Origin of the sequence: Kitasatospora sp. NPDC048407 (assembly GCF_043200475.1) — a bacterium.
In the GTDB taxonomy this organism is placed as follows: Bacteria; Actinomycetota; Actinomycetes; order Streptomycetales; family Streptomycetaceae; genus Kitasatospora.
This window is the reverse complement of record NZ_JBICXW010000028.1, coordinates 1-57,671: the sequence shown is the minus strand read 5'-3', so window position 1 is coordinate 57,671 and position 57,671 is coordinate 1. Positions and strand designations below refer to the sequence as shown.

35 protein-coding genes (1 of these 35 running past the window's edge) are annotated in these 57,671 nt (G+C 72.7%); 18 read left to right on the top strand and 17 right to left on the bottom strand.

Annotated elements, in window-relative coordinates:
- From ACGFWJ_RS32700 to ACGFWJ_RS32690, 3 genes are all read right to left on the bottom strand, one after another.
- Nucleotides 1-615, bottom strand: partial view of an alpha-ketoglutarate-dependent dioxygenase AlkB gene (locus ACGFWJ_RS32700; protein WP_392955905.1) — the 5' portion only. It extends 162 nt beyond the left edge of the window; 615 of the gene's 777 nt are visible here — the first part of the coding sequence; the start codon lies at nt 613-615; the stop codon falls past the left edge of the window.
- Nucleotides 599-1,828: a hypothetical protein gene (locus ACGFWJ_RS32695; protein WP_392955903.1), complete on the bottom strand. Its 1,230-nt coding sequence runs from the start codon at nt 1,826-1,828 to the stop codon at nt 599-601. The genes ACGFWJ_RS32700 and ACGFWJ_RS32695 overlap by 17 nt, the downstream gene beginning before the upstream one ends.
- 225 nt (nt 1,829-2,053) lie before the next feature.
- A complete protein-coding gene (locus ACGFWJ_RS32690; RefSeq protein WP_392955901.1) occupies nt 2,054-2,995 on the bottom strand; it encodes a LysR family transcriptional regulator in 942 nt (313 codons plus the stop codon).
- Nucleotides 2,996-3,077: 82 nt separating this feature from the next.
- On the opposite strand from ACGFWJ_RS32690, the gene ACGFWJ_RS32685 reads away from it, so the two are divergent.
- Nucleotides 3,078-4,016, top strand: a complete 939-nt coding sequence (locus ACGFWJ_RS32685) for a DMT family transporter (RefSeq protein ID WP_392955946.1) — start codon at nt 3,078-3,080, stop codon at nt 4,014-4,016.
- A 1-nt stretch (nt 4,017) separates the two neighbouring features.
- On the opposite strand, the gene ACGFWJ_RS32680 is transcribed toward ACGFWJ_RS32685, so the two are convergent.
- Nucleotides 4,018-4,521 carry a hypothetical protein gene (locus ACGFWJ_RS32680; protein WP_392955899.1) on the bottom strand — a complete coding sequence of 168 codons (504 nt, stop codon included), beginning with the start codon at nt 4,519-4,521 and terminating at the stop codon, nt 4,018-4,020.
- Nucleotides 4,522-4,628: 107 nt separating this feature from the next.
- On the opposite strand from ACGFWJ_RS32680, the gene ACGFWJ_RS32675 reads away from it, so the two are divergent.
- The gene (locus ACGFWJ_RS32675) at nt 4,629-5,174 is read left to right on the top strand and encodes a winged helix-turn-helix transcriptional regulator (RefSeq protein ID WP_392955897.1); all 546 of its coding nucleotides are present in this window, start codon (nt 4,629-4,631) and stop codon (nt 5,172-5,174) included.
- A 205-nt stretch (nt 5,175-5,379) separates the two neighbouring features.
- A complete protein-coding gene (locus tag ACGFWJ_RS32670) occupies nt 5,380-7,857 on the top strand; it encodes an excinuclease ABC subunit UvrA (RefSeq protein ID WP_392955895.1) in 2,478 nt (825 codons plus the stop codon).
- Nucleotides 7,858-7,904: 47 nt separating this feature from the next.
- Here ACGFWJ_RS32670 and ACGFWJ_RS32665 read toward each other — a convergent pair whose 3' ends face one another.
- Together ACGFWJ_RS32665 and ACGFWJ_RS32660 are read right to left on the bottom strand one after the other, a co-directional pair.
- Complete coding sequence (locus ACGFWJ_RS32665; protein WP_392955893.1) at nt 7,905-9,059, bottom strand: metallophosphoesterase; 1,155 nt, start codon at nt 9,057-9,059, stop codon at nt 7,905-7,907.
- Between the two features lie 19 nt (nt 9,060-9,078).
- The gene (locus ACGFWJ_RS32660) at nt 9,079-10,548 is read right to left on the bottom strand and encodes an FAD-dependent monooxygenase (protein ID WP_392955891.1); all 1,470 of its coding nucleotides are present in this window, start codon (nt 10,546-10,548) and stop codon (nt 9,079-9,081) included.
- Between the two features lie 300 nt (nt 10,549-10,848).
- Between ACGFWJ_RS32660 and ACGFWJ_RS32655 the strand changes: the two genes are divergently transcribed.
- Genes ACGFWJ_RS32655 through ACGFWJ_RS32635 form a run of 5 tightly spaced genes read left to right on the top strand, consistent with a single transcriptional unit; the run spans nt 10,849 to nt 15,671 of the window.
- On the top strand, nt 10,849-11,790 hold the full coding sequence (locus tag ACGFWJ_RS32655) for a thiamine pyrophosphate-dependent dehydrogenase E1 component subunit alpha (RefSeq protein WP_392955889.1): 942 nt from the start codon (nt 10,849-10,851) through the stop codon (nt 11,788-11,790).
- Nucleotides 11,791-11,819: 29 nt separating this feature from the next.
- Nucleotides 11,820-12,056, top strand: coding sequence for an acyl carrier protein (locus ACGFWJ_RS32650; RefSeq protein ID WP_387649111.1), 237 nt, complete (start codon nt 11,820-11,822; stop codon nt 12,054-12,056).
- Nucleotides 12,053-14,098 (top strand): 2-oxo acid dehydrogenase subunit E2, encoded by a 2,046-nt coding sequence (locus ACGFWJ_RS32645; protein ID WP_392955887.1) that lies wholly within the window; start codon nt 12,053-12,055, stop codon nt 14,096-14,098. Before ACGFWJ_RS32650 ends, ACGFWJ_RS32645 begins: the two co-directional genes overlap by 4 nt.
- A 22-nt stretch (nt 14,099-14,120) precedes the next feature.
- Nucleotides 14,121-15,125: a 3-oxoacyl-ACP synthase III family protein gene (locus tag ACGFWJ_RS32640; protein WP_392955885.1), complete on the top strand. Its 1,005-nt coding sequence runs from the start codon at nt 14,121-14,123 to the stop codon at nt 15,123-15,125.
- 51 nt (nt 15,126-15,176) lie between these two features.
- Nucleotides 15,177-15,671 carry a hypothetical protein gene (locus ACGFWJ_RS32635; protein ID WP_392955883.1) on the top strand — a complete coding sequence of 165 codons (495 nt, stop codon included), beginning with the start codon at nt 15,177-15,179 and terminating at the stop codon, nt 15,669-15,671.
- Nucleotides 15,672-15,735: 64 nt separating this feature from the next.
- Here the strand turns inward: ACGFWJ_RS32635 and ACGFWJ_RS32630 are convergent, their stop codons facing one another.
- The 8 genes from ACGFWJ_RS32630 to ACGFWJ_RS32595 form a co-directional block, all read right to left on the bottom strand.
- Nucleotides 15,736-18,123, bottom strand: a complete 2,388-nt coding sequence (locus ACGFWJ_RS32630) for a M28 family peptidase (RefSeq protein WP_392955881.1) — start codon at nt 18,121-18,123, stop codon at nt 15,736-15,738.
- The gene (locus ACGFWJ_RS32625; protein ID WP_392955879.1) at nt 18,104-19,984 is read right to left on the bottom strand and encodes a BTAD domain-containing putative transcriptional regulator; all 1,881 of its coding nucleotides are present in this window, start codon (nt 19,982-19,984) and stop codon (nt 18,104-18,106) included. The genes ACGFWJ_RS32630 and ACGFWJ_RS32625 overlap by 20 nt, the downstream gene beginning before the upstream one ends.
- 365 nt (nt 19,985-20,349) lie before the next feature.
- Nucleotides 20,350-22,830 carry an amino acid adenylation domain-containing protein gene (locus tag ACGFWJ_RS32620; RefSeq protein ID WP_392955877.1) on the bottom strand — a complete coding sequence of 827 codons (2,481 nt, stop codon included), beginning with the start codon at nt 22,828-22,830 and terminating at the stop codon, nt 20,350-20,352.
- Nucleotides 22,831-22,874: 44 nt separating this feature from the next.
- A complete protein-coding gene (gene gntD, locus ACGFWJ_RS32615) occupies nt 22,875-23,879 on the bottom strand; it encodes a guanitoxin biosynthesis L-enduracididine beta-hydroxylase GntD (RefSeq protein ID WP_392955875.1) in 1,005 nt (334 codons plus the stop codon).
- Nucleotides 23,876-28,336 (bottom strand): amino acid adenylation domain-containing protein, encoded by a 4,461-nt coding sequence (locus tag ACGFWJ_RS32610; protein ID WP_392955873.1) that lies wholly within the window; start codon nt 28,334-28,336, stop codon nt 23,876-23,878. The genes gntD and ACGFWJ_RS32610 overlap by 4 nt, the downstream gene beginning before the upstream one ends.
- A gap of 69 nt (nt 28,337-28,405) precedes the next feature.
- A complete protein-coding gene (locus ACGFWJ_RS32605) occupies nt 28,406-28,606 on the bottom strand; it encodes an MbtH family protein (RefSeq protein WP_387649134.1) in 201 nt (66 codons plus the stop codon).
- 52 nt (nt 28,607-28,658) lie between these two features.
- On the bottom strand, nt 28,659-31,730 hold the full coding sequence (locus tag ACGFWJ_RS32600) for a condensation domain-containing protein (protein WP_392955871.1): 3,072 nt from the start codon (nt 31,728-31,730) through the stop codon (nt 28,659-28,661).
- Complete coding sequence (locus ACGFWJ_RS32595) at nt 31,727-32,446, bottom strand: thioesterase II family protein (protein WP_392955869.1); 720 nt, start codon at nt 32,444-32,446, stop codon at nt 31,727-31,729. The genes ACGFWJ_RS32600 and ACGFWJ_RS32595 overlap by 4 nt, the downstream gene beginning before the upstream one ends.
- 454 nt (nt 32,447-32,900) lie before the next feature.
- Between ACGFWJ_RS32595 and ACGFWJ_RS32590 the strand changes: the two genes are divergently transcribed.
- From ACGFWJ_RS32590 to ACGFWJ_RS32555, 8 genes are all read left to right on the top strand, one after another.
- Complete coding sequence (locus tag ACGFWJ_RS32590; protein ID WP_392955867.1) at nt 32,901-34,853, top strand: AMP-binding protein; 1,953 nt, start codon at nt 32,901-32,903, stop codon at nt 34,851-34,853.
- 85 nt (nt 34,854-34,938) lie between these two features.
- Nucleotides 34,939-44,127: an amino acid adenylation domain-containing protein gene (locus tag ACGFWJ_RS32585; RefSeq protein WP_392955865.1), complete on the top strand. Its 9,189-nt coding sequence runs from the start codon at nt 34,939-34,941 to the stop codon at nt 44,125-44,127.
- An 83-nt stretch (nt 44,128-44,210) separates the two neighbouring features.
- The gene (locus tag ACGFWJ_RS32580; protein WP_387867230.1) at nt 44,211-44,939 is read left to right on the top strand and encodes a GPR1/FUN34/YaaH family transporter; all 729 of its coding nucleotides are present in this window, start codon (nt 44,211-44,213) and stop codon (nt 44,937-44,939) included.
- A gap of 4 nt (nt 44,940-44,943) precedes the next feature.
- Nucleotides 44,944-45,987: a hypothetical protein gene (locus ACGFWJ_RS32575; RefSeq protein WP_392955863.1), complete on the top strand. Its 1,044-nt coding sequence runs from the start codon at nt 44,944-44,946 to the stop codon at nt 45,985-45,987.
- Nucleotides 45,988-46,056: 69 nt separating this feature from the next.
- Nucleotides 46,057-47,127: a methyltransferase gene (locus ACGFWJ_RS32570; RefSeq protein ID WP_387649148.1), complete on the top strand. Its 1,071-nt coding sequence runs from the start codon at nt 46,057-46,059 to the stop codon at nt 47,125-47,127.
- Nucleotides 47,128-47,227: 100 nt separating this feature from the next.
- Entirely contained in the window at nt 47,228-48,280 is a 1,053-nt protein-coding gene (locus tag ACGFWJ_RS32565; protein ID WP_392955861.1) for a methyltransferase, read from the top strand.
- A gap of 118 nt (nt 48,281-48,398) precedes the next feature.
- On the top strand, nt 48,399-50,003 hold the full coding sequence (locus ACGFWJ_RS32560; protein WP_387649154.1) for an FAD-binding oxidoreductase: 1,605 nt from the start codon (nt 48,399-48,401) through the stop codon (nt 50,001-50,003).
- A gap of 184 nt (nt 50,004-50,187) precedes the next feature.
- Nucleotides 50,188-51,018 (top strand): methyltransferase domain-containing protein, encoded by an 831-nt coding sequence (locus ACGFWJ_RS32555; protein WP_387649156.1) that lies wholly within the window; start codon nt 50,188-50,190, stop codon nt 51,016-51,018.
- A gap of 97 nt (nt 51,019-51,115) precedes the next feature.
- Here ACGFWJ_RS32555 and ACGFWJ_RS32550 read toward each other — a convergent pair whose 3' ends face one another.
- Nucleotides 51,116-52,045: an SDR family oxidoreductase gene (locus ACGFWJ_RS32550; protein ID WP_387649159.1), complete on the bottom strand. Its 930-nt coding sequence runs from the start codon at nt 52,043-52,045 to the stop codon at nt 51,116-51,118.
- Nucleotides 52,046-52,291: 246 nt separating this feature from the next.
- On the opposite strand from ACGFWJ_RS32550, the gene ACGFWJ_RS32545 reads away from it, so the two are divergent.
- Nucleotides 52,292-53,854 carry an MFS transporter gene (locus ACGFWJ_RS32545; protein ID WP_392955858.1) on the top strand — a complete coding sequence of 521 codons (1,563 nt, stop codon included), beginning with the start codon at nt 52,292-52,294 and terminating at the stop codon, nt 53,852-53,854.
- Nucleotides 53,855-53,929: 75 nt separating this feature from the next.
- Here the strand turns inward: ACGFWJ_RS32545 and ACGFWJ_RS32540 are convergent, their stop codons facing one another.
- Both ACGFWJ_RS32540 and ACGFWJ_RS32535 read right to left on the bottom strand, forming a co-directional pair.
- Nucleotides 53,930-55,456 carry a multicopper oxidase family protein gene (locus ACGFWJ_RS32540; RefSeq protein WP_392955856.1) on the bottom strand — a complete coding sequence of 509 codons (1,527 nt, stop codon included), beginning with the start codon at nt 55,454-55,456 and terminating at the stop codon, nt 53,930-53,932.
- Nucleotides 55,457-55,819: 363 nt separating this feature from the next.
- Nucleotides 55,820-56,284 (bottom strand): calmodulin-binding protein, encoded by a 465-nt coding sequence (locus tag ACGFWJ_RS32535; protein WP_392955854.1) that lies wholly within the window; start codon nt 56,282-56,284, stop codon nt 55,820-55,822.
- A gap of 262 nt (nt 56,285-56,546) precedes the next feature.
- Between ACGFWJ_RS32535 and ACGFWJ_RS32530 the strand changes: the two genes are divergently transcribed.
- Nucleotides 56,547-57,500, top strand: coding sequence for an acyl-ACP desaturase (locus tag ACGFWJ_RS32530; protein ID WP_392955852.1), 954 nt, complete (start codon nt 56,547-56,549; stop codon nt 57,498-57,500).
- The last annotated feature ends 171 nt before the right edge of the window (nt 57,501-57,671 follow it).

Sequence of the window (57,671 nt, the reverse complement as noted above, 5' to 3'; positions counted from 1 at the left end):
GTGTCCGTCGTGGAACCGCACAAAGGTCTTTGACGTTCGAAATGTCACCCCCAGCCATTGGTTGTCCGCCGCCGGGACGGGTTTGTCCAGTACGATCTTGTGCCTGAGCCGCCGATTCGATTCGACGGAGAATACGACGACGCTGTTGTGGGTGAGCGGGATCTCGACCTTCTCGCCACTGGAGCCCTTCGATTCAAAGATCAGCTTTCTCGGCGGGCTCACTTCGGGGTGCTGATAACAGGAGAAGACGGCGATGAACGAATCGTCGGCCAGATCGAGGGCTTGGTCGGAGTGGCTTCCCATCGTTGTACAGGAGTTCGTGTAGATCTCCATGAGAGCGTTGTTGAATCCGACCGAAAGCGCCGCGGCTTCCTGAATCTGCTGTGCCAGGCGTTCGTGCACGTCGCCGAAGTGCTGCGCCGGGCTGCCGTACCGAGTGGTGGTCCGTACGAGAGGCACGCCGCGCGCCTCATGGACCTTCGTGACCACGGCACCTCGTCGACCCCTTCCCACCTCTTCCAGGCGGGCCGACGCGGAAAGCTCCGTGAAGAGATTCTCCTCAGTACGCAGGGTGCACGAGAGGATCTCGTCCGAGATCCTAGGCTCGAGGGGCAAGGTAGTCTCCCGTGTTCATGCTGAAGAGAAGCTCGTCGCCGTAATCGATGAAGGACGAGGTCCTGTTCTCCTCGGCGTACAGCCTTCGCAGTTCTTCCATGCCTGCCGGCGTGGGCGGCTCCATTTCCACCAGATCTCCGGCCGCTTTGAGGAACGTGCGGCCGTTCTTGTGAACGGCTTCGGAGTTCGAACAGCGCACCACGTATCCCAGGCGGGTCGGCAGCAACTCGGCGTCCAGTGGCGGAGGCTGGATTTCATGGGTGTACAGGCGATTGGTGGACAGCGGCATGAAGAACACGGAGCCGGGGTAGAGGGTCAGGCTGAATTGCAGGGGGAGTGCGACTTCGTTGCGCTTCTCGGCCGATTCCTTGAGTCGAAAGCGGAGTCTGGTCAGCCCGCTGGTGCCCCCCACGCCGTGGTCGAATTCGTTCTCGGTCAGGGGGTGCAGCTTGTCGAGCCGGTCGTAGAAGGTGCAGAAGGCCATGATGCCATTGACGGGCATGTCCTTGGTCTTGTCGGCATGAGCCGAGATCCTGGCCTTTGACTGCTTGCGCTCGGCCGTGGCGCCGGCGTTGTGGTAGATCTGAGCGAGGACGTGATTCAGCGCTGCCTGGTTCCGGAAGACGGCGGCGGCCTCGCGGTTCAGAGCCTCGACGATGCGCGTGTCGGTCGGGCGAAAGTTCTCGGTCGGCCCCGAGAGGTTCGTGGAGCACCGGAGCAGACGGAAATGCAGTTCCTCACCGTCTCGTGTGACGGGCGTCAGATAGATTCCGCTGCGATGGGCCGTTCCGGGTTTGGTGGACTCCGTCAGGGACTGGAAATCGTGCTCTGCGCGGATTCGTCCGAAGTGACCGGTGTCGAGGTCGAAGAAGCGGCGGTAGTACACGCCGGTGCCGTGTACGCGGATGGGAACCCGGCCGAGGTCGACGAGGGGCCAGGGCCCGTCGGCGTCCTCCTGGTAACCGTGTGACAGCTCCCGGACGACGAACACCCGGGCCGCCGCCCGCAGTCGGCGGGCGCTGATCCCGGATACATCGCCGCACAGGTAGACGGTCTTCCGGGCGAGGTCGGGTGAACCGGAAGCGAGCTCCTCCGGCGTGATCGTGGACCCGAAGAAGTCCCGGACCAATTCATGATCCTGCAAGGTCGACGGCGCAACCAAGGCGTTGCCCGAATCGTCGATGCAGGCTTCTTCCGGCCCTGTCGCGTCCATCAAGCCGTACCTGCCATTTCTCACCCCGAGGCACGAACCGGCAGGGCCGACCGGATGGCCTGCCCACCTGTCCGGCCCATTCCATGAACTTCCGAACGGTCTTTTCGTTCGCGGCCTCCACGCGTTTTGGTGGATTGCGTGAAGTCGTTTACGCGGTTGGATCTTGATGCTCTCACGGGGGCCGGACCGTGGGCAACGGGTTCTGCCGCACCGGCGGCGCACGAGTCAGCCGGAGGGCGGTCCGGTGCCGGGCCGCGGTGGCTGGGCGTCGTGGGTGCGGATTTCCGCGGCGGCGCGGTGGAGTTCGGCGAGGACGGTGCGGACGGCCCGGCGTGCGGTGCGTTCCGGGCGGTGGAGGACGTCGATGCGGCGGCGGGCGTGCACTGCGGTGAGTGGTCGCAGGGCGACGCCGGGGTGTTTGCGGGTGGTCCAGCGTGGCAGCAGGGCCAGGCCGCCGCCGGCGGCGACGAGTTCGGCGACCACGGTGAATTCGTTGACGCGGTGGACGATGTCGAGGCGGCGGTTGGCGACGGCGGCGATGGCTTCGACGGTGGACATGAGCGGGAAGCCGTCGTGGACGGTGATCCAGGGCTGGTCGGCGACGTCCTGCGGGGTGAGGACGGTCTTTGTGGCGAGCGGGTGGCCGGTCGGCAGGGCGACGTCGAGTGGTTCCTGGAGCAGGGTGCTCGCGGTGACGGTGCGGGGCCAGGGCGGGCCGTGGTCGAGGCGGTGGGCGAGGACGAGGTCGTAGTCGCGGGTGAGGACGGGGAAGCGTTCCTGGGCGACGTCCTCGTCGGCGAGGCGGAGCCGCGGCCGGCCCGGCCCGGCGAAGCTGCGCAGCAGCAGGGGGAAGAAGGTGGTGGCCGCGCTGTGGAACGCCGCCAGCGAGACGTTGCCGTCGGGCTGGTCGGCGAACTCGTCGACGCTGTGCCGGGCCCGGGCCAGGGCCGTCTCCACCTCGATGGCCGCGCGGGCCAGGGCCTGGCCGGCTTCGGTCAGCACCACCCGGCGTCCGGCGCGTTCGGTGAGCGGGACGGGCAACGAGCGTTGCAGCAGGCGCAGTTGCTGGGAGATCGCGGAAGGCGTCACGTGCAGGGCCGCGGCGACCGCACTGACGCTGCCGAGTTCTCCCAGTTCCCGCAGGATCCGGAGTTGCCGCTCGTCCATGGACGGACAGTGTAGGGCTGCTACAGCTTCGTTTGAGGAGCTCGTGATGGTCTTCAACGTCCTGGTGGTGCAGCGTGAGGGCATGCCTTCTGCACGCCGTGTCGATGTGGTGCTGTTCCTGATCGCGCTGGTCTGGGGTTCCAGCTACCTGGTGGCCAAGACGACCACCGGTGCGCTCCCCGTCACCGGCGTGCTGTTCGCGCGGTACGCGATCTCGGCACTCGCCTGTGGAGCTCTGCTGCTCACCGCCCGTCGCGGGGCGCGCCGTTGGACCCGCGCGGAGGTCCGTGCCGGGGTGCTGCTGGGAGTCACGCAGGCGGCGGTCCTGGTGTTGGAGACCTACGGCGTCGCGTACACCAGCGCCGCGAACGCCGGACTGATCATCAGTCTGACCATCGTGCTGACACCGCTGCTGGACCGGACGGCGGGCAGCCGCGGGCTGCCCTGGACGTTCTTCGTCGCCGCCGGCCTGTGCGTGCTTGCCGTCGGGCTGCTCACCGCCGGCACCGGGCTGCACGCCCTGCGCTCCGGTGACGCCCTGGTGCTCGCCGCCGCTGTGGTGCGGGCCGGGCACGTGGTGCTCGTCGGGCGGCTGACCGCCCGGAGCCCGATGGACCCGCTCCGCCTGACGACCGTTCAGACCGTCGTCGGCTCGGCGTTGTTCCTGGTGCCCGCCGCCACCCGGCTGCCCGAACTGGCCGGCGGCAGCGCGAGCACCTGGTCGCAGCTGGTCTATCTCGCCCTGTTCTGCAGCGTGTTCGCCTTCCTCGCCCAGACCTGGGCGGTGCAGCGCACCTCCCCCGGTCGGGCCAGCCTCCTGCTGGGCACCGAACCGGTCTGGGCCGTCGTGATCGGGATCGGTCTCGGCGGCGAACGGCTCACCGTGTGGGCCGCCCTCGGCGCCGTGCTCATGATCGCCGGAACGTACTGGGGCCAGGCCGTCGAACGCTCCCACCGCACCGGCATCGCGCGCGAGCGGCGGCGAGTCGGGACGGCCGGGGCCGGGACGGCCCACGGGTGACCTACGGCGCGGGCGTTGAGGACCGCTCGGTGCGGCTGGCCGTGATGCGTTCGGCGGCCAGGGCGCGGGCCCGGGCGGGGTCGTTGCCGGTGAGGCGGGCGAGGATGGTGGCGAGGGGCCTGATCCGGCCGAAGCCGCCCCAGTGGCCTTCGGGGATTTCGGTGGGGAAGACCCAGATCCGGGCGGGGTCGCGGGGCCAGGCGCCGTCCTCGGCGTCGAGGATGGCCTCGGTGACGTCGGCGACGACGCCCGCGCGCTTGGCGGCGTCGAGTTGTCCCTCGGGGACGGACGGGACGACCTTGTAGTGCGGGGCGTCCGCGGGCCGGCCGCCGATGTAGACGGCGGCGGGGCGGTGCAGGAAGAGCCAGGACGCGGAGCGGGTGACCGGGTCGGCGGGGTCGAAGCCCTCGTGGCGGATCAGGATTTCGGTGATCCGGTCGAGCAGCGCCGCCTCGGCCTCCGGGCGCAGCGCGCCCTGCGGGATGTGGACATCGAGCATCGGCATGGCCATGGCCTCCTGGATTTATTTTCTCAACTCAGGTGGCTCGGAGCCTAGTCGGAGCTGGCTGGAGATTGTCAACCCAGGTGGGCGCGGAGGGCTAGGATCGAGGGATGACGGAGCACCAGGAGCAGCGGGAGCAGCGGGAGCAGCGGGAGCAGCGGGAGCAGCGGGAACAGCGGCGGATCGACCCGGCGAACTGCTCGATGGGGCGCGCCCTGGCGGTGGTCGGCGAGCGCTGGTCGCTGCTCATCGTGCGCGAGGCCCTCGACGGGGCGAGTCGGTTCGGGGACTTCCGGGCCCGGCTCGGCATCGCCAGCAACCTGCTCTCCACCCGGCTCGAGGGCCTGGTCGAGGCGGGCGTGCTGGAGCGCGTGCCGTACCGGGAGCCCGGTGACCGGCAGCGGTTCGAGTACCGGCTCACCGCGAAGGGGGCGGACCTGCGGCCCACCGTGATCGCCCTGCTGGAGTGGGGGGACAAGTACCTCGCCGACGAGCAGGGGCCGTCGGTCGTCGTCCGGCACCGCGGCGCCGAGGGGGGCGGGTGCGGCGAGCCGGTCACCCTCGTTCTGGCCTGCGCCGCCGGCCACACCCGGCTGCCGCCCGGCGAGGTCCAGCGCTCTCCCGGCCCGGGTGCCCGCTTCCTGCCCACTGGCTGACGTGACGTCAGTGACGGTGTGGATCAAGGCAGTTGGCCCGCAAGGGAGGTGGCGGGGCTTTGCCAAGTCTTGGGTAGAGTGAGTGCCTTGACCGGTAGGCGCCCTTCGGCGCGCCCGGGGCGTTCGGGGCGAGCATCCCCGGGATTTCCGATTGCGGTGACTTCGCCACACGGAAAAGTCACCGCTGCGAGATGAGGCAGCAACGATGACTGGATCCGCACGGCAGAACGACACCATCGACGTGGTGGGCGCGCGTACCAACAACCTCCGCGATGTCACGGTGAGAATCCCCAAGGGGCAGGTGGTCGCCTTCACGGGCGTGAGCGGCAGCGGGAAGACCTCGCTGGCGATCGACACCATCCACAGCGAGGCGCAACTGCGCTACCTGGAGGGTCTTTCGCCGTTCGTGCGGCAGTACATCACGCAGCGGAACCGGCCGAAGGTGGACCGGATCCTGGGGCTCGGCGCGACCCTGGCGGTCGATCAGCGGCGGCTGAACCGCAATCCGCGGTCCACGGTGGCGACGATCACCGGGATCGACGGTCACCTCGGGCTGCTGTACTCGCGGCTGCCGGGGATCGGGCCGGATGCGGAGGGGCTGCCCGAGCACCTGTCGACCGCGCACTTCGACCGTCACTCGCCGGAGGGAAACTGCCCCAACTGCCATGGTGTGGGCGGGCGCTGGCAGGCGCAGGTGGAGCTGGTCATCACCGATCCGGACCGGCCGCTGTTCGACGGGGCGTCGCCCTGGTACGCCAAGTGGCGCTCCGGCGAGCACGCGTTCGTCCCGGCGCTGGCCGAGAAGCGCGGGGTGGACCTCAAGCAGCCGTGGCGGGAGCTGCCGGAGGAGTTCCGGCACTGCGTGCTGTACGGCACGGGTGACGAGGTGATCGAGGCGACCGTCGACATGCCGAACAAGAACGAGTCGGCGTCGTGGACGTACACCTCCACCCAGCCGCTGCGCGGCGCCCTCGCGGAGGTGGAGCGGGTCTTCGCGAACGCCAGTACGCCGAGCGCCAAGCAGCGGTATCTGCCGTACATGCGCAAGGTCGCGTGCGAGGCCTGCGGCGGCACCGGGTACGGCGACGCGGCGCGGACGATCCGGCTGGGTGGGCTCACCTACCCCGAGCTGCTGGAGGTGGACGTGCGGGCGGTCCGCCAGTGGGCCGGTGACGTGGTGGCCCAACTGGGCGCGGCGCAGCGGGAGGTGGGCGAGCCGCTGCTGCTGGACCTGGTCCGCCGGCTGGGCGTGCTGGACCGCCTCGGCCTCTCGCACCTCCAGCTGACCCGGAGCGCGGCCACGCTGTCCGGCGGCGAACTCCAGCGGACGCGGCTGGCCGCGCAGTTGAGCACCGAGCTGAGCGGGATCATCTTCGTCCTGGACGAGCCGGGCACCGGCCTGCACCCGGCCGACAAGGCGCATCTGCTGGACATCGCACTGGAGTTGCGCGAGGCCGGGAACACCGTGCTGCTGGTCGAGCACGATCCGGAGCTGATCGCCCGGGCCGACTGGGTGGTGGACATGGGGCCGGGCGCGGGCCGGCTCGGCGGCGAGGTGATCGTGTCGGGCAAGCCCGCCGAGGCCGCCGCGCACCCGTTGTCGCTGACCGGCCGCTACCTGGCCGGGGACGGTCCTCGGCTGCGGCGCGAGCGCCGTCCGGTCGGCGAACGGTCGGGCTGGGTCGAGCTGCACGGGCTGCGCGCGCACAACGTGACGGCGGAGCGGGTCCGCTTCCCGGTCGGGCGGCTCACCTGCCTGACCGGCGTCAGCGGCAGCGGAAAGAGCAGCCTGCTCGGCGCGCTCGGCGCGGGCGTCGAGGCGGCGCTGAGCGGCGAGGCGGCCGAGACCGTGCGCACGGTGAGTGGCACCGACGCGTTCAGCTGGGTCGCCGTGGTCGACCAGGAGCCGATCGGCCGCACCCCGCGCTCCAACCCGGCCACCTACAGCAAGGCCTTCGACCTGGTGCGCAAGCTGTTCGCGGAGACCGAGGAGGCCCGCCGGCGCGGGGTCAACGCCTCCTGGTTCTCGTTCAACACCGCGAACGGCGGCCGCTGCGAGGTGTGCACGGGGTACGGGCGCAAGCTCGTCGACATGCACTTCCTGCCGGACGTGTGGGTGGTGTGCGACGAGTGCGACGGCCGTCGGTACAAGCCGGAGGCGCTGGAGATCACCTACCAGGGCCTGACCATCGACGGCGTGCTGGAGCTGACCATCGCCGAGGCGGTCAAGCGGCTGACCGGCCCCAGGCAGCTCGCCGAGACGCTGGAGGCCCTGGAGCGGGTCGGCCTCGGCTACCTGCAACTCGGCCAGAGCGCGACCGAGTTGTCGGGCGGTGAGGCGCAGCGGCTGAAGCTGGCGTCCGCGATCCAGCGCGGCTCGGCGAAGGGCAAGGCCGGTCTGGTGGTGCTCGACGAGCCGGTCTCGGGCCTGCACCCGTCCGACATCCAGCGGATGGTGGACGCGTTCGACGTCCTGCTGGACTCCGGCAACACCGTGGTCGTCGCCGAGCACGACATCCCGGTGGCCGCGTCGGCGGACTGGGTGATCGACCTCGGGCCGGGCGCGGGCCCGGCCGGCGGGGCCGTGGTGGCGGAGGGCACGCCGGAGGACGTCGCGCGGGCCGACACGCCGACGGCGGGCTTCTTCCGCCGGTACATGGCCGGTGAGCCGCTGCTGGGCTGAGCGGAGCGGGCGGGCTCGGCGGCTCCGGCGCCGCCGGGCCCGGCCGGTCAGGGGCGGGGAACGGTCAGCGTGATGACGGTGATGTCCGGCTCCGCGCCCAGGCGCACCGGCGGGCCCCAGAAGCCGGTGCCGCGGGTGACGTAGAGCAGGGTGTCGCCGAACCGGTGCAGCCCGGCGACGGCCGGATTGGCCAGCCGCGACAGGTGGTTGAACGGCCACAGCTGGCCGCCGTGGGTGTGGCCGGACAGCTGAAGGTCGACGCCGTGCTTCACCGCCTCGTGGACCTGCACCGGCTGATGGGCGAGCAGCACCACGGCCCGGCCCGGGTCGCGGCCGTCGAGCGCGGCCGCGTAGTCGGGGCCGAGTCCCTCGTCGGTGCCGCTGGCGTCGTTCACGCCCGCGAGGTCGAAGCCGGGCAGTGCGACGCGTTCGTTCACCAGCGGGCGCAGCCCGAGGCCGCGGACGAAGTCGATCCACTGCCGGGCGCCCGAGTAGTGCTCGTGGTTGCCGGTGACGAAGTACGCGCCGTACGGCGCGCTGAGCCGGGCGAGCGGCGCCACCTGCGGCCCGAACTCGGCCACGCCGGCGTCCTCGACCAGGTCGCCGACGACGGCGATCAGGTCGGGCCGGGTGCCGTTGACCAGGTCGGCGATCTGCCGGGCGCGGGCGCGGCCGACCAGGCTGTTGAGGTGAATGTCGCTGACGACCGCGATCCGGAAACCGTCGGCCCGCGGGTCTAGCCGGGCCAGCGGAACGGTCAGCCGCTTGACGGTGGGCGGGCCGAGGGCGGTGGCCGCGCCGTAGCCGACGGTCGCGGCCGCGGCGGCGCCGGCGGCCAGCGCGAGCGAGCGGTTGACGAACAGCCGGCGGGACGGGTCCAGGCCGGGGGCGCCGCGGCGGGCGGCGCGCAGCAGCAGCGGGCGGACGGCCTCGGCGACCAGCAGCGCGAAGCCCAGGTACAGGATCCCGGCCATCCACACGAAGCCCGGCCAGCCGACGGCCCGCGCCAGCGGCTTCGGCAGCGCGCCGTCGGCCGGCGGCGCGGCCACCAGCAGCAGGCCGAGCAGCACCAGCAGCGCCGTCCCGGCCCGGCGCGGCCAGCCGCGGGGAGCGGTGGTGTCGCGGACGACGCGCCGCCACACCCAGTAGTGGACGGCGGCGAGGGCGGGGACCACGAGGGCGGTGAAGAGCGCGGAGGACACGGCGGACTCCCGGCCCGGATCAGCGGGCGGCCGGCGCCGGCGTGCCGCACCAGCGGCGCAGCGCCGCGGCCAGCCCGTCGTCCGCCACCGGCCCGGCCCAGGCGACGTAGCCGTCCGGCCGCACCAGGACGTACCGGGGCCACCCGCCGCCGAGCGGTTCGGCGAGCACGCCCGTGCGCAGCCGGTCCGCCCACGGGACGGCGGCCGGCGGGCAGTTGTCGGTGCCGAGCAGGACGAACCCGCCGTCGCGGAACAGCCCGTAGAGGGGGCCCTGCGGCGAGGCGAGCGGCCGGTCCGGGACGCGCCGGCCGGCCCACCGGCCCTGCCCGCCGGACGGGTAGCGCAGGCGCAGGCCCGACAGGTGTTCGACGTTGAGCCGGTGCACCGGGCGGATCCGCATCGACCACATGGCGGCCCGGCGCATCAGGCGGGCCGTCGCGCTGTCCGAGGTCTCGAAGCGGAACGACAGGTCGGTCTTGCGCAGCGTCTCCGCCGCGATCGGGTGCCGCTCCGCCTCGTAACTGTCGATCAGCTCCTCCGGCGCCCACCCGGCGAGGACGGCCCGCAGCTTCCAGCCGAGGTTGAACGCGTCCTGGATGCCGGTCTGCAACCCCTGTCCGCCGGACGGGATGTGGGTGTGCGCCGCGTCCCCCGCGAGCAGCACCCGGCCGACCCGGTAGCGCTTCGCGTGCCGCTGCGAACTGCGGAAACGCGACAGCCACAGCGGGCTGTGCAGGCCGATGTCCGTCCCGAGGACGGCCGCGCAGCTCTCGCTCAGGTCCTCCAGGGTCAGCGGCTCGTCCGCGGGGACGGTGAACTTCTGCCGGTCGAGCACGATCACCCGGTAGGTGCCGTCCTGGAACGGGAACAGCGCGGCCATCCCGCGCCTGGTGATCCGCGCGTACTCGGCCGGGCCCGGCGGGTTCGACAGCCGGGCGTCGCCCATCATCAGCGACTCGTCGTAGTGCCAGCCGTCGTACTCGACGCCGATCACCTGCCGGACGGTGCTGTTGACGCCGTCGCAGCCGACGACGTACCGCGCCCGTTCGACCCGCGGGCCGTGCGGGCCGGTCAGCTCCACCTCGACGCCGGTGTCGTCCTGGCGCAGTCCGGTCAGCTCGGTGCCGGGCAGCAGCACCGCGCCGGCCTTCTCGGCGGCGAGCTGCAGGGCCTCCTCGGTCCGGGTCTGCGGGATGGACAGGCTGAACGGGAAGGTCGTGTCGAGCAGGCCGTAGTCGAGGTGGCCGTCCTCGTTGCCGAGCGGCGGGTGCGGGCACTCCCGGCCCCACTTCAGCACGTCGTCGGCGCGCCCGCGCATGTCCAGCAGCTCCAGCGTGCGCGGCTCGACGGTGCAGGCCCGGGACAGCGGGCTGCGCCCGGCGCGCTTGTCGACGACGTGGCAGGAGATGCCGAAGGCGGCGAGCTCCGCCGCGAGCGCCAGTCCGGTGGGGCCGGCGCCGACGACGAGCACCTGGGGGGAGGGCGGCATCTGCTGACTCCTACGGATCGGCGGGGCGGACCGGAGGCGGCGGCGCGCCGGCAGGTGGGACCGCTGCCGGCGCGCCGCCGCCCGATCAGTTAAGGCGGCCGCTCACGGCGGGCGCAACGGGCTGAGATCGGGGTGAGAGTTGCCGGAGAGCCGGGGTCGGCACGGTGAGAGCGGTTCGTGAACCGGATTGAGAACGGCGGCCGTTAGCGTGGCGGCCGATCAAGTGGTGCGCAGGTGGAGTGCATGTCGTCGAGGCCGTCCGGGCGTCCGGGCCGCCCAGTTCGCGGGAGTTGTCGCGCCATGACCGCTGAAACGTCGTCGCCGGCGGGTGTGCCGGACGCCGAGGACCTCGAAGCGCTGCTGGGCATCCGGCACTTCGAGACGCTGCTGCTGCGGATGTTCTCCGAGGGCCGGCTGAACGGGACCACCCACACCTGCCTCGGCCAGGAGTACGTCCCGGTGGCCCTCGCGCCGCTGCTGGCCGAGGACTTCGTGCTGAGCAACCACCGCGGCCACGGCCACTACCTGGCGCTGTTCCGCGACCCGGCCGGCCTGCTCGCGGAGATCACCGGCCGTGCGGGCGCGGTGTGTTCGGGCGTCGGCGGCAGCCAGCACATCCGGCGCGGACGCTACCTGTCGACGGGCGTGCAGGGCGAGAGCCTGCCGCTCGCCGTCGGGCTCGGCCTGCACTGCAAGCGGGTGGGGGACGGCCGGATCGCCGCCGTGTTCACCGGCGACGGCACCTGGGGCGAGGGCGCGGTGTACGAGGCGCTCAACATGGCCGTGCTGTGGCAGGTGCCGGTGCTGGTGATCGTCGAGCACAACGGGATCGCCCAATCCACGCCCACCGAGCTCCAGTTGGCGGGCAGCATCGCCGACCGCGCCGCCGCGTTCGGGCTGGACTTCCTGGAGATCACCGGCCACGACATCCCCGCGATCCGCGCTCGACTGGCCCCGCTGGTCCGCCGCGTACGGGAGCAGCACCGGCCCGCCGTCGTGCAGTTCACCACCCGCCGGCTCGGCCCGCACAGCAAGGGCGACGACACCCGGCCGGACGCGGACGTGGCCGCGCTGTGGGCCGACGACTGGCACCGGGAACTGGCCGAACGGCTCGGCGAGCCGTTCCGGGAACTCGACGACCTGATCCGCGCCGACCTCGAGCAGATGGCCCGCGAAGTCGAGGCGCGGCCACCGTCCGTGTGGACCGCGGCGGGCCCCGGCACGGCCGACGCGCAGGCATGACACCGGACACGAGGAGCTGGGTGGTACCGATGACCGAACTGACCGACCTGGTGGCCGACGTGCTCCGGATACCGGCCACCGAGGTGACCGAGGAGACCGGCGCCGCGACCACCGCGGCCTGGACCAGCCTGACCCAGGTGCAGATCGTCGCCCGGGTGGAACAGGAGTACGGCCTGCGGCTCACCGCCCGGGAGGCGCGGGCCTGCCGCTCCGTCCGCGCGCTGCGCGACGTGCTCGCCCGCGACGGACGGGAGAAGGCGTCATGACCGGGCCCGCACCCCGCGTCGTGGAGGCGCTCAACCGCGCCCTGCACCGGCTCTTCGACGAACGGCCCACCCTCCACCTGCTCGGCGAGGACGTCCTCGACCCCTACGGCGGCGCCTTCAAGGCGACCCGCGGCCTGTCCACCCGCCACCCCGGCCGGGTGCTGACCACGCCGCTGAGCGAGGGCGGCATCGCGGGCGTCGCCGGCGGGCTGGCGCTCGCGGGCGACGAGGCCGTGGTCGAGATGATGTTCGGTGACTTCGCCGCGCTCGCCTTCGACCCGGTGCTCAACCTGATCTCCAAGTCGGTGACCATGTACGGCGAGCGGGTGCCGATGCCGGTCGTGGTCCGCTGCCCGGTCGGCGGCAACCGCGGCTACGGGCCGACGCACAGCCAGAGCGTGCAGAAGCACTTCCTCGGCATCCCGAACCTGGCGCTGTACGAGACGACGCCGTTCCACGACCCGTACGCGCTGCTGAAGGAGGGCCTCGACCGGGGCCCGTCGATGCTGTTCGAGGACAAGGTCCTCTACACCCGCCGGCTGTACCGCGACGGCGTGGTGGACGGGCACTTCGCCTTCCAACTGCTCGGCGGCCCGGCGGGATGGGCGCACGTCGCGCCTGCGGACGGCGGCCCCGCCGACGTCGTGCTGCTCTGCCCGGGCGGCATGGCGCACCGGGCGATCGAGGCCGCGCACCTGCTGCGCGAGCGCGGCGCCACCGTCCACCTGCTGGTCCCGGCACGGCTGCACCCGCTGGACCTGGAGCCGGTGCTGCCGCTGATCACCGGCGCCCGGCTGGTCGCCGTGGCGGAGGAGAGCACCGAGGGCGGCACCTGGGGCGCCGACGTCGCGGCCCGGATCCACCGGCAGGCGTGGGCGGAGCTGCGCGCCCCCGTGCTGCTGCTCTCCTCGGCCGACTCGGTGGTGCCGACCGCGCCGCACCTGGAGGCCGAGGTGCTCCTCGGGGCGCCGCGGATCGCGGCGGAGCTGGGCCGGGCGCTGCCCGAGATCGCGCCGACTCCGGTGAGGCCGACGGCTGTTGAGGAAGCCGGGCGGCTCGCCGGGGTGCCGGTGGTGATGCCGAAGCTCAACAACAACGACACCGCCTACCTGGTCCTGGAGTGGCACGTCCCCGACGGCGGGTACGTCGAGGAGGGCGAGCCGCTGCTGGACGTGGAGACCTCCAAGGCCGTCGAGGAGATCACCGCCCCCGCGTCGGGGTACCTGCGGGTGCTGGCGCAGACCGGCAGCGAACTCGGGGTGGCGGAGCCGCTGGCCGAACTGTTCGCCGCGCCGCAGGACGAACCGGCTCCGGCCGAACTCCCCGCCGAGGAGCCGGAGTCGGCCGCGCCCGCCGACCGCACCTACCGGCTGGACCGGGTCCAGCAGGGCACCGCGGCCGTCGTCACCCGGGCCCACCGCGAGGTGCCCGCCGCGTTCGCCGCCGTCGAGGTGCGGGTGGACGCGGCGCTGGAACGGCTCCGGGCGGTGTCCGAGGAGACCGACGCCGAGGTCGGCCTGCCCGAACTGCTGGTTAGGGCGGTGGCCGCCGCCCGGCCCGCCTTCCCGCACCTGTTCGGCACCCTGCTGGACGAGCGGACCGTGGAACTCGCCGACCGCGCCGACATCGCCGTCACCGTCGACGCCGGGAACGGCCTCTACACGCCCGTCCTGCGCGACTGCGCCGCCCGACCGCTCGCCGAACTCGCCGACGACCTCATGGAGTTCAGGCTCAAGGCCTACCGGGGCGAGTTCACCGCCGGCGAGCTCTCCGGCGGCGCCCTCACCGTCTCGCTGAACCTCGAACCCGGCGTGCTGCTGGTCCGGCCGATCGTGATGTGGCCCCAGCTGTGCATGGTCTCGATCGCCGGCCCGGTGCGCCGCCTCGTCCCGTCCGACGACGGGCCGGTGGCCGCGAACGTCGTCACCCTCGGCCTCGCCCACGACCACCGGGTGGTCAACGGCCGGGACGCCGTCGCGTTCCTGCGCACCGTCGCCGAGGGCCTGAGCGACCCCCAGCAACTCGCCAAACTCACCGACTGAACCGACCCAGAAAGGAGTGCCAGTGGACTACGGGTTGACCGCCTTCGGCGTCGCCACCGGGGAGAAGGCCGCCGTCCGGGACGTCGTCGCCGAATACACCGAGGACGTCGAGCGCGTCCTCGGCTACGGCTACCGGCACATCCACCGGGCCCGGCCCGAGGTGAGCGTCACCGACCTGGCGATCGAGGCGGGCGCGAAGGCCCTCGCGGGTGTCGAGCCGCGCGACGTGGACCTGCTCGTCGTCGCCCTCACCGACCTGGCCGACCACCTGTACTGGGACGCGGCGGCCCGGGTCCAGTGGGCCCTCGGTCTGAGCCGGGCCGAGGCCGTGCTGGTCGACCAGGGCTGCGTCGGCGGCGTCACCGCCCTGGACACCGTGGCCGGACGCTTCGCCACCCACCCCGACTACCGCACCGCGCTGGTGATCGGCGCCAACCGGACCGTCGACGCCTACTGGAACCGGCTCGACACCCACTCGCTGCTGTTCTCCGACGGCGCCGCCGCGGCCCTCGCCGTGCGCGGCGCGCCCGGCCTGCGCTGGCGGGCCTCCTACGCGGAGAGCGACGGCCGCTACGCCGACTTCTTCCGGATGGACATCGGCGGCGCCCGCCGGCCCTTCGCTCCCGGCACCGAGACACCCGCCGTGCGCGACGCGTGGGACGTCGTCGAGCACTTCGGCAACGACGCCGAGGAAGTCGCCGCGTTCGCCGAGGAGATCGACGAACGCACCGCCCGCGCCGTGCACCGCGCCTGCCGCCGGGCCGGCTGCGCCGAGGAGGACCTCGCGCGGCTCGTCCTGCTCAACGACAACGCCCGCGTGCTCGCCGCACAGGCCGCACTGATCGGCGTGCCGCTGGAGCGCACCAACGCCGAAACCGCCGCCGAGAACGGGCACTTCGGCGCGGCCGACCACCTGTTCTGCCTGGCCAGGCTGGAGGAGACGGGCGCACTCGCGCCCGGCGACCTCGTCGCGCTCGCGGCCAACGGCCGGGGGATGCACTGGGCCTGCGCCGTCCTCGAACGCTGACCCGCACGAACCTCCCACCCGCTCACCGGACAGATCGGAGCGAACCACCCCATGGACCGTCCCCGCGCCCGGAACGTCCTCACCGCGGCAGCCGTCGCCGCCGCCACCCTGACCCTGGCCTCCTGCTCGACCGCCACGCCCGCCACCAACCAGGCACACCCCGACGAGCCACCGGCCTGCAAGATGCTGCGGCCCGTCTCCGTCGAACTCGGCCTCGGCGAACCCTCGGTGAGCGGGCTGAGCGACCGCGGCTGTTCCTCCTACAAGTACCGCTTCGGCACCCTCACCCTGATGCTGGACGACCGCCCGCTCGCCGACGCCGCCACCGGCGACGGCACCCGGACGGAACTGCAGTTCCACGGCAAATCCGCGGTGATGCTGATGGGCGCCCTGAACGGCGTCTGCAAGGTCTTCCTGGACAGCGGCGAGCACTCCAGCATCGAGCTGCGCCTCGGGCGCACCACCGCGATGACGCCGCAGGTGTGCACCGACGTGAAGACGGCGGCCGAGAAGGTCGCCGCCCGGCTGCCGGGCGCCGTTACCTGACCCGCGGGTACACCGTGGCCCGGTCGCCGAAGTCGGCGGCCGGGCCACGGTGTGTTTCGGGGGCTCAGTCCAGCGAGCGGGTGACGGACACCATCGCCGCCTCGCCGAACGCGGCCACGCCGAGGGCCGGCGGGCGCGGCCCGGCGAGCGGTGTGCCGTCCGGTGCGGGCAGGCCCGGGGTGCGGTCGATGACCTTCAGCGTGGCCGGGCCGGGCCCGAGGTCGAGCAGCAGCCCGGCGCCCTCCGCCGGTACCCGGTGGATCCACAGTTCCCACGGCGGGTTCCCGGCCGGGGTGTCCGCGTGCCACCCCGGCACGCCGTCGAGCGCGTAGCCGCGCACCGCCGCGCCCGTCACCAGCAGCACCAGCTCGGGGGCGCCGCGCTTCGACACCGCCCGGACGGAGACCCGCCGCCCGTCCCCCGGCCCGCCCGGGACGGGCGTCACGGTGATCTCCGGCGCCGCGAGCGGCAGCACCGGCGCCCCGGCCCGCCGGACGGGGACGCGCCAGCCGGGCCAGAGGTCGGCGACGGAGACCGGATCGGGGTCCGGCAGCAGCCGGTCGCTCCAGGCGTCCGGCGGCGAGTCGCTCAGCCAGGTGGCGGTGCCCCGGTCGGCGTCCAGCAGGTACAGCGCGTTCGCCCGTTCCCGGTACGGCTGCGGCGGCGGGATCAGCGCGCCGGCCGCGAGGACGGCGGCGGCGACGAGCGCCGCCGCGGCCGGAACCAGCGGCCGCGTGCGCCGGGGCAGCGGCGGCAGTACGGGCGGCAGCAGGGCCGTCATCAGGGCCGCGACCGCCACCGGCACGGCCACCAGGCCGAGCCCGAGGGCGTCGGTGAGCAGCGGCACGAGCGGGACGACCAGCAGGCCGAGCGGGAGGACGGCGAGCGCGGCGCCCGCCACCCGTCCGGCCACCGTCGCACCGGCGCGGGAGGTGAGCAGGGCGGCGGCCGCGACCAGCCCGAGCGCGGGCCAGGTGAACACGTGGCTGCCGCCCGGCAGGACGACGGCGGAGGCGCAGGCCAGCAGCACCCAGAGCGCGATCGCCCCGGCGGCCTGGTGGCGGGCGTCGATCCGGCGCCGGGCGAGCAGCGCGGCGGCCGCGCCCAGGGCGAGGGTGAGCAGCAGGAACCCGGCGAGCGCGAGACCGTGGTCCGCGATGTCGCCGTAGGCGCCGAACTCGGCGTGCCGGGAGGCCACCAGGGGTGCCAGCGCGAACGCGGCGCCGGCGGCGAGCAGCATTTGGCCGAGGGCCAGCGCCAGCCCGGCGGCGGTCCGGGCGAGCGAGAGGCCCGCCCGGGCGCGCAGCCGCAGCAGCAGGAACAGCCCGAGGGCCGCGGTGGCGAGCGCGGCGGGCAGTGCGGCGCCGGCCGGGTAGGCGAGGTACAGGCCGGCCGCCTGGAAGTAGACGGAGTCGCCGCGGGGCGGGTGGGCGAGGTCGGCGGAGCCGAGGGCGCGGGCCAGGCCGAGCGCCTGTTCGCCCTGGTGCTGGACGGTCGCCGGGTCGACCCGGTCGGGGGTGTCGTCGGCGCTGTGGTACGCCGTGTAGCCGTCCAGGTAGGCCAGGTTGAGGCCCTGGTGGCCGGCCTGCTTGAAGACGGTGAAGTCGGTGAGGTTGGGCAGGTAGCCGTAGGCGGCGTCGAGCAGCGAGCTGGTGCGGGCGGACGGCACGTGGCCGGCGAGCGCGTCGACCAGCCAGGCGGCGTCGGGGCCGGTCTCGAACATCAGGCTGGGGCCGCGGCTGCCGCGGGCCTCGAAGTTGAGCACCAGCGCGTCGGGCGGCAGGAAGTCCGGGGCGTCCACCAGGGCCCGGGAGCCGAGCAGGCCGCTCTCCTCGGCGTCGGTGAAGACGAACAGGACGTCGTTGCGGGGCGCCGGTCCGGCGCGCAGCGCGCGGGCGGTCTCCAGCAGGACCGCGACCGGGACCCCGGCGTCGTTGGCGCCGGGGCCGGCCTCGGTGGAGTCGTAGTGGGTGACCAGGGCGACGGGCCGGGTGTTCGCGGAGCCCGGCAGCCGGGCGACCACGTTGTCCACCCGCAGTCCGGCGTAGCGGGAGTCGGCGCCGGTGGGGGAGAGGTCGGGCATGTGGGCGACGGACGAGCCGGTCTGCACCCGGGTCTCCAGGCCGAGTTCGGTGAGCTTGCGGACCAGGTCCGCGCGGACCTGGGTGTGGGCGGGGGAGCCGCTGGGGCGCGGCTCGGTGGCGATCGCGCGGACCTGGTCGACGGCGCGGGCGGCGGAGAAGCTCAGGGCGGGCGCGTTCTCGTCGCGCGGGGCGGGCAGCCGGTCCTGCCAGGCGGTCAGGGCCGCGCAGAGCGCGGCGAGGACCAGGACGGTGACGGGGAAGGCCCAGCGGGTGGCCGGCGCGGGCGAGCCGCGGCGGGGCGGGCCGGGCGGCGCCCCGGTGGGGGTGACGGGTTCGACCGGCGTGAGGTCAGACCGCTTGACTGTCATAGACGGTGGGCTCCTCGCGGCGGCGGTACGGTCGGTGGCTGTCATGGGCGGGCTCGCGCCGGTGGAACACGGCGTCGGCGATCTGCTCGGCGACCTCCCGGCCGATCGCGGCGCCGAGTTCGGCCTCGGCGCGCTGCCGGGCGTGGTCGCGGACGAGCGGGTTGAACGCGTACTGGGGGCCGTCGGCGACCTCGCCGGGGGCGACGGTCAGCAGGTGCTGGCCGACCAGCTGGTCGAGCAGCCGCTGGGTGTCCTCCTCCGGCCGGTCGGCGACGGCGTAGGCCACGTACTCCGGGATGGAGGCGAGTTCGCACAGGCTGAGCCGCAGCCAGAGCCGGTAGCCGCCGAGCGGCAGCTGGTCGAGGGTGGAGGCCAGCCGGGCGCCCATGTCCAGGGAGCCGATGGAGAGTTCGGCGATCCGGTCGCGGCTGCCGGTGAGCCGGTCGACGAAGCTGCGCAGGCTGTGCCGGGGGCGGGCGCGCAGCCGGGCGCCGGCGGCCCGGATGGCGAGCGGCAGGCGGCCGCACAGGTCGACGATCCGCCGGGCGCTGTCCACCTCGGCGAAGACCCGTTCCACGCCGACGAGCGAGGCGAGCAGGTCCACCGCCTCGTTGCCGGGCAGGCCGTCGAGGCAGTACTCGGTGAGGCCGGGGATCTTGAGCAGGCTGGTGCGGCCGGTGCACAGGACGGCGCTCTCGCCGCTCGGCAGCAGCGCCTCGTAGCGGGTGGTCTCGGAGACGTCGTCGAGCACGATCAGCAGCCGCTTGGAGGCGGTGACGCTGCGGAACAGCGCGGCGCGGGCGGCGAGTCCGGCGGGGATCCGCTGGACGGGGACGCCGAGGGCGTCGAGGAAGCCGCGCAGCACCTCCTGCGGGGGCACCGGCTCGGACTGGCCGCGCAGGTCCGCGTAGAGCTGGCCGTCGGGGAAGTGCTGCTGGAGGCTGTGCCCGACGTGCACGGCGAGCGCGGTCTTGCCGGAACCGGCGCAGCCCACCAGGGCGATCACCCGGGGGGCGCCGGCGGCCTGTAAGTCCCAGGCGATCCGTTCGGAGATGTCGCTTCGGCCCGCGAAGTCGGTGACCCGGGGCGGGAGTTGGGCGGGGGTCTTGTCGGGCCGCGGGGTCCGGTGGGCGGTGGGCGGGGGCGCCACGCCCTCGCCGGCCAGGATCTGCTGGTGCAGTTCCTGGAGCCGGGCGCCGGGTTCGAGGCCGAGCTTGGTGATCAGCGCGTGCCGGCCGGCCCGGTAGACGTGCAGCGCCTCGGCCCGCCGCTGGGACTGGTAGAGCGCCGTCATCAGCTGCGCGCAGAGCCGCTCGCGCATCGGGAACTCGGCGACCAGCGGCTTGAGTTCGCTGATCAGCTCGGCGTGCCGGCCGAGCGCGAGCCCGACGTCCAGCCACTCCTCCAGGACGGCGAACCGGCGTTCCTCCCAGTGCGCGGCCACGGTGTAGGTGAGCGGGCCGGAGAGGTCGGCGAGCGGCTGGCCGCGGAAGAGCGCGAGGGCGCTCTGGTACTCGTCGGCGGCGTCCTCCAGGTGGCCGGCGGCGGCGAGGTCGCGGGCCCGCCGGACGGTCTTCTCGAACGCGTCCGCGTCGAGGTCCTCGGCGCCGAGCCGGATGCGGTAGCCGCCCTGTTCGGTCTCGATCAGGTCGACCGGGGCGCCGGCGGCGGCGAAGGCGTTGCGCAGCCGCCAGACGCAGGTCTGGATCTGCTTGTCGGCGGTGGCCGGTGGTTCGGCGCGCCAGACGGCGTCGATCAGCGAGCTGACCGGGACGATCTTGTTGGCGTTGAGCAGGAGTACGGCGAGGACGGTCAGCTGGCGGTTCCGTCCGACCCGGACGGTGTTTCCGCCAATGACCACCTGTAAGGGGCCGAGAATTCGAAATGATATGTCGCGGCCATTGCGATGGGTTTCCTCGGTGAAAAGGCGGGACGTCGGGGGGAGAGCCTTTTGCTGCATCGGAGCCAATCCTCCACGGGGGCGTGGGATACGCGGCCGAAAAGGGATCCTAGAATGGACAAGCTGTCATGTCCATACCCAGGTTGGCGCCTGACTCCGTCAACTGACGTAGTGTCAACGGTCGGTGAGGTTCCCTGCATGAAGCGGGTTGGCGTGGGGTAGGTCGATGGCCGTGGCTCTCGGGCTTTGCTCGTCCTGCTCCATCACTTTACCTTCCAGAGGCCCGCGGCGCCGCTGGTTGTTCGTTTGTTCGAATCGGTCGGATGTCAATTCCGCGTGCCGGAGATCGCCATGCCCCGAAGTGCCTGTGAGTCAATCTTTCCGCCCGGAGTCCGGGGCAGCGCGGGCAGCACCACGATGTGGTCCGGCCGCATCGGTGCGGGCAGCGACTCGGCGAGCGCCCGGCGCAGCAGGGCGGCCGCACCGGCGGCGCCCGAGGCCCCGCCGTCCGGCGCCGCGGGCCGCAGGGCCACGAACGCCACCAGCCGCTCCGCCGCGCCCTGCCCGTGCAGCCGCACGGCACACTCGGCGACCGCCGGATGCCGGCCCACCGCGGACTCGACCTCGCCCAGCTCGATCCGGTACCCGCGCACCTTCACCTGGTGGTCGACCCGCCCGAGGATGAGCAGCCGGCCGGTGGGCGACCACAGACCGCGGTCCCCGGTCCGGTAGAGACGGCGGCCCGGCGCCAACGGGTCCGGCAGGAACCGCTCCGCGGTGAGCGCGGGCCGGCCGTGGTAGCCGAGAGCCACCCCCGGGCCGCCGAGGAAGATCTCCCCGGCCACCCCCGGCGGCACCGGCCGCAGCCGCGAATCGAGCACATGGACGCGGTAGTTGGGCACCGGGCGGCCGATCGGGATCGCCGCCCCCGCCGCCTCGGCGGGCCCGCACCGGTGCGTGGTGGCCCACACCGCGCACTCCGTCGGCCCGTAGTCGTTGAACAGCGGGGCACCCGGACAGCACCGCAGATGCTCGGCCACCAGCTCCGCGGTGAGCGGCTCGCCGCCGACCGCGACCATCGCCAGGCGGGCCAGCGCCGCCGGGTCCGCGACCTGCAGCAGGATCCGGTAGTGCGAGGGCACGGCATGCACGTGGGTGATCGCGGCCCGCTCCAGCAGGCCGCGCAGGGCGTGCGGATCGTGCGCCTCGGTCTCGGTCGGCAGCACGACCGCGCCGCCGTTGGCCAGCGCCCAGAACATGCCGCCCGCAGCGCCGTCGAAGCACAGCGGCGGCAGCACCAGATCCCGCCCGGGAGCCGGACCGGCCGCGGCCCGGGCGGCCGTGGAGGCGACGATCGCCCCGTGGTGGACGGCGATGCCCTTCGGCGCGCCGGTCGAACCGGAGGTGTAGATGACGTACGCGGTGTCGTCCGGCGTCACCCGCACCAGCGGGGAACGGGCCGGAAGCCCGGCGGCGTCGGCCGGGCGGATCAGCGGCACCGGCAGGTCGAAGCCAGGGGGTTCGTCCGCGATCAGCGCCAGGGCGCCGGAGTCGCGCAGGATGTGGCGGATCCGCTCCGCCGGGTGGGTCGGCTCGATCGGGAGGTACGCGGCGCCGGCCTTCAGCGCGCCGAGCATCGCGACCACCGAATCGGCGCTGCGCCCGGCCATCAGCGCCACCAGCGAACCGCGGCCGATGCCGTGATGGTGCAGCAGCGCGGCCAGGCGGGCGGCCCGGCTGTCGAGCTCCCGGTGCGTCAGTTCCCGATCCCCGCAGACGACCGCGACGGCGTCCGGGGTCCGCTGCGCGTGGCGCCCGACGAGGGTGTGCAGACAGGTGTCCTCGAACGGGAGGTCCGCGCCGCGCGACCAGGCGCCGAGCTCGGCGTGCTCGCGCTCCGCGAGACCGGTGACGGTGCGCACCGGACGGTCGTCGAGGAGCGCGGCGAGGACGGCGAGCAGCCGGTGGGCGAACGCCTCCGCCGCCTCCTCCTCGAACAGGCCGGTGTCGTAGTCGAGCTCGAGCCCGTCGGGGCCGAGCAGCACCAGCAGCTCGTGCCGGCTCACGCCGTCGGCGACCCGGACGGGCGTCACCTCGAACGCGCCGATCCGCTCCGGCACGCGCCGCGGGGCGGCGGCCACCGCGAGCGCCGCCCGGGTTTCCGGCCCGGCCGGTGTGCCGGCGGCGACGGCCCGCACGGCGGCCCGGAGCGCGGCGGAACCGGAGCCCGCCTCGTCCACCGCCAGCCGCACGGCCACCGGCTCCGGGCCCGCGACCAGCAGGTCCGCCTCGGCCGGTCCGCCGCAGCGGGCCAGCAGGATCGCCGAGGCGGCGGCCAGCGCCGCCTCGGCGGACACCCCGGCAGCCCGCAGCCGGGACGCGAGGTGTCCCGCTTCGACGTGCACGGTCGCCGCGTACCCGGAGGGCGCGGAACCGGTGCGCAGGACGGCGGGAAGTTCACCGAACCCGGCCGGATCGGCAGCTGCCAGCTCCGGAGCCGCCGTCCCAGATGGGTCCAGCAGCCACCGCAGCAACCGCTCCGGCTCCGGAGCGACCACGATCAGGAGGAACCGGCCTTCGGCGAGCCGGGCCAGCAGCACCCGGGCCTCGCCGTCGTCCGCGCGGGAGGCGGCGAGCTCGTCGCGGACGAGCTCGCCCCACGCGTCCGTCTCCCCGCCCGCCGCCGGGTCGTGCACGGTGAGCCGCACCGGCGGCCGCAGCCCGGCGATCCGGGCCCGCAGGGCGCGGACGTCCGGCGGGCCGGTGACGAGCCACGTGCCGATGGCGAGGGCGGGGTGGTCGGACACGGTTCCTCCTGATCGTGAGGGGATTCAGCGGGGTCGGGCCGCCGTCACCGCAGGATGCGCTCCTCGGGAGCGTTCCGGTGGTCGCGGGACTTGCGGAGGTCCCGCGTGACGACTGCCTTCTTCAGCCACCGGTCGGTGCCGTCGAAGCGCGCCTCGAACGCGCTGCGCCCGTGCACCGCCCGGTAGTTGTCGACCACCAGCAGGTCCCCGGCGCCCAGCGCGACCCCGACCAGGTGCCGTTCCAGTTCGCCGGTCAGCGCGGTGAGCGCCGCCGCCGCCTCCCGGTCGCCCGGCACCGGCGACATGAACGCCGGGTCCACCCGCAGGTACGGGCGGTCCGGGTCGCCGAACAGCACGGCGCACGGCTCCGGGTCCTCCTCCATCCGCTGGATCGGGTGGAGCCGCCCGGTGCTCTCGGTGAGCGACCGCGCGTACTTGAGGTGCTCGGTGTCCGGGCGGATGAGGAACCGCCGTTCGGCCAGCACCGCGCGGTGGCGCGGCGTCAGCTCCACGTCCTCGATCCCGGACACCACGGTCGGCACCGCGTCGTGGTTGCGCAGTCCGAGCAGCAGCAGGTAGTCGCAGCGGTACGGGTGGAAGCCGTCCTCGGTGTGCCAGGCCAGCTCCACCGTCCCGTGCCCGCTCTGGTCCTTCTCGTGCTGCGGGATCGGCAGCACGTCGTGGACCAGGCGGCCGTCCTGCAGGGTCGACCAGCCGAAGATGTCGCCGAGGTGCGCGGTGGCGAGCACCAGGAACACCTCGTGCGCGGCGACCGCGGCCGGCCGCTCCGTCTCGCGCCAGTCCAGCGGCGTCGGGCCGATCGAGGTGTTGTCCACCTTGAGCCCGCGCACCACCAGCGCCGACGCCGACTCGGCGGTCCGGAACGCCCGCAGCTCCCGGACCAGCCGCGACGGCAACTGCTGCGCCAGCGCGGGCAGGTCGTCGAGCAGGGCCGGAGCGGTGCTGGACCCGTACTCGTGCAGCACGGACCGGCTGAGCGTGGCGAGCGCCGCGCCGTCGGCCGGAGCGATGTCCAGGCGGCGGATCACGGGCGCTCACTCGCCGGCGGCACCACCACGTCCTCGGGCGCGGGCAGGTAGCCGCCCTCGACCAGGAAGCGGAAGCAGTCGTGCGCCCACTCCTCGTTGACCGGCGGGCAGGCGATGCCGGAGCCCTCCAGCGCCTCGGTCAGCACCCGGCACTCGTCCTGCGGGTTGATCTGCTTCTGCAGCTCCGGGTCGAGTGCGGCGTGCCGCATCGAGGCGACCCGCAGCAGCGGCGTCATCGGGAACAGGATGTGGTCCTCGTCGACGCCCAGCGCCCGCTGGCGGGCGTCCTCCTCGTCGACGACGTTGAGGTCGTAGCCGAAGGACCGCAGCCACTGGTAGCACTGGGTCATGGTGGTGGGCGCCGGGTTGGTGATGTTGAAGTTCTTGCCGAAGTTCTCCGCCCGCAGCGAGGTGTAGACGATGGCCTGCGCGGTGAAGTCCACGGGCACGGCGTTGATGACGTCGTTGTAGAGCGGCAGGACGCCCAGGTCGAGGAAGCCCCGCAGGTACACGTACAGGTAGTCGGTGTGGTGCGAGGCGCCGGTCTGGGTGTGGCCGGTGATCATCCACGGGCGCTGGACGGTGACCGGGATGCCGCGGTCGCGCGCCAGGTAGACGATCTTCTCGGCGAGCCACTTGCTGCGCGGGTAGCCGGTCGGGATGCGGATCGGCCGGCCGTCCAGGTCCTCCTCGGTGAACGGACGCTCGGCGCCGGTGCCCATGAACACGTCCACGCTGGAGACGAAGTGGACGGACTTGAGCGTCGTGGTGGTGGCGAGCCGCAGCACCTCCTTGGTGCCCTCGACGTTGGCCGGACGCGCCGCCTCGTACGGGTAGGTGAAGTTGACCACCGCGCCGCTGTGGTAGATCGCGTCGAGCAGGCCCGCGTAGGCCGCGAACTCGTGCTGGTCCAGGCCGAGCCGGGGCTTGGCGAGGTCACCGACGACCATCCGCATCCGGGAACGGTAGGACTCGTCCCACGCGGAGTAGGTGCGCAGGGTCTGCTCCATCCGCTCCCACGCCGCGTCCTCGTTCTCGGCGCGGATCAGGCAGTGCACGGTGGCCTCGGTGCGCAGGATCAGCTCCACGGCGAGGAACGCGCCCAGGTAGCCGGTGGCACCGGTGACCAGGACGTGCCGGGGCGCGAACCACTCCGCGTGCGGGAGGTCGCCGGGGGCGATCTCCTCGGGCAGCGTGATCTCCGCGTGCAGCTCGGCGAGCTGCTGCGCGTACAGCACCTCGCTGTCGATGTTGTCGCGCTGGCGGCGGTCCTCCTCGATGGCCTGCGCGATGCCGGCCACGGTGGGCACCCGGAAGATCTGCTCGACCGGCAGGGTCACGTCGTGCTCGCGGGACAGCTGCGCGGTCAGCCGCGCCACCAGCAGCGAGTTGCCGCCGAGCTCGAAGAAGTCCGCGGTGGCGCTGATCTGGGACAGTCCGAGCAGCGCGCAGAACGTCTCGGCGATCTCCGCCTCGAGCTCGCTGCCCGGCTCGACGAAGTCCTCGGTGCCGAGGTCCGGCGCGGGCAGCGCGGCGGTGTCGATCTTGCCGTTGCGGGTGAGCGGCATCTTCTCCAGCGTGACGAACGCGCTCGGCACCATGTAGTCCGGCACCTGCGCCAGCACGTGCTTGACCAGCGCCTCCTTGGTCAGCACCCGGCCGACCACGGGCACCGCGTACGCCACCAGCCGCGGCACGCCCGGCTGGTCCTCCCGCGCGATCACCGCGGTCTCGGCGACCAGCGGGTGGCGCAGCAGGACGTTCTCGATCTCGGAGAGCTCGATCCGGAAGCCGCGGATCTTCACCTGGGTGTCGGCCCGGCCGAGGAACTCGATGGTGCCGTCCGCCCGGTAACGGGCGAGGTCACCGGTGCGGTACAGGCGGGCGCCGGGCTGCTCGGAGAACGGGTCGGGCAGGAAGGCCGCCGCCGTCATGCCGGGGCGGTTGACGTAGCCGCGCACCACGCCGTCGCCGCCGATCCACAGCTCGCCGGGCACGCCGGGCGGCACCGGGTTGAGGCGCTTGTCCAGCAGGTGGATCCGGGTGTTCGGGATGGGCCGGCCGATCGGCACCCGGCCGCTCTCGCCGTCCTTCGCGGTCACCGGGTGCACCGACGCCCAGACGGTCGCCTCGGTCGGGCCGTACTCGTTGAACAGCGCGACACCGGGCGAGCGGCGGAAGTGCTCCCCGACCAGTCCGGGCGGCAGCACCTCGCCGGCCAGCACGGTGGTGCGCACCGACGCGAACGCCTCCGGCGCGGACTCCAGCAGCACCGAGTACTGCGAGGGCACGCCGTCGACGTGGGTGACCTGCTTGTCCTGGATCAGCGCGCCGAGCAGCCGCGGGTCGAGCACCTCGGCCTCGTTCGGCACCACGACCGTCCCGCCGCGGCGCAGCGTCCAGTACAGGCCGCCGCCGGAGGCGTCGAAGGTGAACGGCGCGAGCACCAGGTAGCGCTCGGGCAGGCCGGGGCCCTCGCAGGCGGAGCGGGCCAGGGTGGAGTGCACGATCTGCCGGTGCTCGACGGCCACGCCCTTGGGGCGGCCCGTGGAGCCCGAGGTGTAGATGACGTACGCCAGGCTGTCGGGGGCCGGGCGCACGGCGGGCCGGGTGACCGGGCCCGCCGGGTCGGCGGTCGGGACGGGCAGCGTGCGCAGCGCGGGCACCTTCGCCGCCAGCGCGGCGAGCGCCTCCGCGTCACCGGTGACCAGGCCGATCCCGGCGTCCGTGGCGATGGTCGCGATCCGGTCCGCCGGGTACGACGGGTCGAGCGGGACGTACGCGGCGCCGGCCTTCAGCACGCCCAGCAGGGCGACCATGGTGTGCACCGAGCGGTCGGCGAGCACACCGACCGGGGTCTCCACCCCGACGCCCTGCGCGGTGAGCTCGGCGGCCAGCGCCTCGGCGCGCAGGTCCAGCGAGGCGTAGGAGAGTTCCGCCGTGCTGGAGGTGAGCGCGACCGCGTCCGGGCGGGCGGCGGCGGCCTGCTCGACCAGCTCGTGCAGCAGCTGCGGGGCGTCGTGCTCGGTGCGGGTGGCGTTCCAGGCGGCCAGGTGGTCGCGCTCCTCCCGGCTCAGCAGCGGGAAGTCCGCGAGCGGGCGGTCGGGCTCGGCGAGCGCCGACTCCAGGAGCAGCAGGGTGCGCTCCAGCAGCCGGGTGACGGTGTCGCGGTCGAACAGCGCGGTGTTGAACTGCGCGCGCAGCGTCAACTCGCCGTCCCTGCGCACCGCGTACAGGTCGATGTCGTGCGGCGTCCAGGTGGTCGGCAGGTCGAGCGGGCGGGCCACCGCGCCGGGCAGCTCGCGCGAAGCCCACTGCTCCTCGAAGCCGAACAGCACCTGGAACAGCGGGGTGTGGCTCAGGTCGCGGGTCGGCCGGGCCGCCTCGACGATCTGCTCGAACGGCAGCCGGGCGTGCACCAGCGCCTCCGCCAGCACCGACTCGGACCGGCGCAGCAGGCCGGTCAGCGACTCGCCGGCCTCCAGCTCGAAACGCAGCGGCAGGGTGTTCTCCAGCGGCCCGACCAGGCCGCCGTCACTGTCCTGCCAGGCCGGCGGCACCGGCACACCGACGGCGAAGTCCTGCTGCTGGGCGTGCCGGGCGAGCGCCGTCACGTACCCGCTGAGCAGCAGCTCCGGCAGGGTGGTGCCGGTCGTGGCGGCGAAGTCGCCCAGCACGGTGTGCAGGGCGGCCGGCACCGGCACCGACACCGCGTCGGCCTCGATGGTCTTCACCGGCGGGCGCGGCCGGTCGGTGGGCAGCTCCAGCGTGGTCAGCGCGGCCGTCCGGGCCCGCCAGAACTCGATGTCCTTCTCGGCGTCGTCGCTCTCCAGCCAGGCACGCTGGGCCGCGAACACGGCGGGCAGGTCGACGGCGGCGGCGGTGGCCGGAGCGTCGGCGCCGTCCAGCAGCGCCGCGTACCGGGTCAGCACCTCGTCGGTGAGCCGGCGCACCGACGGGCGGTCGGCGACCAGCTGGTGGACGGTCAGCAGCAGGACGTGGTCCTCGGCGCCGAGCCGCAGCAGGCTGGCCCGCACCAGCGGGCCCTGCGCCAGGTCGAAGCGGCGGCGGCTCTCGGCGGCCGCGACCCGGGCCAGCTCCTCGTCGAGCCGCTCCGGGTCGAGCTCGACCACCGGCAGGCGCAGCGAGGCCACCGGCTTGACGGTCGCCAGCGGGTTGCCGTCCACCGTGCGGAAGGTGGTGCGCAGCACCGCGTGGTGCTGGACGGCGGCCGCGAGCGCCTGCTGGAGCACCGCCGGGTCGGTCCGGCCGGTGAGCCGGACGGCGTCACTGGTCTGCCAGGGGCGCTTCTCGTCGAGCTGGACGAGCAGCCACAGCCGGCGCTGCTCCAGGGTCAGGTTGCTGGTGAAGGCGTTGGCCGAGCCGTCGAGCAGGCCGGCCAGGACCGCGCGCTTCTCATCGGGCGTCAGGGCGGCGGTGCCGTCGTGTGTGCTCATGTGGGGGGACTCCCGTCCTCGGTGTCGGTGGCGCTGTCGGTGACCGGTCGGTGGCGCTGCCGGCGGTGGTCAGGCGGAGCGTTCGCGGACCGACCGCGGCCGCATGTCCGTCCAGACCCGCTCGATGTGCTTGAGGCACTCCTGCTTGGTCCCGGTCGTCCCGGTGGTGGCCCAGCCCGCGGGCAGGGCGCGGTCGGCGAACCAGATCGAGTACTGGTCCTGTTCGTTGGTGACGACCTGGAAGACCGTGTCGGCGTCGTCGATTCCCATCGCTGGCTCCTCGTGGTGGTGGGTTCCGGTGGTGGTTCCGGTATGAGGTGGTTCAGTTCAGGTGGCGCAGGAGCTGGTCGATCTCCTCGTCGGACATGTCGGCCAGCTGGGCCAGCACCGCCTGGTCCGAGGTGGGCCGCCGGTCGCGGGCGCGTTCCAGCTCCGCCAGGGCCTCGGCCAGCCCGGCCGGGGTCGGGCGGCGGAAGAAGTCGCGCACCGGCACCTGGATGCCGAACTCGGCGCGCACCCGGCTCAGCAGCTTCGCGGCGAGCAGCGAGTACCCGCCGAGGCCGAAGAAGTCGTCGTGCACGCCGACCGCGGGCCGGCCCAGCACCTCCTGGAAGATCGCCAGGGTGCGGCGCTCCTCCCCGTTGCGCGGCGGGGTCTTCTCGACGGGTCCGCTCGGCACCTGTGCGGGCGGCGGCGGCAGCGCGCCGCGGTCCGGCGTGCCGTCGGGGGCCGTCGGCAGCGCGTCCAGGACGCCCAGCACGGCCCGCGCGGCGGACCCGGGCAGAGCTGTTCCGGCGCGGGCGCGCACCATGGCCGCGAACGCGTCGCGCTCGCGCTCGGTGCCCGCGGGGACGGTCGGGTCCGGGACCAGCCAGGCGATCAGGCGGCGGTCGGCGTCGGTGGTGACCGCCGCGTCCCGCACGCCCGGCACGGCCCGCAGCGCCTGCTCGACCTCCGCCGCGCGGACCCCCCGGTCGCCGACCGAAAGCCACCCGGCGCCCGGGCCGACCACCTCCAGCGCGCCGTCCCGGGTCCGCCGGCAGCGCAGCCCGACCGGCACCCCGGGCCCGGCGGCGGTGGCCAGGTGCAGTTCGCCGACCACGCCGTCCGGCACCGGCCCGCCCAGGGCGTCCAGCAGCAGGTGGGCGGTGCCCGGCAGCGGCGGCCCGAGGCGCCTGCCGCGCCACGCGTCCAGCGGCGCCAGCGCGGGCGGGACGGCCAGCGGCGCGGGGGCGGGGCGGCCCAGCACCACCGGGAGGCCGGTGCGGGCGAGCATGTCGACCAGGTCGGGCTCGAGGACCTCGCCCACGCACACCAGCCTGGTCCCGGCGGGCGGCGCCCAGCCGTCGGTGAGCGCCCGGCGCCAGGTCGGCGGGTCGGCCAGGACGAAGGCCGAGGGCGGCCCGGCCGGTGCCGGGTCGAGCCCGGACAGCATCAGGCTCCGCGCGTGCACCAGCGGCATCAGCAGGTGCACGGGGGAGGGCGGCGTGCCGCCGTCGAGCAGCAGGACGTCGTCGTCCGCGGTCACCCCGAGCCGTTCGGCGACGGCCGTCAGCCCGGCGACCAGCGCCCGGTGGGTCAGCGCGGGGCCGCCGTCGGCGGGCTGCCACGCCGGGTCGTCGGGGCCCGGGACGGCGGGGGTGGCCGGGTCGAAGCGCGGGCCGGTGGTGATCAGCCAGCCGCCCGGCTCGTCCTCGGCCCGCCGGACGAACGCGCCCGCCCGGTCGTGCCGCTGGCCGTACCCGACCGACGCGCCCACCTCGAACACCGCGAGGACGACGGCGAGCAGCCCCGCCGACGGCACCGGCGGCGTCGTCACCCGCACGCCCGGCCCGGCGATCCCCTCGGCGCGCAGCCGCCGGGCCAGCGCGGCCGACCACTCGCGCAGCTCGCCCAGGGTGAGCACGGCGTCCGCCGAGGACAGCACCACGTCGTCCGCGCCCCGGACGTCCAGCAGCTGCGGGACCGTACAGCCATCGGCGGGCGCGGCGGTCGGGACCGACCCCGGGCCGCCGGACGGGCCGGCCGGCAGCGCGCCGACCGGGGTGCCCGGCGCGGCCGGCGCCTCCAGCAGGATCCGGCGGTACAGCTCCAGGACACCGGCCGCGGTCGGCTCGTCGTACAGGCCCCGGTCGTAGTCGAGCTGCAGGCGCAGCCCGTCGCCGTCCGGCAGCACCGTCAGCCACAGGTCGAACTTCGCGGCGGTGACGGGCAGTTCGACCTGCGTCATGGTCAGGCCCGCCAGTTCGGCGCCCGGCGCGGGCGGGCCCGGCATCGAGAACATCACGTCGAACAGCGGGTTGCGGTCGAGCGCACCCGCCCGCCGCACCTCCTGCACCAGCCGGTCGAACGGCATCCGGTCGTGCGAGAACGCGCCGACACAGGCGTCCCGGACCACCTCGGCGGCCCGCGCGAACCCCTGGTGCGGCGCCAGGCGGGCGCGCAGCACCAGCGTGTTGGCGAAGAAACCGACCAGCTGCTCGGCATCCGGGTGGTGACGGCCCGCGACCGGCGTGCCCACCGCGACGTCCTCCTGACCGGTCACCCGGGACAGCGCGGCCATGAACCCGGTCAGCAGGGTCATGAACAGCGTCCCGCCGGAATCCTTCGCCAGCCCCTCCAGACCGGCCACCGTCGCCGCGTCCAGCCGCTCCTCCAACCGGCCGCCGGCACCGCCGCGCTGCTCGCGCGGACGGTCCACGGGCAGCTCCAGCGGGGCCGTCCCGGCCAGCGCGGTGCGCCAGTACTCGAGCAGACTCTCCATCCGCTCCCCGGTCAACTGCCGCTCCAGCCAGCCGACATAGTCCGCGTACTGCACCGGCGGCTCGACCAGACCGGCGTCGCCGCCCGCACACAGACCGCGGTAGGCGGCGGCGAGGTCGGCGTAGAACACGTCCATCGACCAGCTGTCGCACACCAGGTGATGAATCGTCACCAGCAGCGTGTGCCGGCGCTCCGACTCCTTCACCAGCACCAGGCGCAGCAGCGGCGGGGCGTCCAGCGCGAACGGCATCGCCGCCTGCTCCCGGGCCAGGACCGTCACCCGGGCCCGCGCCCCGTCCTCCGGCAGCCCCGAGCAGTCCACCACCGGCAGCGGCACCAGCGCCTCCGGCAGCACCACCTGGCGCGGATCCCCGTCGACCAGACCGACACCGGTGCGCAGGCTCTCGTGCCGCGCCACCACCGCGTTGACGGCCCGCTGGAGCAGCACCACATCCAGCTCACCGACCAGCCGCACCGCACTGCACACGTTGTACGCGGCGTTGCTCGACGGATCGAGCTGGCACACGAACCACAGACTCCGCTGGGCGGGCGCGGCCGGCAGCACGAAGTGGTCGCCGTAGTCGCGGGCCTCCCCGCCGCCGACGCCGCCGACATAGGACGAACTGCTCATCGCGCCCCGCTCCCCTTCCTGGCCGGCTCCCGCGCCGGCAACCCGGCGAGCGAGGTCTCCACGAACTCCACGACGCTCCTCTCGTGGTCCTGCACGAAGAAATGACCGCCGGTGAACTCCCGCACCGCGCAGTCCACCGAGGACTGCCGGTCCCAGCCGGCGTTCCCCGGCCGCACCAGCGGATCGTGCGAGCCGCGCAACACCCGGATCGGCACCGGCAACGGCGGCCCCGGCACATACCGGTACGTCTCAGCCAGCGTCAGGTCCGCCCGGATCGTCGGCAGCATCAGCCGCACCAACTCGTCGTACTGCGGCAGCTCCTGGGACTCCATGCCGTCCCACTCCCGCAGCCGGTCGAGCAGCTCGCCGTCCGGCAGCCGGTGCACCTGCTCCGCGTCGCCGTACTGCGGGGCGTCCCGGCCCGAGACGAACAGCGCCACCGGCAGCGGCAGCCCGAGCTCTCGCACCCGCCGCACCAGCTCGAACGCCACCAGGGCGCCCATGCTGTGCCCGTACAGCGCGTACCGCCGCCCGGTGCGCGGCGCCCGCAGGCCCGCCACCGCGCCGTCGACCAGCGCCGACATCTCCCGCAGCGGCGGCTCCCCGAGCCGCCCCTCCCGGCCCGGCAGGCGCGCGGCCGTGACGGCCAGCGCCGCCGTGTGCCGCTGCCAGTTCCGGAACAGCGCCGACGCCCCGCCGGCATGCGGGAAGCACACCACTTCGCACTCCGGATCGGCCGGCGCGCCGAACGACGTGAACCAGCTGGAACTTGGTCGGACCGGGCGCACCCGTACCTCCCTCGGGGACGGCGGAACTCGGAGAACTTCGAAGAAACGGCGGGCCGTGAGAACGGCGGGCTTCGGACCGGCATGCTTCGGGCCGGCGGGGCCCGGAACGGTACGGCCCGGAAACCGGCCGCGGAAAAGCGCCGGCGGCACTCCGCCGGACCGTCGAATCCGGCCCGGCCACCGCGCGGCCCTCAATACCTACCATTTATGCCGCAGGGCCCGTCAATGACAACCGTTCGGCGTGAGAGGCGGCGGATAAGGAAGTGAGACCTGGCTGAGAGACCGAACATCTTTAATTTCTCTTGGCCGCCGGTGCAGCCCGCAGCCGTACCCACCGGAATGCCGAACGACCGGCCGGACCAGGGAAATGGAGAGCTCGCCGATGTCGATCCCCGCCCGCCCCACGCTCGTCCACACGCTCGTCGAGCAGGCCCTCGCCCTCGGCGGCCGGCAGGCCTACGAGTACCTGCACGACGACGGCCGGGTCGACACCATCGGCTACCGCGAGCTGCTCGACCGGGCCGCGGCCCTCGCCCCGCTGCTGCGCGGCGCGGACGGACGCGGTGGCCCCGCGCTGCTGCTCTTCCCGCCCGGCCTGGACTTCGTCACCGCGCTGTGGGCCTGCTTCCTGGCCGGCGTCCCCGCGGTGCCCGCCTACCCGCCGATCTTCGGCTCCACCGAGCGGATCACCGCCCGCTTCGCCCGCATCCTCGAGGACTCCCGGGCCACCACCCTGCTCGCCGACCCCGCCGTGCTCGGCCTGCTCACCGCCGGACTGCGCCCCGAGGACCTGCCCCCGGTGGTCACCCTCGACGACGCCACCGGCGCCGGCCCAGCCGACCCCGAGCGCCTGCTGGCCGACGCGCCGGACCCCGAGGACGTCGCGCTCATCCAGTACACCTCGGGCAGCACCGGAAAGCCGAAAGGCGTCGTACTGCGCCACCGGAATATCCTGGCCAACATTCGGTCCATTACCGAGGTTTTCCGTCTGGACGAAACCGCGCGGGTGGTCTCCTGGCTTCCGCCCTATCACGACATGGGGCTCATCGGATTCATTCTCACCCCGATCCACGGCGGATTCCCGGTACGCCTGATGTCGCCCGTGCATTTCCTCAAGGACCCGATCGGCTGGCTCCGGCAGATCAGCGAACTCGGCATCACCCACACCGGCGGACCGAATTTCGCCTACGACCTCTGTGTCCGCCGCGCCGACCGCGCCGACCTCACCGGCCTCGACCTCGGCACCTGGCGGCTCGCCTTCAACGGCGCCGAGCCCATCCGCCCCGCGACGATCACCGGCTTCGCCGAACGGTTCGCCCCGTACGGCTTCCGCCCCGAGTCCTTCCTGCCCTGCTACGGACTCGCGGAGGCCACCCTCATCGTCACCGGCCGCCACTGGACCGGACACGACGACACCGACGCGGACGGCCGGGTCGACTGCGGGCCGGTCGTCGACGGCCACCGGCTCGCCCTGGTCGACCCCGACACCGGCACGGCCGTGCCCGACGGCGCCGAGGGCGAAATCTGGCTCGCCGGACCGAGCATCAGCGACGGCTACTGGGACACCTGGCAGACCGGCACCCCGACCGACGGCTACGGCCACCTCGACGGCACCCGCCACCTGCGCACCGGCGACCTCGGCCGACTCCGCGACGGCCGGCTCACCGTCACCGGCCGCCGCAAAGAGGTGCTCATCCAGAACGGCGTCAACCACCACGCCCACGACCTGTGCGCCGCCGCCGTCCGCGACAACCCCGCCGTCCGGCCCACCGCCGCCGCCTTCCACGGCGCCGACGACGAGATCGTCCTCGCCGTCGAGGTCGCCGGACACGACCACGACCCCGAGCGCCTCGCCGCCGACCTCCGCGCCCGCGTCCTGGCCGCCACCGGCGCCCGCGTGCACACCGTCGTGCTCTGCCCGCCGCGCACCATCCCGCGCACCACCAGCGGCAAGATCCAGCACGGCCTCGCCCGCACCCGCCACCTCGCCGGCGAACTCGCCGGCCGCACCGTCACCCCCGACCGGGCCGCCATCGGCGCGGAAGAGGCCGGCGCGCTCACCGCCTTCTTCTCCTCCGTCTTCGCCGCCGTCTGCCAGGTCTCCGACTGCGGCCCCGACGACGCCCTCACCGCGATGGGCGGCGACTCGCTGCGCGCCGCCGAGATCGCGGCCGTCGCCGAGGACGCGCTCACCCTGCCCGTGCCCGTCGAGGACGTCCTGCTCGCGCAGACCCCCCGCGAACTGACCGCCCGGCTGAACGAACGCTGGACCGAGGGCGGGATGCGACCCGCCGACGCCGTCGACCGGGCGAAGGCCCTGCTCGCCGGTAGCTGACCCTCACAGCCCCCCTTGAACGAACCGCACGCCGCGAATGCTTCGCACGCCCGCCCGCCATGGTGACGAGACGGAGGCCCCGACCGTGTCCGACAGCTCCCGGATTCCCGCCGACCTCGGCCGCACCCTGCTCGCCAAGTGGCGGGCCCTCCCGGCCGAAGCGGACACCGGGACGGAGATCGGCCCGATCCGGCACGGACTGCGCCTCTTCGAGGAGATCCACCCCGGCACCGCCGCCAACGTCCTCCGCTTCGACGCCGAGATCGCCGGCACCGTCGACCCCGACCGGCTCGCCGCAGCCCTCACCGAACTCGCCCGCCGCCACGCCGCCCTGCGCACCACCTTCCCGGCCGTCGACCGCGCCACCGTCGCCACCGAGGCCCGCCCCGACCTGACCGTCGTCGACCTCACCCCGGACGACCCGGCCACCGCCCGCCGCACCGCCCGCGCCCAGGCCGACACCCGCGCCGCCACCCCCATGGACCTCGCCACCGGTCCGCTCTGGCGCACCGCCCTCTGGCAACTGCCCGACGGCACGGCCCGACTCCAGCTGCTCGCCCACCACATCGTTGCCGACGGCTGGTCCCTCGGCGTCGCCCTCGCTGAACTCGACGCCCTCTACACCGGCCACCAGCCGGGCCCCGCCACCCCGCTGCCCGCCGTCCCCGCCACCGCCGACCCGGCCGACCTGGCCGCCTGGCGCGAACGCCTGGCCGGCGCCCAACCGCTCTCCCTGCCCACCGACCGGCCCCGCCCCGCCGCCCGCCGCTTCCGCTCCGCCCACGTCGGCCTGAGCGTCGACGCGGACCAGCTGCGCGAAGTCCGGCGCCTCGCCGAGGCCGAGCACGCCACGCCGTTCATGGTCCTGCTCGCGGCACTGCACCTCACCCTCGCCCGCACCGCCGGACAGCACGACATCACCGTCGGCTCACCCATCGCGACCCGCGAACGCCACCGCGCCCCCGGCGCCGTCGGCCCGCTCGCCACGATGCTCGCGCTGCGCACCGACACCTCCGCCGCGCACACCGCCCGCGACGTCCTGCGCGCCGTCCGCGACACCTGCCTCGACGCCTACAGGCGCTCCCACGTGCCGTTCGAAACCGTCGCGGAACAGGTCGGGCAGGGCGGCGGCTCGCTGTTCGACGTACTGTTCGTGCTCCAGCCGCAACTCCCCGAACTCCGCCTCGGCGACCTGCCCCTGCACCCCCTGGTCACCGCGCCCGGAACGGCGCGCAACGACCTGGAGCTCTACCTCTGGCAGGGCGAGGACGCCATCACCGGCTTCCTCGGCTACGACACCGACCTCTTCGAGCCCGACACCGCCGAGCTGCTCGCGGCGCGATTCGGCACCGCCCTGGCGGCAGTGGTGACGCGGCCGGACGCGCCGCTCGCCGAGCTGGACGTGGCCGGCGCGGTGGAGGCGGCGCGGCGCGAGGCGTGGGCCGTCGCGCCTGCGGTGGGTGAACTGCCGCTGTGTGTACAGGAGTTGGTGGAGGCGCAGGTCGATCGTTCGCCGGGTGCGGTGGCGGTGCGTGCCGTTGACGGTGAGCTGACGTACGGCGAGTTGGAGGCGCGGGCGAACCGGGTGGCGAATGCGTTGCGGGCGCGGGGAGTTGGCCCCGGGGATCTGGTGGGGGTGTGTCTGCCGCGGACCTCCGACCTGGTGGTGGCGCTGCTGGGCGTGTTGAAGTCCGGTGCGGGTTACGTGCCGGTGGACCCTGGCTACCCCGATGAGCGGGTGGCGTTCATGGTGGAGGACGCGGATGCGGCACTGGTCATTCGGTCTCTGGCGGATGTTCTTGAAGTTCCTGATGCGCCCGTAGCAGACCGGCCCTCGGTTGCCGGTTCGGTTGATGACGTCGCGTACGTGATTTACACGTCGGGTTCGACGGGTCGGCCGAAGGGTGTGGTGATCGAGCACCGGCAGGTGGCGGCGATGCTGTCGTGGGCGGGGCGGGTGTTCCCGGCGGAGGTGCTGGCCGGGACTTTGGCGGCGACGTCGGTGTCGTTCGATCTGTCGGTGTTCGAGATCTTCGCGCCGTTGACGGTGGGTGGGTGTGTGGTGCTGGCGCCGACCGGGGTGCTGGACCTGGTCACGGACCCTTCCCGCTACGCGGGGCTGACGCTGGTGAACACCGTGCCGTCGGCCGCGCGTGAGCTGGCTCTGGCGGGTGCGATGCCGGCGTCGGTGCGGTGGGTGAACCTGGCCGGTGAGGCCCTGGCGCCGGGCCTGGTAAGGGACTTGTACGCACTCCCGGGCGTCGAGAAGGTCAACAACCTCTACGGCCCCAGCGAGGACACGACGTATTCGACGTGGACGGTGACGGACCCGGCCGATGCGCGGACGCCGATCGGTGTGCCGGTGGACGGTACGTCGGCGCTGGTGCTCGATGCGGCTCTGCGGCCGGTACCGCTGGGTGCGGTGGGGGAGCTGTACCTGTCGGGTGCGGGTGTGACCCGGGGTTATCTGGGGCGTCCGGGCCTGACGGCGGAGCGGTATCTGCCCGCGTCCGGCGGTGGCCGGCTCTACCGCACGGGTGACCTGGTGCGGTGGCGTCCGGACGGCAAGCTCGACTACCTGGGCCGCGCCGATGGTCAGGTGAAGGTGCGCGGCCACCGCGTCGAACTCGGCGAGGTGGAGGAGGTGCTGCGCCGTCACCCCGACGTCGCGGGCGCGGTGGTGGTGGCCCGTGAGGACGCCTCCGGTTCACTCGGTCTGGTCGCCTATGTCGTCCTCGGCGGTGCGGAGTTCGCCTCTGGGGCGCTCGCGGCGTTCGTCCGTGGCCGGCTGCCGCAGTTCATGGTGCCGGGTGCGTTCGTCGAGCTGGCCGAGTTCCCGCTTCTCCCCAACGGCAAGATCGACCGCGGCGCGCTCCCGGTCGTGGACCTCAACTCCGTTCGGCAGAACGGCCGTTCACCGCAGACGCCGTCCGAGAACTTGATCGCCGACATCTGGCGCGAGCTGCTGGGTGTTCCCGAGGTCGGTGCCGAGGACGACTTCTTCGAGCTCGGCGGCCACTCCCTCCTCGCCACCCGCCTCACCCACCGCCTCGGCGAGGCCCTGGACGCCCACGTCCCGCTGCACCTGGTCTTCGAGCACCCCGTCCTCGCCGATCTCGCCGACCACCTCCCGGTCTCCGGCGGAAAGCGCGAGGCCATCCCGGTCGTCCCCCGGATCCCGGGCCCCGACGGCACCCTCGTCTTCCCCGCGTCGTCCGGCCAGAAGCGCCTCTGGCTGCTCTGTTCCCTGGACCCGAGCGCCAACCTCGCCTACCTGCTCAACGGCGGCGCCCGGATCACCGGCCCGCTCGACGCCGAACGGATGGCGGAGGCCGTCCGCTCGGTCGCCGGGCGGCACGAGATCCTGCGCACCACCCTGCGCGAGGAGAGCGGCGACATCGTCCAGGTCGTGCACCCCACCTGGCAGTGGGACCCGACGGTGGAGCCGGACACCCCGGATCAGACCGAGGCCGAACTGCTCGACCAGTGGCGCCACTCCACCGTGGAACTCGCCGAAGGACCGCTCTTCCGCGCCCGCATCGTGCGCCGCGCCGCCGGCGAACACCTCCTCCTGCTCTCTCTCCACCACGCCATCGCCGACGGCTGGTCGCTGGACCTCCTGCTGCGCGAGATCGCCGCCGAGTACCAGGACCCGTCCGGCCGCGCGCTGCCCGCCCTCCAGTACGGCGACTTCACCACGTGGGAGAACACCGCACCCCCGGACGACGCCGGGCTCGCCCACTGGCGCGAACACCTCGCCGGGGCCCGGGACCTCGACCTCCCGACCGACCGCCCCCGCTCCGCCCGCACGACCCACCACGGCGCTGCTGTGCCCGTCATCCTGCCCGCCGACACCGTCGACCGGCTCGCCCGGACCACCGGCACCACCGCCTTCGCAGTCGTCGCGACCGCCGTCACGCTCGTCCTGAGCGCCGTCTCCGGCAACCGCGACCTGACCATCGGCATCCCGACCAGCGGACGCACCCACCCGGACACCGCAGCGCTCCTCGGCTTCTTCACCAACACCCTCCCGCTGCGCTGCTCGCTGGACCCCGCCGCCACCCTCGGCACTGCTCTGCGCGACACCCACCAAGCCCTCATGACGGCGCACCGGCACGCCGGGACGCCGTTCGAGGAGATCGTCCGAACCGCGCGGACCGCCTCGCACGGCCAGGGGCGCAGCCCGCTCTTCCAGGTCATGCTGGCCGTCAACGAGACCCCGGCCCGCGCGCTGGACCTCCCCGGCCTGCGCGTCGACCGGCTCGAACTCCCGCCTGCAGAGACCCAGTTCGAGATCTCGCTGCACCTGGAGCGCGGGGAGGCCGCCATCACCGGCCACCTCACCTACAACACCGACCTGTATTCCGTTTCCACCGCCGAACTGTTCCCCGAACGGCTGGCCGCCGCCGTGGCCGCACTGGCCGACTGCCCCGACCTGTCGGTCACCGAACTGGACGTGGCCGGCGCGGTGGAGGCGGCGCGGCGCGAGGCGCTGGCGACTGCGCCCGACGTGGCCGGATCGCCGTTGTGCGTGCAGGAGTTGGTGGAGGCGCAGGTCGATCGTTCGCCGGGTGCGGTGGCGGTGCGTGCCGTTGACGGTGAGCTGACGTACGGGGAGCTGGAGGCGCGGGCGAACCGGGTGGCGAACGCGCTGCGGGCGCAGGGTGTCGGTGCCGGGGATCTGGTGTGCGTGTGCCTGCCCCGGACCTCCGACCTGATCGTGGCGCTGCTGGGTGTGCTGAAGTCCGGCGCTGGTTATGTGCCGGTGGATCCCGGCTACCCGGACGAGCGGGTGGCGTTCATGGTGGCGGACTCCGGTGCCTCGGTGGTGCTGCGTTCGCTGGACGAGCTTTCGCCGGCGGGTGCTTCGCGGCCCGGGCGGGTGGGCTCGATCGACGACGTCGCGTATGTGATTTACACGTCGGGTTCGACGGGTCGGCCGAAGGGTGTGGTGATCGAGCACCGTCAGGTGGCGGCGATGCTGTCGTGGGCGGGGCGGGTGTTCCCGGCGGAGGTGCTGGCGGGCACTCTGGCGGCGACCTCGGTCTCCTTCGACCTGTCGGTGTTCGAGATCTTCGCGCCGTTGACGGTGGGTGGGTGTGTGGTGCTGGCGCCGACCGGGGTGTTGGATCTGGTGACGGATCCGTCGCGGTACGCGGGGGTCACGCTGGTGAACACGGTGCCGTCGGCGGCGCGTGAGCTGGTGCTGGCGGGTGCGATGCCGACCAGCGTGCGGTGGGTGAACCTGGCGGGTGAGGCTCTGGCGCCCGGTCTGGTGCGGGACTTGTATCTGCTGTCGGGTGTGGAGAAGGTCAACAATCTCTACGGTCCGAGCGAGGACACGACGTATTCGACGTGGACGGCGACGGATCCGGCCGATGTGCGGACGCCGATCGGTGTGCCGGTGGACGGTACGTCGGCGTTGGTGCTGGACGCCGGTCTGCGGCCGGTGCCGCTGGGTGCGGTGGGGGAGTTGTACCTGTCGGGTGCGGGTGTGACCCGGGGTTATCTGGGTCGTCCGGGCCTGACGGCGGAGCGGTATCTGCCCGCGTCCGGCGGTGGCCGGCTCTACCGCACGGGTGATCTGGTGCGGTGGCGTCCGGACGGCAAGCTCGACTACCTCGGCCGGGCCGACGGCCAGGTGAAGGTGCGTGGCCACCGCGTCGAACTCGGCGAGGTGGAGGAGGTGCTGCGCCGTCACCCCGACGTCGCGGGCGCGGTGGTGGTGGCCCGCGAGGATGCCTCCGGCGTCCTCGGTCTGGTCGCCTACGTAGTGCTCAGCGACGAGGGCTTCGACCCTGCTGCGCTTGCGGCGTTCGTCCGTGGCCGGCTTCCGCAGTTCATGGTGCCGGGTGCGTTCGTGGAGCTGGCCGAGTTCCCGCTTCTCCCCAACGGCAAGATCGACCGCGGCGCACTCCCGGCCATGGACCCCAACTTCGTTCGGCAGAGCGGCCGTTCGCCGCAGACGCCGTCCGAACAGCTGGTCGCCGAGATCTGGCGCGAGCTGCTCGGCGTCCCGGAGGTCAGTGCGGAGGACGACTTCTTCGAGCTCGGCGGCCACTCCCTGCTCGCCACCCGCCTCACCCACCGCCTCGGCGAGGCCCTGGACGTCCACGTCCCGCTGCACCTGGTCTTCGAGCACCCCGTCCTTGCCGATCTCGCCGACCACCTCCCGGTCTCCGGCGGAAAGCGCGAGGCCATCCCGGTCGTCCCGCGCATCCCGGGCCCCGACGGCACCTTTGTTCTCCCGGCCTCCCTCGGTCAGGAACGCCTGTGGGTCCTGTGCCGCCTGGACGCGGGGGCGAACCTCGCCTATCACGTGCGCGGCGCCGTCCACATCGACGGCGACCTGGACGCGGAGGCGTTCCGTGCGGCCCTCGAACAGCTCGCCCGCCGCCACGAGGTGCTGCGGACGTCGCTGCGCGAGGTGGACGGCGAGGTGCGCCAGGTGGTCTCGCCCACCGTGGAGGTCCCGCTCACCAGCGTCGACACCGCCGACTGGCGCTCGGTGATCGAGGCGGAGAGCCGGCGGGCCTTCGATCCCACCTCCGGGCCGCTGTGGCACGTGACGCTGGTGCGTACTGAGCGGCAACACCACGTCCTGGTGATGAGCCTGCATCACGTCATCGCCGACGGCTGGTCGCTGGACCTCCTGCTGCGCGAGATCGCCGCGCTGTACGGCAGCGAACCGGCCTCGCCCACCGTCCTCCCGGCTGTTCAGTACGCGGACGTCGCCGACTGGCAGCGGGCCGAGGCCCCGGCCGAACTCGACTTCTGGCGCGGGCAGTTGGCCGGCGCGCCGGCGCTCGACCTGCCCACCGACCGGCCGCGCCCGGCGAAGCAGACCTACGACGGCGCCGGGGTTGCTCTGGCGCTGCCCGACGACGCCCTTTCAGCCGCGTGCCGGGCCGGCGGGACGACCGCCTTCACCGTCCTGGCGACGGCCCTGGCCGTCGTGCTGGCCAAGGCGGCGGGCCAGTCGACCGTGACCATCGGCACCCCGGCCGCCGGCCGCGACCACCCCGCCACCGCGGACGTGGTCGGCTACCTGGTCGACACCGTGCCGCTGCGCCTGACGCTGGCCCCGGACGGCACGCTGGCCGACGCCCTCGGCGCGGCGCGCGAGGCCGTCGACGGAATCCGGGAGCACCAGCGGATCCCGTTCGAGGAGCTGATCCGGGCCGTCCGCCCGCCGCGCGACCGGAGCCGCAGCCCGCTGTTCCAGGTGCTGCTCGCGGTCAACGGCACACCGCCGCGCTACGAACTGTCGGGCCTGCGGATGGAGCCCGCGCCGATGCCGATCCGCACCACGCCGTACGACCTGGTGGTCCAGGCGGAGGAGCGGGACGGCCGGATCACCGGGCACCTGGTCTTCAACACCGACCTGTTCGAGCCGTCCACCGCCCAGCTGATCGCGGACCGCCTGACGGTCGTGATCGAGGCCCTGGCCGCTCGCCCGGGAACGCCGCTGGCCGAGCTGGACGTGGCGGGCGAGGTGGAGACGGCACGCCGCCAGGGCTGGACCACGGCGTCGACGACTCCCGAACGCGGCTGCCGCGTGCAGGAGTTGGTGGAGGCGCAGGTGGATCGTTCACCGGGTGCGGTGGCGGTGCGCGCCGTTGACGGTGAGCTGACGTACGGCGAGTTGGAGGCGCGGGCGAACCGGGTCGCGAATGCCTTGCGGCAGCAGGGTGTCGGTGCCGGGGACCTGGTGTGCGTGTGCCTGCCCCGGACGTCCGATCTGATCGTGGCGCTGCTGGGTGTGCTGAAGTCCGGTGCGGGTTATGTGCCGGTGGATCCCGGCTACCCGGACGAGCGGGTGGCGTTCATGGTGGCGGACTCCGGTGCCTCGGTGGTGCTGCGTTCGCTGGACGAGCTTTCGCCGGCGGGTGCTTCGCGGCCCGGGCGGGTGGGTTCGATCGACGATGTGGCGTACGTGATTTACACGTCGGGTTCGACGGGTCGGCCGAAGGGTGTGGTGATCGAGCACCGTCAGGTGGCGGCGATGCTGTCGTGGGCCGGTCGGGTGTTCCCGGCGGAGATCCTGGCCGGGACTCTGGCGGCGACCTCGGTCTCCTTCGACCTGTCGGTGTTCGAGATCTTCGCGCCGCTGACGGTGGGCGGGTGCGCGGTGCTGGCGCCGACCGGGGTGCTGGACCTGGTCACGGACCCTTCCCGCTACGCGGGGCTGACGCTGGTGAACACCGTGCCGTCGGCCGCGCGTGAGCTGGTGCTGGCGGGTGCGATGCCGACCAGCGTGCGGTGGGTGAACCTGGCGGGTGAGGCCCTGGCGCCGGGCCTGGTAAGGGACTTGTACGCACTCCCGGGCGTCGAGAAGGTCAACAACCTCTACGGCCCCAGCGAGGACACGACCTACTCGACCTGGACGGCGACGGACCCGGCCGATGCTCGCACCCCGATCGGCGTGCCGGTCGACGGCACCTCGGCGCTGGTGCTGGACGCTGCTCTGCGGCCGGTCCCGCTGGGCGCGGTGGGGGAGTTGTACCTCTCTGGCGCGGGTGTGACCCGGGGCTACCTCGGCCGTCCGGGCCTGACGGCGGAGCGGTATCTGCCCGCGTCCGACGGTGGCCGGCTCTACCGCACGGGCGACCTCGTCCGCTGGCGTCCGGACGGCAAGTTGGACTACCTGGGCCGGGCCGACGGTCAGGTGAAGGTGCGTGGCCACCGGGTCGAACTCGGCGAGGTGGAGGAGGTGCTGCGCCGTCACCCCGATGTCGCGGGCGCGGTGGTGGTGGCCCGCGAGGATGCCTCCGGCGTCCTCGGCCTCGCCGCCTACCTCGTGCCGGCCGGCGCCGAGCTGGACCGAGCGGCCATAGCCGCCCACGCGCGTACCTGGCTTCCCCAGTTCATGGTCCCGGGCAACTTCGTCGAGCTGCCCGAGTTCCCCCTCCTCCCCAACGGCAAGATCGACCGCGGCGCACTCCCGGCCATGGACCCCAACTCCCTCAGGCGGAGCGGCCGTTCACCGCAGACGCCGTCCGAACAGCTGGTCGCCGACATCTGGCGCGAGCTGCTCGGCGTCCCCGAGGTCGGCGCCGAGGACGACTTCTTCGACCTCGGCGGCCACTCCCTCCTCGCCACCCGGGTCGCCTCCAGGCTCTCCGCACGCACCGGCACGGACGTCCCGCTCGACCTGATCTTCGAGCACCCCGTCCTCGCCGAACTGGCCCGCCGACTACCGGAGCCGGCGTCCTGGCAGGCCCCGGCGGCGATCCCGCGGGTGCGCCGGGTCCTCGGCGGCAGCGCCGGCTGACCTGCTGCCACCCGGCGGCTTCGACCACGTCCGCGGTCCCGACGAACCACGACCAGACGACCACGACCAGGAGACAACCGACGATGAAGCAGGAAAACCCGACCCTCGAGGCGGTCGTATCCGCCTCCGCCTCCGTTTCCGCCGCTGTGACGCCCGCCCCCGCACCGGAGGACGAGTCGTCGACCGGCCCCCGTTCGCCCCAGGCCGCGATGATCGGCTTCGGCGGCTTCCTGCTGGGCTCGCTCTCCCTCGCGTTCTACCTGAAGGACGTCAGCATCCCGGCCAACTCCCTGGTGGCCTCGCTGCCGACCATGGTGTTCAGCAGCGCGATCCTTCTGCTGATGGCCGCCGCCTGGTCGATGCGCCTGGGCGACGGTGTGTTCGCCGCGGTCTACGGCCTGTTCGGGACGTTCTGGCTGAGCTTCTCGGTGCTCAGCATCGCGCTGAACAACAACTGGATGGGCACCTTCGAGAACGTCGAACAGCGCCAGGCGACAGCCAACTTCGTGCTGGTCTGGGCGATCGTGATCATCCTGTTGACGGTGACGACGCTGCGCCTGCCGCGGGCGTTCACCTTCCTGTTCATCGTCGTCTCGCTCACGCTGATGGTCATCTTCGGCGCCATCGAGCAGGCCATCGACCAGACCATCAACCACCCGCTGAAGCCCAGCGACCCGTGGCTGGTCTACATCGGCATCGGGACCATGTTCCTGTTCATCGCGCTCGGCATGTACATCTTCGCGAGCGCCATGCACAGCGCGACCGGTGCCAAGCGCCTCCCGCTCGGCAAGCCGCTGCTCAAGTCCCGGTGAACCGATGACGGACTACCTGCCCGAGGTCGCCACCGTCCCGTTCCCGATGGCCTGCCCGGAGGAGCTTCCCGACTCGGCGCCGGCGCTCGTGGCCGCCCGCCCGGCCGTGCTGGCCGAGGTGGCCGCCCGGCTGGCGGACCCGGCGAACCGGGCCGGGTCGGCTGGGCTGCACGCCGCCGCCCGGGCGGCCCGGGAACTGCTCGGCACGGTGCCGAGCGACCCGGTCGGCGACGACCCGCGCGAGTCGCGGCCGAACCGGGACAACGACCTGGCGTTCGGCATCGAACGCCACCACGGCGAGCCGGTCGCGCTGCTCTCCGCCGCGCTGCTGAACGCCCAACTCGGCGTCCTGGAACTGGCCGACGAGCGGGGCACCAACCTCGACGCACCCGACTGGGGCGAGCTGCTCGACGGCTTCGACGTCCTGCACGGCTGGCTGGCCGACCCGGCCCGCCTCCCCGCGCAGCTCGCCACGCCCGAGCCCGACAGCCCCGGCGAGCCGGCGCCGCTGGACGGCCTGCGGCGCTGGGTGCGCGGACACCACGTGTTCATGGTGTTCGCGCAGGGCGGCACCATCGCCCTGCGCAGCCTGCGGGCCGCCGCGGACGCCGGCGACGAGGAACTCGCCGCCACCGCAGCCGCCGTGGCGACCCGGGTGATGCGGGCCTGCCGGGCCGCCCTGCGCTTCGCGGGGGACGCCACGGCGGACCAGTACCAGGCCGAGATCCGGCCCACCCTGATGCCGCCGGTCGCACCCCCGCAGATGAGCGGACTGCGCTGGCGCGACCACGAGGCCCTGGTGGCCGACCTGACGGACTCCCGGGACGCGTGGTCCTGGCTGGCCGCCCGCCGCCCGGAGACCCTGGCGGACTTCCGGTCGGCGCTGGACGACACCTACGACGCGCACAAGGGCGTGTGCGAGCACTTCGTGGGCCGCCAGTCGCCGAGTCTCCTCGCCACCAGCCGCTCGAGCCGCCCCGCGGTGGGCGTCATCGAGCAGTTCCACCGCCTCCGGGCGGGCTCGCTCCCGGACGCCCCGGACGCGTGACCCGACCCGATCCGATCCGATCAACAAGACCCGAGCAGTTCCGACCCGTCCCCGAAAGGCAAGGTATCCATGACCACCACCGCGCCCGAAACGCACGGCACCACCTCCGTCCCCGCACTGGACATGGACGGCCTGTCCCGGATCCTCTTCGGCCACGCGGCCTTCCAGTACCTCAACGCCGCCTGCGAACTGGGCCTGCCCGACCTGCTCGCCGAGCGGACGGACCTCACCCGCGAGGAGATCCGCGACGCGCTCGAACTCCAGGACCGCGCGGTCGAGATCCTGCTGCTCGGCTGCACCTCCCTCGGCATCGTCGTCAAGGAGAACGGCCGCTACCGCCTCGCCCAGGTCGTCCTGGACCTGATGGACGAGGGCGACTGGGAGCGCTTCAAGGACACCGTCGCGTTCGAGCAGTACATCGTCTACGAAGGCCAGCTCGACTTCACCGACTCGCTGCGCGAGAACCGCAACGTCGGCCTGCGCCGGGTCCGCGGCTCCGGTCGCGACCTGTACCACCGGCTGGCCGAGAACCCGCACATGGAGCAGGTCTTCTACAAGTACATGCGGTCCTGGTCGGAGCTGGCGAACAAGCACCTGGTGACCGAGCTCGACCTGTCCGGCCGCAAGCACCTGCTGGACTGCGGCGGCGGCGACGCGGTCAACGCGATCGCGCTGGCCAAGGCCAACCCGGACCTGAAGGTCACGGTCTTCGAGATCCCCGCCTCCGGCACCATCGCGGAGAAGAAGATCGCCCAGGCCGGCGTCAGCGACCAGGTCTCGGTGATCACCGGCGACATGTTCGTCGACGCGCTGCCCACCGGCTGCGACGTGGTGATGTTCGCCCACCAGCTGGTCATCTGGACGCTGGACGAGAACACCGAGCTGCTCCGCCGCGCCTACGACGCCCTGCCCGCGGGCGGCCAGCTGGTGATCTTCAACTCGATGTCCAACGACGAAGGCGACGGCCCCGTGGTCGCCGCCCTGGACAGCGTCTACTTCGCCGCGATCCCGGCCGAGGGCGGGATGATCTACTCCTGGGCGCAGCACGAGAAGTGCCTGCTCGACGCCGGTTTCAGCACCGTCGAGCGCATCGCGTTCCCGGGCTGGACCCCGCACGGCGTCATCGTGGCGACCAAGTAGCCACCGCCCGCCCGAAGCCCGGATCCGTCGGGGCCGCCCGCCCGGGGCGGCCCCGGCCCGGCCGTACCCAAGTCCCCATCCCCCTGATCGAGGTGACGGCATGCTCGACCCCACGACGCACGACAACGCCACCCGGATGCGCATGCTGCTCTACGGCCAGCTCGTGTCGCGCACGCTCTGCACGGCCGTCAGCCTCGGCGTCCCCGAGGCGCTGGCCGGCCGGGCCCGCTCCGCCGAGCAGCTGGCCGACCAACTCGGCGCCCACCCGGTCGCGTTGGACCGCCTGCTGCGCGGCCTGGTGCCGTTCGGCGTCCTCGCCGAGGGGACCGACGGCAGCTACTCCCTGACGCCCTTCGGCGCCACCCTGCTGCCGACCACCCCCGGCACCGCGCAGCCCACCGCCCTGCTGCTCGCGCAGGAGGTCGGCCTGACCTGGACCGACCTCGAACACACCGTCCGGACCGGCGATTCGGCGTTCCGCCGGCACTTCGACCGCGACCTCTTCGACCACCTGGAACAGCGGCCCGACCGCCGCGAGGTGTTCGACCGCTCCCAGGAGGCGGGCCTGCGGCTGGAGTTGGACGAGGTCTTCGACGCGGTCGGCTTCGAACGCTACCCGTGGATCGTCGACGTGGGCGGCGGCAACGGCCACCTGCTGTGCGAACTCCTCAAGCGCACCCCGGGAAGCACCGGCACCGTCCTCGACCTGCCCGGCACCGTCCCGCTCGCTGAGAAGCGGATCGCCGAGGAGGGCCTCACCCGCCGCTGCACGGCCGTCGCCGGGGACTTCTTCGCGCACGTCACGCCGGGCGCGGACCTGTACATCCTCAGCCACATCCTGCACGACTGGGGCCAGGACCGGGCGACGGACATCCTGCGCACCTGCGCCGCCGCGATGCCCGACCACGGCCGCCTGATGATCGTCGACCTCGTCACCGACGCCACCACGGTCGACCCGGGCACCGGGCAGTCCGTACCGCACCGGCTGCCCGCCGTCATGGACCTCTACATGCTCTCCCTCTTCGGTGCCTCCGGAGGGCGCGAACGCACTCGCGCCGCCTTCGCCGCACTGCTCGCCGACGCCGGACTGGAGGCCGAGGAGACGAAGGTCCTGCCCAGCGGCATGGCCGTGATCACGGCCCGCCGGCGCTGACCGCCGCCGCACCTCTCATCCGCCATCACGAACGTCACCACAGGAACGTCGCCACAGGAACGTCACCACACAGGAACGTCACCACAGGAACGTCACCACACAGCAAGGAGTCGCAGCCATGTCTGGATTGAGCCGCCGGGGACTTCTCACCGGTGCCGCCGCCATCGCCGGGGCCGGCCTGGTCACGGCGGACCTCGTCGCCGGCGCCGGGCCCGCAGCCGCCGCGGGAGCCTGCACACCGCCGTTCGGGTCCACCCTCGTTCAGCCCGGGGACGCCCGGTACGACAGCTTCCTGCGCGCGCACAACACCCGGTTCGTCGGCCAGCCGGACCGGGTGACCATCGCGACCACCAAGGACCACGTCGCCACCGCGCTCGGCAACGCTGTCGCGGCCGGCCGGCGCGTCGCGGTGCGCTCCGGGGGCCACTGCCTGGAGAACTTCACGGCGAACTCCGACATCAAGGAATTGATTGATCTCTCCCAGATGTCGGACGTCTACTACGACGCCTCTCGCAACGCGTTCTGCGTGGGACCGGGCGCGATCGTGTCGCCGACGCAGCACACCCTCTTCATGGGATGGGGCGTGCAGATCCCGTCCGCGGGCTGCTCGGACGTGGGCCTCGGCGGGCACATCCTCGGCGGCGGCTACAACTTCTACTCCCGGATCCACGGGATCGCCGTCGACCACCTCTACGCCGTCGAGGTGGTCGTGGTCGGCGCCGACGGGCTGCCCCGCACCATCGTGGCGACGCGTGAGGCCAACGACCCGAACCGGGACCTGTGGTGGGCGCACACCGGCGGTGGCGGCGGCAACTTCGGTGTGGTGACGCGGTATTGGCTGCGCTCGCCGGGCGTGACCTCCACCGACCCGAGCAAGATCATGCCCCGGGCCGGGAACCAGAAGGTCCGGAACGTGCAGTGGTCGTGGAACAACCTGTCGAAGCAGGCGTTCACCACCCTCGTCCGCAACTACAGCCAGTGGTTCGAGTACAACAGCGCCCCCGGGACGCCGGGCGTCCAGATCTGGGCGTCGCTCTCCGCCTCGCACCAGGCGGCCGGCGTGATCGGCCTGATGGCCGGCATCGAGGACACCGTCGTGGGCGGCGAGGCCATGCTCGACGCGTTCTTCGCGACCGTCACCGCGGGCGCCGCCCTCACGGTCGCCTCGGACGAGAAGTACTCGCTGGCGTGGCTCGACCGGGACAACTGGTACTGGGGCGGCGCCGGGCGGCAGAAGGACAAGACCGCGGACCTGAAGAAGAGCTACACCGACGCGCAGATAGGAACGATCTACCAGTACCTGACGGACAGTTCGATCAGTAACCCGGGCGCCCAGGTGAACCTGGCCGCCGTCGGCGGGAAGATCAACAGCGTCGCCACGGACGCCACCGCCTACTCGCACCGCGACTCGATCCTGCGCGTCTACTTCACCCCCGGCATCTGGCGTACCGCGGCGGAGGACGCCGTCCACACGGCGTGGATCCGCAACATCTACCGGGACGTCTACGCCACGACCGGCGGCGTTCCGGCGCCCAACGCCATCAACGCCGGGGCGTACATCAACTACGCGGACTCCGACCTCGCCGACCCGGCGTGGAACACCTCCGGCACCCCGTGGTCCACGCTGTACTACGGCTCGAACTACGCACGTCTGCAACAGGTCAAGAACACCTATGACCCGCGCAATGTGTTCCGCCACGCCCTGTCGATCCGACCCGTCTGATCGGCACCGGCACTGTCCGGGTCTTGAGTTTGCTCCTGCGCGAGGGCAGGATTCCGATCAACCCCGGGGGGATTCCCGGCCGTTCTTCCACCGCGGGCCGCGGGCCGCCACGGCCGCCGCGGTGTCACCGGCCGGTTCGAAATTGCCGGGGGCACAGTGCCACAGATACGACAGGGAGACCAAGATGGCTGCGGAATTATCGGGTGTTGAAGGCGTCGCGAGCTTCTACGAAGGGCTCGCCCAGGTTCTCAACAACGTGTGGGGCGAGAACCTGCACTACGGCTACTGGGAGGACGACGCCGACACCAGCACCGTCGAGGTCGCCACCGCCCGGCTGAACGACCTGATGGTCACCCTGCTCGACCCCGCCCCCGGCGCCGCGATCCTCGACATCGGCTGCGGCGTCGGCAAGCCCGCGCTCCAGCTCGTCGCGGCCAGGGACGTGCGCGTCACCGGCATCGCCATCGCCGACGTCGAGGTGGAGCAGGCCAACGAACGCGCCAAGGAGGCCGGCCGCTCGGACGTGGCCACCTTCCGCAACGCCGACGTGACGGACCTTCCGTTCGAGGACGGCTCGTTCGACGGCGCGTGGGCGCTCGAATCGCTGCTCCACGTGCCGGACCGGAACCGGGCCCTCGCCGAGACCGCCCGGGTGCTGCGCCCCGGCGGGCGGCTGGTGATCGCCGACACCGTCGAGCGCCCGCCGATGAGCCCCGAGGGCCGCAAGGTGCTGGACGAGATCCGTGCCGCCTACCACGTCAGCCCGTACGCCACGGCGGACGAGTACGCCGGGCTGCTGGCCGGCAACGGGTTCGTCGACGTCGAGATCCGCGACATCAGCGACAAGGTGGTCCGGACCGGCTCGATCATGGCCGACGCCGTTGCGGCCCGGCGCGAGGAACTCGCCCGGATCGACGGCCCGGAACCGGTCGACCAGTACATCGACCTGATGCGACGCGCGGCGGCCAGCCCGGACATCGGGTACCTGGTGATCGTCGCGACGCGCGGCGCCTGATTCGGTGCTGCCGAGCCGGTGCCGCCCGACTCCCTTCCTGATGGCGGGAGTTGGGCGGCACCGGCACCGCGTGGCGGTTACCGGTACCGCCTGCCGGTTACCGGTAGCCGGCCGGGTCGGCCGGCTTGCCGGCCTCCTGGACCTCGACCAGGTACCGCCAGCAGTCGGGCTGCGAGCCGTCGAGGTCGGTGAAGCCGTACTCGCGGGCCAGCTGCCCACTGGAGACGGACTTGCCGTTCCGGCGGGCGACGTCCGGGTCACCGGCCAGCGCGGCGACCGCACGGCCGACGAACGCCGGGCTCTCCGAAATGCAGAAATGCGGTTCCACCGCCAGCGCGTCGCGCCAGTTCTCCTCGGTGACGCCGAAGGTTTCGAGCATCATCTCCGAACGCATCCAGCCCGGGGTGAGCGCCACCGCCGTCCCGCCGTGCGGCTTCAGCTCGTGCGCGAGCGCGAAGGCCATCCGCACCACGGCGTTCTTGACCATGTCGTAGAAGAACGAATTGCGGTAGTGCGTCTCGTTGTACTCGGCCGTCCCGTCGGTCATCTCGACCACGAGTCCGCCCGGGTTGCGCACCAGCAACGGCAGTATGAAGTGGCTGGTGATCGCGTGGGTCTGCACGCCCAGCTCGAACAACCGCCGCCCGTTGTCCAGGTTCTGCTCCCAGACCGACTGGTCGAAGGTGAACAGCTTCTCCCCGCCCCAGACGTCGTTGACCAGCACGTCGAGCCGCCCCTGCTCGGCGTCGATGCGCTCGGCCAGCGCCCGGACCTGCTCGTGCACCAGGTGGTCGGTGGGCACCGCGATGCCCTTGCCGCCCGCCGCGGTGACCAGGTCAGCGGTGTCCTCGATCGTTTCGGAGCGCTTGTACTCCGACTGCTTCTCCCGGGTGGTGCGGCCGGTGACGTAGACCGTCGCGCCCGCCGCGCCGAGCTGAACGGCGATGGCCCGCCCGGCTCCCCGGGTGGCACCCGCGACCAACGCGATTTTTCCGTGAAGGTCCGGTGCCGATGTGTCGAGTTCCATTGACTTCCTCGTCCATTAGAACAACCAGGCCCGCGTCCGTCATCGACGGGCCGGCCAATGACGCCACGATCCTTTCAAAAGACGGCGCCTTGTGCTGGACTTTTCACCACATTTACCGACGATCGACGGGTCGGCGCCGTTCCTCAGCCACTTCGGGCTCAACCGGACATGACGTGGTTCACGAGTGAATAGGCTGCTCATATGACTCCCGTTTCGACATCCCAGCCGCCCGTGAAGCGTGCCGGAATGCGCGAGTGGACGGCCCTCGGCGTCCTCGCCTTACCCGCGCTGCTCATCACCCTCGACAACACCGTGCTCCACCTCGCGGTGCCGCACCTCAGCGCCGACATCCACCCCAGCGGACTCCAACTGCTGTGGATCGTCGACATCTACAGCTTCCTGATAGCCGGCCTGCTGATCGTCGCAGGCACCATCGGCGACCGCATCGGACGCCGTCGCCTGCTCCTCCTCGGCGCCGCCGGCTTCGGCGCCGCCTCGCTGCTCACGGCGTTCTCCCGGAACACCGAGATGCTGATCCTCAGCCGGGCCCTGCTGGGCATCGCCGGGGCGACCCTGATGCCGTCGTCGATGTCGCTGATCCGCAACATGTTCTTCGACGCCAAGCAGCGCGCCCTGGCCTTCAGCATCTGGATCGCCTGCTTCCTGGTCGGCGGCGCGATCGGCCCGCTGGTCGGCGGCGCGCTGCTGGAACACTTCTGGTGGGGCTCGGTCTTCCTGCTGGGCGTGCCCGCGATGGTCCTGCTGCTGATCCTCGGCCCGATCCTGCTGCCCGAGTACCGCGACCCGAACCCCGGCCGGATCGACCTCGCCAGCGTCGGCCTGCTGACCCTCGCCCTGCTGGCCACCGTCTTCGGCCTGAAGAAGCTCGCCGCCGACGGCTTCGCGCCGCTGTCCGTCGCGGCGCTCCTCCTCGGCCTCGCCACCGGCACGGTGTTCGCCGTCCGGCAGCGCCGGCTGAGCCACCCGCTGATCGACCTGAAGCTGTTCCGCGAACGCAGCTTCTCCGCCTCCATGACCACCATGGGCATCGCCCTGTTCGTGATGTCGGGCTCGCAGCTGTTCGTCGCCCAGTACCTGCAGATGGTCGTCGGGCTGTCCCCGCTGAAGGCCGGCCTGAGCTCGCTGCCCGCCAGCATCGGTGGCGTGGTCGGCTCGCTGCTCGCCCCGCTCGCGCTGACCCGGATGCGCTCGGCGTACGTGATGACCATCGGCCTGGCGATCGCCCTGGTCGGCTTCGGCGTGCTGACCCAGGTCTCCGCCGGGAGCGGCCTGGTCACCGTCATGGTCGCGCTCGGACTGCTCAACTTCGGTGTGGCGCCCACCATCGCGCTCGGCACCGACATGATGATCGCCTCCGCACCGCCGGAACGGGCCGGCGCGATCTCCGCCGTCTCCGAGACGCTCCAGGAGATCGGCCTCGGCACCGGCATCGCGATCCTGGGCAGCGTCGGCACGGCCGTCTACCGCACCCAGGTCGCCGACGGCCTCGCGTCCGACGGGCTCTCCCCGGAGTCGGAGTCCGCCATCCGCGACACCATCGGTTCCGCCGTCGCCGAGGTCTCCCGCCTGCCGCAGGAGGTCGGCGCCCAGGCGCTGTCCACCGCCCGCGAGGCCTTCACCCACGCACTCCAGTACGTCAGCACCATCTGTCTGGTGCTCACCGCGCTGGCCGTCCTGATGGCGCCCCTGCTGCTCCGCTCGGTGCCGCCCGGCACCGGCGCCGGGAGCGCCGACTCCGACGAGGCGGTGCCCCCGCTCCTGAAGACCGCGGACCCGCAGAAGACCTGAACCCCCGTGGACGCCCGCCGCCCGGCCCGTGGAACCTCCCACGGGCCGGGCGGCGGTTGTCTTTTTGACGGGGCCTCAGCGCACGACGTCGAGGTAGCTCATCATCCCGAGATCCTCGTGGGCCGCGATGTGGCAGTGGAACATCCACTTGCCCGGGTAGTCGGCGAACGGGATCCGGATCACGATCTTCCCCGGCACCCCGCCGGACGAGGCGGGCACCATGGCGGTGTCCTCGCGGTGCGTGTAGGGCTGCGGCACCCCGTTCACGGACATCACCTGGAACGCGTTGGTGTGCAGGTGGAAGGGGTGGTTCTCCTCGGTGGTGTTGACGATCGTCCACTCCTCGACGGTCCCGAGCCGGGCCGGGGTGTCGAAGAGCGAGCTGTCCGCTGCGAACTTCCGCCCATTGAGGACGAAGTAGAAGTTGTCGCCCTCCTGGAGCTCGCCGAGCTCGACCGTCCGGCGGCCCGCGACGGCGGCCGGGGCGAGGTCGGCCGGGGCACCGGGGATGGCGCCGGTGACGGCCGGCTGGCGGGTGACGGGCCAGCCGTCGACCTTGATCGTGGCCAGCTGGGTGTCCGGATAGGTGCCGCCCTGCGGACCGTTGGTGTAGGTCGTGGTGTGCAGCACCGCCTGGCCCGGCACCGCGCAGGCGGTGACCAGGACGTCGAAGCGCTTGCCCGGCGGCAGCACCAGGGTGTCGCGCGTGCTCACCTGCGCGACCGGAATGCCGTCCTCGGCGACGACGGTGAACCGGTAGCCGTCGAGCCGGAGTTGGTACGGGATGTCGGCCCCCGCGTTGACCAGCCGCCACAGCTGGGTCTCGTTCGGCTTCAGCGTCAGCGTGGGCCGGAGCTGCCCGTTGACCAGCCGCACGGTGGGATTGGCCGGGCTGATCGTGTTCTGCACGATGCGCCCGGCGGCGTCGATCTGGGCGTCCTTGAGGACGAGGGTGTGCGCGGTGGCGTTGCGCAGGCCGACCGGCAGCAGGCTGCGGTTGTCCCCGACGATCATGGCGCCGGAGAGGCCGGCGAAGATCTGGTTCTGGGTCTGGCCCGGTTCGAAGGCCATGTCGGACATGTTGTGGGCCCCGTTGGCCGCGCACATCGTGCCCATGGCGTGGCTGTGGTACCAGAACGTGCCCTGGGGATGATCGGCCGGGACAGCCAGCCGGTAGGTGATGGTGGCGCCGGGGGAGACGCAGCTGAAGGAGTTGTCGGAGTCGTCCGTCGGCGAGACGTGCATGCCGTGGAAGTGCAGGTTGGTGGCGACCGGCAGCCGGTTGACCAGCTTGATGGTGACGGTCGACCCGGCGGAGACCTTCAGCGTGGGCGCGACGACCGTGCCGTTGTTGTAGACCTGCCCGGCCACCGGGCGGCCGGACACGTCGAACACGCTCTGGCCGACGTCCAGCGTGATGTTGAGGTTCTGGTTGTCGCCGGTCGCGTCGGCCGTCACGGGATCGCGGAACGGGTCACCCGTCCGCATCCCCTGCTCCTGCTGGGCGGTCGTCGGCGGCTGCGGCGGATCGGTCGGCGCCGGGGCCGCGAGGGCCCGGGTGCCTAAGACGGCGGCCGAGAAAAGCATCGAGACCGCAGTCAACACGTGGATGATGCGCCTGGTGCGCCGTATTTGCTGCCGCTGTGATTCGGCGGCCGTTCCGGTTGGGTGGGGCATCGGCTCTCCATATCCAGACTGTCTGGGCGAACAGAGCGTTGCGAGCCCAAGCCTCGCCGATTGACCTGCACCAGACAAGACCTTGGATATGTCCGGGCGACGGCAATGACCGACCTGTCGTCGGCAATGACCTGACCCGCCGTCGGCAAAGTCCCGGTATCAGGCCGGTATCACATCGGTACCGCACCGGTATCGGGAAGGGGCAGCTCCTGCGAGGACGGGGCCGACCGTGACAGTCGACCCCAACAGCCCTGCGGAGAACCAGCGCTGTGACGGCGGCGCCGACGACTACCGGACGGGAATTTCCCTGACCAGGCGCGAGGACCAGTCGCACCAGCGGTAACCGGGCAGGAATGCGCCACCGGCCTCGTCGAGGTGCTCCTCGACATACGGAATGGTCGCGTCGCAGACCTCGGTGGCGAAGTCGAAGAACTCCGTGCTCTCGGGGTTGGTGTGATAGCTCCAGCGGGGGTTGTACGGAGCCGGCCGCGGGACGATCCGCGCCATCACATGCGGACGGTCGGTGGTCTCCCCGCTGATGAGCCTCCGGGCGTGCTCGATCTCCTCACTCTTCGTCAGCTCGATGACGAACTCCTCACGCGTGACGTCGGTCATCACGAAGTAGGCCCGGTCCGCGGCGGCCGCGCGGACCGGCGAGCCCGTCGGGGCCGCGGCCTGCGAGGGCTGCGCGGTGGCGATCGCCACCGCGCCGACGGCGGCGAGGCCGACCGCCTTGGTGAACACACGTGACATGGGAGTTCTCTCCTTGTATCCGGGCGTCGTGCGCATCACGACTGAGCACCGTGCGCATTGAATCAGTCACGATCGGTCACCGCGCGGGCGATGCGGCTCGCGTCCGGGTGGTTCTCGCCGGTGGTCCTCACCGACCGCGCAGATGGTCCTCACCGGCCACGACGAATGGGGCCGAATGGCCCCAGACAGCGTCGGGGTCGCCAACCTACGGTTGCGTTACCTACGGGACCGTAGGTTTGTTCGTCGATCGAGAGTTGGACCCGTGAGCAGCACCTCCTCCCCGGCCCAGTGGACCGATGCCCGCCTCCTGCACGACCTGGAAGAGGTGGTCGAGCGCGAACTCAACCGCCACCTGAGCGTCTTCAAGGAGTGGATGCCCCACGAGTACGTCCCCTGGAGCCGCGGACGGGACTTCGACGGGCCGCTCGGCGGCGAAGCATGGTCAATAGAGCAGTCGCCGCTCACCGAAGTCGGCCGGGTCTCGCTCGTGGTGAACCTGCTGACCGAGGACAACCTGCCCAGCTACCACCACGAGATCGCGACGCTCTTCGGCCGCGACGGCGCCTGGGGCACCTGGGTGCACCAATGGACAGCAGAAGAGGCACGGCACTCGATGGTGCTGCGCGACTACCTCATCGCCTCCCGCGCCGTCGACCCCGTGGAACTCGAGCGCGCCCGCATGACCCACATGCAGAACGGCTTCGTCTCCGACAACCGGCACTCGCCGCTCCACACCGTCGCGTACGTCGCCTTCCAGGAGCTCGCCACCCGCATCTCCCACCGCAACACCGGACACGCCTCGGGCGACCCCGTCTGCGACCGGATGCTCGCGCAGGTCGCCAACGACGAGAACCTGCACATGATCTTCTACCGGAACCTTCTCAAGGCCGCCTTCGAACTCGCCCCCGACCAGGCCATGCAGGCCGTCAACGAGGTCGTCACCAACTTCCGCATGCCCGGCCACGGCATGCCCGGCTTCGAACGAGCCGCCGCACGGATCGCCGTCGACGGCGTCTACAACCTCCGCGTCCACCTCGACGACGTGCTGCTCCCCGTGCTGCGCCACCTCAAGGTGATGGAGATGAGCGGCTTCGGACCGGACGGCGTCCGGGCCCAGACGGAGCTCGGCCTGATGCTCGACGGCCTCGCCGCCCAGGCCACCCGGTTCGACGAACGACAGGCGGCGATCCGGGCCCGGCGCGCCGCGAAGGGCTGACGCCGGCGCTAAGGGCTGACGCCGGCACTTGGGTTGCCCGCAGCCTTCGCCCGCAGACGCCGGCGGAGGCTGCGAGGTTTGCGCCTGGGGCGGATCCGGCGTAGTGTTCACTGGTCGCTCGGCAGGGAGCACCGGACACGCAATCTGTGTGGACGGTCCCGGGGCGGCCAA

Bases quoted from the DNA above. Each gene is read 5' to 3' on its own strand.
- ACGFWJ_RS32695 (WP_392955903.1), bottom strand. From the start codon at position 1,828: ATGGACGCGACAGGGCCGGAAGAAGCCTGCATCGACGATTCGGGCAAC.
- ACGFWJ_RS32545 (WP_392955858.1), top strand. From the start codon at position 52,292: ATGCGCGAGTGGACGGCCCTCGGCGTCCTCGCCTTACCCGCGCTGCTC.
- ACGFWJ_RS32580 (WP_387867230.1), top strand. From the start codon at position 44,211: ATGAAGCAGGAAAACCCGACCCTCGAGGCGGTCGTATCCGCCTCCGCC.
- ACGFWJ_RS32550 (WP_387649159.1), bottom strand. From the start codon at position 52,045: ATGGAACTCGACACATCGGCACCGGACCTTCACGGAAAAATCGCGTTG.
- ACGFWJ_RS32675 (WP_392955897.1), top strand. From the start codon at position 4,629: ATGACGGAGCACCAGGAGCAGCGGGAGCAGCGGGAGCAGCGGGAGCAG.
- ACGFWJ_RS32600 (WP_392955871.1), bottom strand. From the start codon at position 31,730: ATGAGCAGTTCGTCCTATGTCGGCGGCGTCGGCGGCGGGGAGGCCCGC.
- ACGFWJ_RS32555 (WP_387649156.1), top strand. From the start codon at position 50,188: ATGGCTGCGGAATTATCGGGTGTTGAAGGCGTCGCGAGCTTCTACGAA.
- ACGFWJ_RS32535 (WP_392955854.1), bottom strand. From the start codon at position 56,284: ATGTCACGTGTGTTCACCAAGGCGGTCGGCCTCGCCGCCGTCGGCGCG.
- ACGFWJ_RS32655 (WP_392955889.1), top strand. From the start codon at position 10,849: ATGACCGCTGAAACGTCGTCGCCGGCGGGTGTGCCGGACGCCGAGGAC.
- ACGFWJ_RS32570 (WP_387649148.1), top strand. From the start codon at position 46,057: ATGACCACCACCGCGCCCGAAACGCACGGCACCACCTCCGTCCCCGCA.
- ACGFWJ_RS32610 (WP_392955873.1), bottom strand. From the start codon at position 28,336: ATGAGCACACACGACGGCACCGCCGCCCTGACGCCCGATGAGAAGCGC.
- ACGFWJ_RS32660 (WP_392955891.1), bottom strand. From the start codon at position 10,548: ATGCCGCCCTCCCCCCAGGTGCTCGTCGTCGGCGCCGGCCCCACCGGA.
- ACGFWJ_RS32605 (WP_387649134.1), bottom strand. From the start codon at position 28,606: ATGGGAATCGACGACGCCGACACGGTCTTCCAGGTCGTCACCAACGAA.
- ACGFWJ_RS32685 (WP_392955946.1), top strand. From the start codon at position 3,078: ATGCCTTCTGCACGCCGTGTCGATGTGGTGCTGTTCCTGATCGCGCTG.
- ACGFWJ_RS32690 (WP_392955901.1), bottom strand. From the start codon at position 2,995: ATGGACGAGCGGCAACTCCGGATCCTGCGGGAACTGGGAGAACTCGGC.
- ACGFWJ_RS32635 (WP_392955883.1), top strand. From the start codon at position 15,177: ATGGACCGTCCCCGCGCCCGGAACGTCCTCACCGCGGCAGCCGTCGCC.
- ACGFWJ_RS32650 (WP_387649111.1), top strand. From the start codon at position 11,820: ATGACCGAACTGACCGACCTGGTGGCCGACGTGCTCCGGATACCGGCC.
- ACGFWJ_RS32630 (WP_392955881.1), bottom strand. From the start codon at position 18,123: ATGACAGTCAAGCGGTCTGACCTCACGCCGGTCGAACCCGTCACCCCC.
- ACGFWJ_RS32590 (WP_392955867.1), top strand. From the start codon at position 32,901: ATGTCGATCCCCGCCCGCCCCACGCTCGTCCACACGCTCGTCGAGCAG.
- ACGFWJ_RS32565 (WP_392955861.1), top strand. From the start codon at position 47,228: ATGCTCGACCCCACGACGCACGACAACGCCACCCGGATGCGCATGCTG.
- ACGFWJ_RS32670 (WP_392955895.1), top strand. From the start codon at position 5,380: ATGACTGGATCCGCACGGCAGAACGACACCATCGACGTGGTGGGCGCG.
- ACGFWJ_RS32680 (WP_392955899.1), bottom strand. From the start codon at position 4,521: ATGCCGATGCTCGATGTCCACATCCCGCAGGGCGCGCTGCGCCCGGAG.
- ACGFWJ_RS32575 (WP_392955863.1), top strand. From the start codon at position 44,944: ATGACGGACTACCTGCCCGAGGTCGCCACCGTCCCGTTCCCGATGGCC.
- ACGFWJ_RS32560 (WP_387649154.1), top strand. From the start codon at position 48,399: ATGTCTGGATTGAGCCGCCGGGGACTTCTCACCGGTGCCGCCGCCATC.
- ACGFWJ_RS32645 (WP_392955887.1), top strand. From the start codon at position 12,053: ATGACCGGGCCCGCACCCCGCGTCGTGGAGGCGCTCAACCGCGCCCTG.